Annotated in this window: 65 protein-coding genes and 1 other annotated feature (1 of these 66 running past the window's edge); of the genes, 45 read left to right on the top strand and 20 right to left on the bottom strand. The window is 51.1% G+C overall.

The features are described 5' to 3' along the window. Positions 1-330: the start of an NAD kinase gene (locus tag E2980_RS16845; RefSeq protein WP_135153386.1), read on the bottom strand. The gene continues 465 nt to the left of window position 1, outside the view; 330 of the gene's 795 nt are visible here — the first part of the coding sequence; the start codon lies at positions 328-330; its stop codon lies beyond the left edge, outside the window. Between the two features lie 73 nt (positions 331-403). Continuing rightward, positions 404-1696 (bottom strand): nucleoside recognition domain-containing protein, encoded by a 1293-nt coding sequence (locus E2980_RS16840; protein ID WP_205699985.1) that lies wholly within the window; start codon positions 1694-1696, stop codon positions 404-406. A gap of 494 nt (positions 1697-2190) precedes the next feature. Between E2980_RS16840 and E2980_RS16835 the strand changes: the two genes are divergently transcribed. After that, positions 2191-2586 carry a globin domain-containing protein gene (locus tag E2980_RS16835; protein WP_135153384.1) on the top strand — a complete coding sequence of 132 codons (396 nt, stop codon included), beginning with the start codon at positions 2191-2193 and terminating at the stop codon, positions 2584-2586. A 12-nt stretch (positions 2587-2598) separates the two neighbouring features. After that, on the top strand, positions 2599-3300 hold the full coding sequence (locus E2980_RS16830; protein ID WP_135153382.1) for a DUF2225 domain-containing protein: 702 nt from the start codon (positions 2599-2601) through the stop codon (positions 3298-3300). Positions 3301-3313: 13 nt separating this feature from the next. Here E2980_RS16830 and E2980_RS16825 read toward each other — a convergent pair whose 3' ends face one another. Further along, positions 3314-3553 (bottom strand): hypothetical protein, encoded by a 240-nt coding sequence (locus E2980_RS16825; protein ID WP_135153380.1) that lies wholly within the window; start codon positions 3551-3553, stop codon positions 3314-3316. Between the two features lie 75 nt (positions 3554-3628). On the opposite strand from E2980_RS16825, the gene E2980_RS16820 reads away from it, so the two are divergent. Both E2980_RS16820 and E2980_RS16815 read left to right on the top strand, forming a co-directional pair. Beyond that, complete coding sequence (locus E2980_RS16820) at positions 3629-5413, top strand: M3 family oligoendopeptidase (protein WP_135153378.1); 1785 nt, start codon at positions 3629-3631, stop codon at positions 5411-5413. A gap of 552 nt (positions 5414-5965) precedes the next feature. Further along, positions 5966-6364, top strand: coding sequence for an O-methyltransferase (locus E2980_RS16815; protein WP_205699984.1), 399 nt, complete (start codon positions 5966-5968; stop codon positions 6362-6364). A gap of 84 nt (positions 6365-6448) precedes the next feature. Here E2980_RS16815 and E2980_RS16810 read toward each other — a convergent pair whose 3' ends face one another. From E2980_RS16810 to E2980_RS16800, 3 genes are all read right to left on the bottom strand, one after another. Next, positions 6449-6667: an alpha/beta-type small acid-soluble spore protein gene (locus tag E2980_RS16810; RefSeq protein WP_420808656.1), complete on the bottom strand. Its 219-nt coding sequence runs from the start codon at positions 6665-6667 to the stop codon at positions 6449-6451. Positions 6668-6758: 91 nt separating this feature from the next. Further along, entirely contained in the window at positions 6759-7721 is a 963-nt protein-coding gene (locus E2980_RS16805; RefSeq protein WP_240703066.1) for a TIGR03943 family putative permease subunit, read from the bottom strand. A 16-nt stretch (positions 7722-7737) separates the two neighbouring features. Continuing rightward, entirely contained in the window at positions 7738-8814 is a 1077-nt protein-coding gene (locus E2980_RS16800; RefSeq protein ID WP_240703065.1) for a permease, read from the bottom strand. A 156-nt stretch (positions 8815-8970) separates the two neighbouring features. Further along, positions 8971-9206, top strand: a binding site (T-box leader). Positions 9207-9251: 45 nt separating this feature from the next. Between E2980_RS16800 and trpS the strand changes: the two genes are divergently transcribed. Then, complete coding sequence (trpS, locus tag E2980_RS16790; RefSeq protein WP_135153370.1) at positions 9252-10247, top strand: tryptophan--tRNA ligase; 996 nt, start codon at positions 9252-9254, stop codon at positions 10245-10247. Positions 10248-10259: 12 nt separating this feature from the next. Here trpS and E2980_RS24300 read toward each other — a convergent pair whose 3' ends face one another. Next, positions 10260-10424: a DUF5325 family protein gene (locus tag E2980_RS24300; protein WP_167747159.1), complete on the bottom strand. Its 165-nt coding sequence runs from the start codon at positions 10422-10424 to the stop codon at positions 10260-10262. A gap of 89 nt (positions 10425-10513) precedes the next feature. Between E2980_RS24300 and E2980_RS16785 the strand changes: the two genes are divergently transcribed. Then, positions 10514-10732: an alpha/beta-type small acid-soluble spore protein gene (locus E2980_RS16785; RefSeq protein ID WP_135153368.1), complete on the top strand. Its 219-nt coding sequence runs from the start codon at positions 10514-10516 to the stop codon at positions 10730-10732. A 127-nt stretch (positions 10733-10859) separates the two neighbouring features. On the opposite strand, the gene E2980_RS16780 is transcribed toward E2980_RS16785, so the two are convergent. Continuing rightward, entirely contained in the window at positions 10860-11843 is a 984-nt protein-coding gene (locus tag E2980_RS16780; protein WP_135153366.1) for a metal-dependent hydrolase, read from the bottom strand. Positions 11844-11916: 73 nt separating this feature from the next. Between E2980_RS16780 and E2980_RS16775 the strand changes: the two genes are divergently transcribed. Beyond that, on the top strand, positions 11917-12201 hold the full coding sequence (locus E2980_RS16775) for a hypothetical protein (RefSeq protein ID WP_135153359.1): 285 nt from the start codon (positions 11917-11919) through the stop codon (positions 12199-12201). On the opposite strand, the gene gerQ is transcribed toward E2980_RS16775, so the two are convergent. Continuing rightward, the gene (gene gerQ, locus E2980_RS16770) at positions 12191-12706 is read right to left on the bottom strand and encodes a spore coat protein GerQ (protein WP_240703064.1); all 516 of its coding nucleotides are present in this window, start codon (positions 12704-12706) and stop codon (positions 12191-12193) included. The two genes, E2980_RS16775 and gerQ, sit on opposite strands and share 11 nt — an antisense overlap. 18 nt (positions 12707-12724) lie before the next feature. Then, positions 12725-13147 (bottom strand): cell wall hydrolase, encoded by a 423-nt coding sequence (locus E2980_RS16765; protein WP_135153357.1) that lies wholly within the window; start codon positions 13145-13147, stop codon positions 12725-12727. A gap of 260 nt (positions 13148-13407) precedes the next feature. Here E2980_RS16765 and cyoE point away from each other — a divergent pair, with 260 nt between their 5' ends. Genes cyoE through E2980_RS16750 form a run of 3 tightly spaced genes read left to right on the top strand, consistent with a single transcriptional unit; the run spans position 13408 to position 15448 of the window. Continuing rightward, the gene (gene cyoE / locus E2980_RS16760) at positions 13408-14268 is read left to right on the top strand and encodes a heme o synthase (protein WP_135153355.1); all 861 of its coding nucleotides are present in this window, start codon (positions 13408-13410) and stop codon (positions 14266-14268) included. A 6-nt stretch (positions 14269-14274) separates the two neighbouring features. Beyond that, positions 14275-15006, top strand: a complete 732-nt coding sequence (locus E2980_RS16755) for an SCO family protein (protein WP_135153353.1) — start codon at positions 14275-14277, stop codon at positions 15004-15006. A gap of 55 nt (positions 15007-15061) precedes the next feature. Next, positions 15062-15448: a hypothetical protein gene (locus E2980_RS16750; protein ID WP_167747158.1), complete on the top strand. Its 387-nt coding sequence runs from the start codon at positions 15062-15064 to the stop codon at positions 15446-15448. 87 nt (positions 15449-15535) lie between these two features. Here E2980_RS16750 and E2980_RS16745 read toward each other — a convergent pair whose 3' ends face one another. The 3 genes from E2980_RS16745 to E2980_RS16735 all read right to left on the bottom strand — a co-directional run bounded on the left by E2980_RS16745 (position 15536) and on the right by E2980_RS16735 (position 17533). After that, positions 15536-15898: a ribonuclease M5 gene (locus E2980_RS16745; RefSeq protein WP_135153349.1), complete on the bottom strand. Its 363-nt coding sequence runs from the start codon at positions 15896-15898 to the stop codon at positions 15536-15538. 207 nt (positions 15899-16105) lie between these two features. After that, the gene (locus E2980_RS16740) at positions 16106-16195 is read right to left on the bottom strand and encodes a sporulation protein YjcZ (protein ID WP_135153347.1); all 90 of its coding nucleotides are present in this window, start codon (positions 16193-16195) and stop codon (positions 16106-16108) included. A 132-nt stretch (positions 16196-16327) separates the two neighbouring features. Next, a complete protein-coding gene (locus E2980_RS16735) occupies positions 16328-17533 on the bottom strand; it encodes an MFS transporter (protein ID WP_135153345.1) in 1206 nt (401 codons plus the stop codon). 174 nt (positions 17534-17707) lie between these two features. Here E2980_RS16735 and E2980_RS16730 point away from each other — a divergent pair, with 174 nt between their 5' ends. The 11 genes from E2980_RS16730 to E2980_RS16680 all read left to right on the top strand — a co-directional run bounded on the left by E2980_RS16730 (position 17708) and on the right by E2980_RS16680 (position 29008). Continuing rightward, positions 17708-18175, top strand: coding sequence for a hypothetical protein (locus E2980_RS16730; protein ID WP_135153344.1), 468 nt, complete (start codon positions 17708-17710; stop codon positions 18173-18175). A gap of 5 nt (positions 18176-18180) precedes the next feature. Continuing rightward, positions 18181-19326 (top strand): transglutaminase domain-containing protein, encoded by a 1146-nt coding sequence (locus E2980_RS16725; RefSeq protein ID WP_135153342.1) that lies wholly within the window; start codon positions 18181-18183, stop codon positions 19324-19326. Further along, on the top strand, positions 19323-21431 hold the full coding sequence (locus tag E2980_RS16720; protein WP_135153340.1) for a peptidoglycan D,D-transpeptidase FtsI family protein: 2109 nt from the start codon (positions 19323-19325) through the stop codon (positions 21429-21431). The genes E2980_RS16725 and E2980_RS16720 overlap by 4 nt, the downstream gene beginning before the upstream one ends. A 179-nt stretch (positions 21432-21610) precedes the next feature. Beyond that, complete coding sequence (locus E2980_RS16715) at positions 21611-22558, top strand: metal ABC transporter solute-binding protein, Zn/Mn family (RefSeq protein WP_135153339.1); 948 nt, start codon at positions 21611-21613, stop codon at positions 22556-22558. Positions 22559-22575: 17 nt separating this feature from the next. Next, complete coding sequence (locus E2980_RS16710; protein ID WP_135153337.1) at positions 22576-23370, top strand: metal ABC transporter ATP-binding protein; 795 nt, start codon at positions 22576-22578, stop codon at positions 23368-23370. 5 nt (positions 23371-23375) lie between these two features. After that, positions 23376-24317, top strand: coding sequence for a metal ABC transporter permease (locus E2980_RS16705; protein ID WP_135153336.1), 942 nt, complete (start codon positions 23376-23378; stop codon positions 24315-24317). Then, positions 24314-25198, top strand: a complete 885-nt coding sequence (locus E2980_RS16700; RefSeq protein ID WP_135153334.1) for a metal ABC transporter permease — start codon at positions 24314-24316, stop codon at positions 25196-25198. The genes E2980_RS16705 and E2980_RS16700 overlap by 4 nt, the downstream gene beginning before the upstream one ends. 189 nt (positions 25199-25387) lie before the next feature. Beyond that, complete coding sequence (locus E2980_RS16695) at positions 25388-26128, top strand: Cof-type HAD-IIB family hydrolase (RefSeq protein ID WP_135153419.1); 741 nt, start codon at positions 25388-25390, stop codon at positions 26126-26128. A 6-nt stretch (positions 26129-26134) separates the two neighbouring features. Beyond that, positions 26135-26620, top strand: coding sequence for a DUF456 domain-containing protein (locus E2980_RS16690; protein ID WP_135153333.1), 486 nt, complete (start codon positions 26135-26137; stop codon positions 26618-26620). A 19-nt stretch (positions 26621-26639) separates the two neighbouring features. After that, positions 26640-27362 (top strand): ThuA domain-containing protein, encoded by a 723-nt coding sequence (locus tag E2980_RS16685; RefSeq protein WP_135153332.1) that lies wholly within the window; start codon positions 26640-26642, stop codon positions 27360-27362. A gap of 20 nt (positions 27363-27382) precedes the next feature. After that, positions 27383-29008, top strand: coding sequence for a putative polysaccharide biosynthesis protein (locus E2980_RS16680; RefSeq protein WP_135153330.1), 1626 nt, complete (start codon positions 27383-27385; stop codon positions 29006-29008). Here E2980_RS16680 and E2980_RS16675 read toward each other — a convergent pair. Beyond that, positions 28939-30225 carry a DUF2515 family protein gene (locus tag E2980_RS16675; RefSeq protein WP_135153329.1) on the bottom strand — a complete coding sequence of 429 codons (1287 nt, stop codon included), beginning with the start codon at positions 30223-30225 and terminating at the stop codon, positions 28939-28941. The genes E2980_RS16680 and E2980_RS16675 overlap by 70 nt on opposite strands. A gap of 105 nt (positions 30226-30330) precedes the next feature. Here E2980_RS16675 and E2980_RS16670 point away from each other — a divergent pair, with 105 nt between their 5' ends. The 10 genes from E2980_RS16670 to E2980_RS16625 all read left to right on the top strand — a co-directional run bounded on the left by E2980_RS16670 (position 30331) and on the right by E2980_RS16625 (position 42398). After that, positions 30331-31866: a stalk domain-containing protein gene (locus tag E2980_RS16670; protein WP_135153327.1), complete on the top strand. Its 1536-nt coding sequence runs from the start codon at positions 30331-30333 to the stop codon at positions 31864-31866. 45 nt (positions 31867-31911) lie between these two features. Beyond that, a complete protein-coding gene (locus E2980_RS16665; protein ID WP_135153325.1) occupies positions 31912-32259 on the top strand; it encodes a thioredoxin family protein in 348 nt (115 codons plus the stop codon). Positions 32260-32440: 181 nt separating this feature from the next. Beyond that, a complete protein-coding gene (locus E2980_RS16660; protein WP_135153324.1) occupies positions 32441-33388 on the top strand; it encodes a COX15/CtaA family protein in 948 nt (315 codons plus the stop codon). 386 nt (positions 33389-33774) lie between these two features. After that, positions 33775-35175: an extracellular solute-binding protein gene (locus tag E2980_RS16655; RefSeq protein ID WP_135153322.1), complete on the top strand. Its 1401-nt coding sequence runs from the start codon at positions 33775-33777 to the stop codon at positions 35173-35175. Positions 35176-35264: 89 nt separating this feature from the next. Then, a complete protein-coding gene (locus E2980_RS16650; RefSeq protein WP_135153320.1) occupies positions 35265-36188 on the top strand; it encodes a carbohydrate ABC transporter permease in 924 nt (307 codons plus the stop codon). Then, positions 36189-37040 carry a carbohydrate ABC transporter permease gene (locus E2980_RS16645; RefSeq protein ID WP_135153318.1) on the top strand — a complete coding sequence of 284 codons (852 nt, stop codon included), beginning with the start codon at positions 36189-36191 and terminating at the stop codon, positions 37038-37040. Between the two features lie 21 nt (positions 37041-37061). Next, positions 37062-39656, top strand: coding sequence for a DUF5054 domain-containing protein (locus tag E2980_RS16640; RefSeq protein ID WP_135153317.1), 2595 nt, complete (start codon positions 37062-37064; stop codon positions 39654-39656). Positions 39657-39734: 78 nt separating this feature from the next. Continuing rightward, positions 39735-40772, top strand: coding sequence for a LacI family DNA-binding transcriptional regulator (locus tag E2980_RS16635; RefSeq protein ID WP_135153316.1), 1038 nt, complete (start codon positions 39735-39737; stop codon positions 40770-40772). Between the two features lie 119 nt (positions 40773-40891). Beyond that, entirely contained in the window at positions 40892-41593 is a 702-nt protein-coding gene (locus E2980_RS16630) for a Cthe_2314 family HEPN domain-containing protein (RefSeq protein WP_240703071.1), read from the top strand. A gap of 34 nt (positions 41594-41627) precedes the next feature. Next, entirely contained in the window at positions 41628-42398 is a 771-nt protein-coding gene (locus E2980_RS16625; RefSeq protein ID WP_135153417.1) for an SDR family oxidoreductase, read from the top strand. A gap of 59 nt (positions 42399-42457) precedes the next feature. On the opposite strand, the gene E2980_RS16620 is transcribed toward E2980_RS16625, so the two are convergent. Then, entirely contained in the window at positions 42458-42703 is a 246-nt protein-coding gene (locus E2980_RS16620; protein ID WP_115994096.1) for a NifU family protein, read from the bottom strand. A gap of 117 nt (positions 42704-42820) precedes the next feature. On the opposite strand from E2980_RS16620, the gene E2980_RS16615 reads away from it, so the two are divergent. Beyond that, positions 42821-43087, top strand: a complete 267-nt coding sequence (locus E2980_RS16615) for a YuzB family protein (protein WP_135153313.1) — start codon at positions 42821-42823, stop codon at positions 43085-43087. 2 nt (positions 43088-43089) lie between these two features. Here the strand turns inward: E2980_RS16615 and E2980_RS16610 are convergent, their stop codons facing one another. Both E2980_RS16610 and mqnE read right to left on the bottom strand, forming a co-directional pair. Beyond that, positions 43090-44148: an NAD(P)/FAD-dependent oxidoreductase gene (locus E2980_RS16610; RefSeq protein WP_135153312.1), complete on the bottom strand. Its 1059-nt coding sequence runs from the start codon at positions 44146-44148 to the stop codon at positions 43090-43092. 82 nt (positions 44149-44230) lie between these two features. Next, positions 44231-45334, bottom strand: a complete 1104-nt coding sequence (mqnE, locus tag E2980_RS16605) for an aminofutalosine synthase MqnE (RefSeq protein ID WP_135153310.1) — start codon at positions 45332-45334, stop codon at positions 44231-44233. A 278-nt stretch (positions 45335-45612) separates the two neighbouring features. Here mqnE and E2980_RS16600 point away from each other — a divergent pair, with 278 nt between their 5' ends. The 7 genes from E2980_RS16600 (at position 45613) to sda (ending at position 49557) form a co-directional block, all read left to right on the top strand. Next, entirely contained in the window at positions 45613-46047 is a 435-nt protein-coding gene (locus E2980_RS16600) for a hypothetical protein (protein ID WP_135153309.1), read from the top strand. 51 nt (positions 46048-46098) lie between these two features. Continuing rightward, positions 46099-46458, top strand: a complete 360-nt coding sequence (gene erpA, locus E2980_RS16595; RefSeq protein WP_135153307.1) for an iron-sulfur cluster insertion protein ErpA — start codon at positions 46099-46101, stop codon at positions 46456-46458. Between the two features lie 487 nt (positions 46459-46945). After that, positions 46946-47176 (top strand): aspartyl-phosphate phosphatase Spo0E family protein, encoded by a 231-nt coding sequence (locus tag E2980_RS16590; RefSeq protein WP_135153306.1) that lies wholly within the window; start codon positions 46946-46948, stop codon positions 47174-47176. A 121-nt stretch (positions 47177-47297) separates the two neighbouring features. Beyond that, the gene (locus E2980_RS16585) at positions 47298-47903 is read left to right on the top strand and encodes a TetR/AcrR family transcriptional regulator (RefSeq protein WP_167747156.1); all 606 of its coding nucleotides are present in this window, start codon (positions 47298-47300) and stop codon (positions 47901-47903) included. A 1-nt stretch (position 47904) separates the two neighbouring features. After that, entirely contained in the window at positions 47905-48363 is a 459-nt protein-coding gene (locus E2980_RS16580) for a DUF2269 family protein (RefSeq protein ID WP_135153304.1), read from the top strand. A gap of 109 nt (positions 48364-48472) precedes the next feature. Further along, the gene (locus tag E2980_RS16575) at positions 48473-49144 is read left to right on the top strand and encodes a YheC/YheD family protein (RefSeq protein WP_135153302.1); all 672 of its coding nucleotides are present in this window, start codon (positions 48473-48475) and stop codon (positions 49142-49144) included. A 269-nt stretch (positions 49145-49413) separates the two neighbouring features. Further along, on the top strand, positions 49414-49557 hold the full coding sequence (sda, locus tag E2980_RS16570) for a sporulation histidine kinase inhibitor Sda (RefSeq protein WP_135153301.1): 144 nt from the start codon (positions 49414-49416) through the stop codon (positions 49555-49557). Here sda and E2980_RS16565 read toward each other — a convergent pair. Both E2980_RS16565 and E2980_RS16560 read right to left on the bottom strand, forming a co-directional pair. Continuing rightward, entirely contained in the window at positions 49554-49796 is a 243-nt protein-coding gene (locus E2980_RS16565) for a hypothetical protein (RefSeq protein ID WP_135153299.1), read from the bottom strand. The genes sda and E2980_RS16565 overlap by 4 nt on opposite strands. A gap of 66 nt (positions 49797-49862) precedes the next feature. Continuing rightward, positions 49863-50858, bottom strand: a complete 996-nt coding sequence (locus tag E2980_RS16560) for an NAD(P)/FAD-dependent oxidoreductase (protein WP_276322288.1) — start codon at positions 50856-50858, stop codon at positions 49863-49865. A gap of 242 nt (positions 50859-51100) precedes the next feature. Here E2980_RS16560 and E2980_RS16555 point away from each other — a divergent pair, with 242 nt between their 5' ends. From E2980_RS16555 to E2980_RS16545, 3 genes are all read left to right on the top strand, one after another. Further along, positions 51101-52294, top strand: coding sequence for an NAD(P)/FAD-dependent oxidoreductase (locus E2980_RS16555; RefSeq protein ID WP_135153296.1), 1194 nt, complete (start codon positions 51101-51103; stop codon positions 52292-52294). Next, a complete protein-coding gene (locus tag E2980_RS16550) occupies positions 52294-52569 on the top strand; it encodes a hypothetical protein (protein ID WP_135153295.1) in 276 nt (91 codons plus the stop codon). Before E2980_RS16555 ends, E2980_RS16550 begins: the two co-directional genes overlap by 1 nt. Before the next feature lie 146 nt (positions 52570-52715). Further along, entirely contained in the window at positions 52716-54134 is a 1419-nt protein-coding gene (locus E2980_RS16545; RefSeq protein WP_135153294.1) for an aspartate ammonia-lyase, read from the top strand. Positions 54135-54196: 62 nt separating this feature from the next. Here E2980_RS16545 and hemQ read toward each other — a convergent pair whose 3' ends face one another. After that, complete coding sequence (hemQ, locus tag E2980_RS16540) at positions 54197-54940, bottom strand: hydrogen peroxide-dependent heme synthase (RefSeq protein WP_135153292.1); 744 nt, start codon at positions 54938-54940, stop codon at positions 54197-54199. A 209-nt stretch (positions 54941-55149) separates the two neighbouring features. On the opposite strand from hemQ, the gene E2980_RS16535 reads away from it, so the two are divergent. The 3 genes from E2980_RS16535 to E2980_RS16525 are packed head-to-tail and all read left to right on the top strand — an operon-like array spanning position 55150 to position 56832. Continuing rightward, positions 55150-55461 (top strand): YuiB family protein, encoded by a 312-nt coding sequence (locus E2980_RS16535; protein WP_135153291.1) that lies wholly within the window; start codon positions 55150-55152, stop codon positions 55459-55461. Positions 55462-55495: 34 nt separating this feature from the next. After that, positions 55496-55918: a GtrA family protein gene (locus tag E2980_RS16530; RefSeq protein WP_135153290.1), complete on the top strand. Its 423-nt coding sequence runs from the start codon at positions 55496-55498 to the stop codon at positions 55916-55918. 29 nt (positions 55919-55947) lie between these two features. Next, positions 55948-56832 carry an alpha/beta fold hydrolase gene (locus tag E2980_RS16525; RefSeq protein WP_167747155.1) on the top strand — a complete coding sequence of 295 codons (885 nt, stop codon included), beginning with the start codon at positions 55948-55950 and terminating at the stop codon, positions 56830-56832. The last annotated feature ends 227 nt before the right edge of the window (positions 56833-57059 follow it).

Genomic DNA, 57059 nt, shown 5'->3' with positions numbered 1-57059 from the left:
CGACGAGGTAATCTCAATGTGCAGCAACGGATACTGTACCTTACGGGGCTCGGACGATACCATCAGATCCAATAATTCCGCTATCTCGCCTTTCTTCCAATCCGCATAGAAGCCGAGATGTCCGGTATGTATACCGATAAAGGATACTTGCTCTAACTGATTCTTGAATCGGTGAAACGCTTGGAGAAGCGTTCCATCCCCGCCGATCGAAACGACGATTTCCGGCGAGACATCATTTACTTTGAACCCTCTAGCCTCCGCCAATGCATGGAATTCCTCCGCCAATGCCCGAGATAATCGGTCTCCCCGGTCAAGCAATGCGTAATTCAAACCTGGCCGCTCCTTCCGACTGCTCCTTGTTACTACTCACTGATTATGATCATAAACAATAACGGTAGCGAATTCAATCTTTCGCTTTCCATCGCAGCTTGCGAATCCCGATTGCGACGGCTCCGGCAATGACAATCAAGGCGAGAGTAATCATGAACATGAGGGGGAGCCATGCGGCCACGGGGAATAACGAACGGGTTATCGAGATTCCATCTTGCGACCAAGGCGACAATGAAGATCCGCTGAACCAAGCAGCGATATTCGATTGGATGGCGCTTTCCGGTTGGAATACTGGCCATGCCATATAGACAATCGCCATCGCTAACAGACCATGGATCAACCGTGCCCGCGCGAAGGGGAGGTAACGCCAAGCGGTACGGCTCATTAAACCTGCCACTTGCGCATGAACCGATAAGCCGGCCCAAGAGAGAACGAAAGCTGCCGCCGCGACGCGATCTACCAAAGGAATTTCTGCATCGGCTGCGGAAGCTTTCGCTCCCAAGGTGACCTCGAAGGTTCCGTTCACGAACGCATGGGAAAGGTTAGAGGACATTCCGAATAGATGCAGCAGCCGCCCGATTATATCGCGAAACAAGGATAACAGTCCGCTATGGACCAGAAGATCTAGGGTTGCGGAGAAAAATACGACCAAACCGCCTACGATCATCATTAGAGTGAGGGAGGATTGCAAGGATTGCTGCAGCAAAATGCCGAACGGTCGGCCATCGTCCAAGCGTGCCTTATGCATGGCAGCTAAAGCGGCTCGTAGTCTGCTGGTTTTGTGTTGAACGGCGACTTCGGCGGAGTCTTCGGGGTCTCTCCTCCGAAAGCGAGAACCTAATCCAAGCAGCAATGCCCCGCTATAATGGGCTATAGCTAGAACGGGGGCGGCTTGAAGGCTGCCGAAGAAGCCGATGCATACCGCGCCGATCAAGAATATGGGATCGGAGGTCGTCGTCATCGCGACGAGGCGTTCGCCCTGGTTGCGAGTGACGAGCTTCTGCTCCATTAATCGGGAGGTTAGTCTGGCACCGACAGGATACCCGGAAGCGAAGCCGATTGCGACAATGAACCCTCCCACTCCAGGAAGCCGGAACAGGGGACGCATGAACGGGTCGAGGAGCGTACCTGCTAGATGCACGATTCCAAAGCCGAGCAGCATCTCGGAAAGGACGAAAAAAGGAAATAAAGCAGGAAACAATACGTCCCACCATACCGCAACTCCGCGTAAGGAGGCATTTAAGGCCACTTGGGTGTCCGTTATCGCAAGGAATCCTATCAATAGGGACGTTCCGCCAATCGCGAAAACTCCTGCTAGCGTGAACGAACGGGGCGATCGATCCCGGTAATTCTGAATGTTGCTCAATCCCTTTTCCTCCTATCGGGCTAAACCTCTTGTCCCAATATATGTGAAGGACGGGACAATCTTTCCGATGCGAAAAAAAGACGTTATTTTCTAATGTAATCGTTTACAAAAACATCGTGAAATCTGTGCATAACTATGATACAATGGGACTAGGAAACCAGGATGAGTACGTAAGTCAAATTTCATCGAAGCTGGAGTGATGAGAATGGCAGGAGTCGTTGCAGGATTGATCGTATGCGCTTTTGTTTATGTCATTCGCGAGTCTTTGATACGCCCTGAAGAAGAGTTGTAAACCGCTTTGAATTCACGTCGGCAGCATGCCATGTTCGATCGCCCTTCGGGGCGATTTTTTGTATTTATACTGAGGCATGTCCAATTCAATGTGGTATAATAGGCATGCATAAAAGCGACCCATCCAATAGTTCTTGGAGCCCATTACAAGAAATGATTCATGGGGAAAATGTATCCCATGGTCTCATTATAGGAGGAACAAATTGTCTAGTTATGCTTCGCTTTACGAAGCGCTTGGGGGAGCTGACGGTATTCGTGGCATCGTCTCCAAATTTTACCCCAAAGTGCAAGCCCATCCGTTGTTAGCCCCGCTGTTTCCCAAGGACATCGATCCAGTCATGGAGAAACAAATCTTATTTTTGACCCAATTTTTCGGCGGCCCGTCCCTTTACTCCGATGAATACGGACACCCGATGATGCGTGCTCGCCATTTGCCCTTTCCGATTACTCCCGAGAGGGCGGCGGCGTGGCTGGAATGCATGTCCGCGGCATTAGCCGAATCCTCCATTCCGGAGGAGCTCCGCCAGCTGACGATCGAACGATTGTCAGGCCCGGCTCATCATTTCGTTAATACGGAATCAGACTCATCCATCCAATAAGGAGGCAACATCGTGGAGCCGCTTTTTCAGATCAAAATTAAATGCATTTGCTGCGAGGAGAGCTATCAAACGTCACGCGTAAGGCCGAGTCTGAAAAGGGCAGTGAAGACGGATACAGATTTCTGCTCCTATTTCAAATCGGTTAATCCGGATCATTATGTGGTAAGGATCTGCCCTTACTGCGGATTTGCTTCAACGGAGAATTTTGGGGAGCGACTTAACGAGAAGCAGAGAACGGCCTATTACGATAAGATCGGGAATCAGTGGCAATATCGGGATTACGGTGGGGAGCGCACGGCTGCCGGAGCGATGGAATGCTACAAGCTGGCTTTGGTTACGGCTCAGGCCATCGGGGAAAAGGAACGCGTCATCGCGGCTTTGTTGCACCATATCGCGTGGCTTTACCGTTACGAGGGGAAGAAGGAGCAGGAGGAGCGTTTTCTTAAGTTCGCCATGGATGCCTACGTTCGGGTGTACGAAACGGAACGGGATTCAATCAGCAACGCCCGCCTCATGTTCTTAATTGGAGAACTGCATAAGCGTTTGGGACTATTCCAAGAAGCGGTGAGATGGTTCGGACGGGTCATCAATGATAAAAATATCGTGGACGCCGCCATGATTCGCGTATCCCGCGAGCAGTGGCAGAACATTCGCGAGGTTATGACCGGTCAAGGAATGGAGCTCCCGGAGGAAATGCTGCAGAGCGGATCTTAATTTTCTACATCCTTCATTTGCCTCGTATTGGACGGTTGGCCAGCAGGTAATCCTGATCGGCATCGATGATGCGGACAGTACCGTGACAGCATGGGAATACGAGCGTTATTTTGCGGCCGCCTCCGTACATACTTTTGACGTCATCCGGTTTTAACGGAAGAAGCACGTGGGAGCTCCGGCAAAATGGACATTCTTGGACGAAGACGTCGTTCATAATGATATCGTATGGTAAACTATTTCGTAGCGGTATCAAGGCCAAGCCCCCTTTCATGTATTTAAACATACATCAGGGCACTAGCCAAGCGCAATGGAAACGGAGTGGTGAATAATGAAACAATCGCTATCGTTAAAATGGAACCTGGAGTCGCTTTTTTCCGGCGGATCATCTTCGCCTCAATATGCGGCATTCGTGGAGGAAACCGAAACGCTTGCGGCTTTACTCTTGAAGGAGTTGCAAAATAGCGGAGATGCAGTGCCAAACCCGAATGAGCTGACCGCATGGACGGATAAGCTTCAGGCGGTTGTATCCAGACTCAGAGAGGCTGATTCTTATGTGTCTTGCTTGACTTCGCAAGACATGGGCGACAAGCGCGCTGTAGCTTGGACCGAGAGGATTCAGACCTTATCCGCGCGATTTAAGCAAGCTGCCGATCTATTCGACGCGAAGCTGGCATCGGTTCCGGATTCTCATTGGCACGAATGGGGCGGCCAAGCGGAGAGGTCTGCCATTATTTTCCCGCTTAACGAACGAAGGGACTCCGCTAAGGATAAGCTTCCGCCCGCATTGGAAGCCGTGGCGAGCGAGCTCGCGGTCGATGGCTATCATGGTTGGGGCGAGCACTACAACACGATAGTCGGTCGGATCTCCATCCCTTGGGAGGAGAATGGTTCTTCGGTGAACTTATCCGTAGGGCAGGCAGCCAACAAACTAGACGATCCCGAGCCGGCCGTACGGGATCTCATGGCTTCCAAATGGGAAGAAGCATGGTCATCTCAAGCTGATCTTGGAGCGGATACGCTCAATCGGCTAGCGGGATTCCGTCTAAAGCTATACGGGATGAGAGGCTGGAGCGATCCGCTTAGAGAACCGCTTAGAATAAATCGGATGAGCATCGATACGTTAAACGCCATGTGGACGGCGGTAGCCGGCAGCATAGAGCCGCTCCAACGTTACTTGGCTTTGAAGGCTCGGCGATTAGGCAAAGACAAGCTATCCTGGCACGACGTCGATGCGCCGATCGCGACTAGCCAGGCTAAAATACCATACGAGGAAGCCGCGCAACTGATTACGGAGGCATTCAAGCAGTTTTCACCGGATATGGCTAAACTCGCGGAGACCGCTTTCGCCGATCATTGGATCGAAGCGGAAGATCGGTCCGGCAAGAGGCCTGGAGGCTTCTGCACGAGTTTGCCGCTCAGCCGCCAGAGCAGAATCTTCATGACTTACTCGGGCACTCCGGGCAACGTGTCCACGCTAGCCCATGAACTGGGGCATGCATACCATGCGGCGTTAGTCGAGGAACTGCCGCCGTTAGCCCAGGATTACGCGATGAACGTAGCCGAAACGGCATCAACGTTCGCTGAAGCGCTCGTAGGCGATGCGCTGTTGCGCAGGGCCGAGAGCGATGAGGAGAAACTGGCTCTGCTCGATGATCGACTACAGCGCGCTGTCGCTTTCTGCATGAACATTCGCGCGCGGTTCCTGTTCGAGACTCGCTTCTATGAGCGTCGCGCTAGCGGGATGCTTGAGGCGTCCGAATTATGCGAGCTTATGGTAGCGGCGCAGAAGGAAGCTTTCGGCGATGCCTTGGGAAGCTGGCACCCTCATTTCTGGGCGTCCAAACTTCATTTTTACTTAACCGACGTACCTTTTTATAACTTCCCTTATACATTCGGCTATCTGTTCAGCACGGGTCTAGTCGCTGTGGCGGAGCGGGAAGGGGCTTCGTTTAGCAAACGATACGACCAATTGCTGCGGGACACGGGAGTTATGACCGTGGAACAATTGGCTACGCATCATCTCGGCGCAGCCCTGGACCAGCCGCGATTCTGGCAGGATGCCGTGGCAAGAGTCGTTGCGGACGTAGAAGCGTTCGCGGAATTATGCAAGTAAGAGCATGATCCATGGCAACCCTCCATCATCTATTCAGATGATGGGGGGTTGCCCGCTTTAAGCGGAGTTAGCGAAGTTGCTTCGTTAATTCGGGAGGGGTTGCCCGCTGTGGGCGGGGTTAGCGAAGTTACTTCGTTAATTCGGCGGTGGTTGCCCGCTTTAGGCGGAGTTAGCGATGTTGCTTCGTTAATTCGGCGGGGTTGCCCGCTGTGGGTGGAGTTAGCGAAGTTGCTTCGTTAATTCGGCGGGGGTTGCCCTCTTTAGGCGGAGTTAGCGAGGTTGCCCGGATGGTTCCAAGTTGAACGACGTGTTCTTCACGACCGAAATTTTATCGTTGTTATATAGGGACAAAGTAACAGAAGCTTTGCTGGATGACGATGAATATCCACAAAATTTTCTCGATATGCCAGTGATAAAAAGTAATCAAGTTACAAATAAAGCCAAATTTAGACAAAATGATTGTAATATTCTAATTATTCAATTATACTGAGTCCGAAGTCGTAATAGGTAATACCTAGAAAAAATGATTAATAAGCACAAAGGAGGAGAATCATGGATTTGGGTCAAATTCCATTAGCTAGGCAAGTGGATGTGGCTTTGGAGAAATTGGCGGGGGAATTGCGAGGGTTGACGGCAGGCACGATCGTCATGCAAATTCGCGATGACGCGGTCGGAAGGTTCGGTATTCGTCATCTCCCCGTGGACTGCGGTCCGCAAGAGCAAGGCTCCTCGGGAATGACATCTTCGCAAGTGGTGACTTTGAGGCAATTAGCAGTTGAAGCGCTAAGACATAAGAGCGGTTGGACGCACGGAGAGATCTCTTACGATTTCGTGCTTAAACAAGGTCGAGTGTTCGTAAGCGTTCAGTTTGAATCCAACTACAACATGGCTAACTTAATGTTTAGATTCTCCCCTAAGAAGCGCGATCGCAGGGAAGCTTCCAACGAATAGTGGTCTTACATAATCGGTACAAAATGAATCCGGCCAACTCTTAGGAGCAGGCCGGATTTTCACGATTGCATGTCGTTGTTTGTTTCAATAACCGGAGCGACCGACCAGTTGTTGTTCGGCCATCTGAACGAGACGGCGAGTAATCTGGCCCCCGATGGACCCGGTTTCGCGAGTTAACATTTGGCCGTAGTAACCGTCCGCGGGAATCTGGATACCCAGTTCCTGCGCGACTTCAAACTTTAATTGCTCCAATGCTTGTGCGCTTCGGGGAACGACGAGGGAATTGCGTGATCTTGATGCCACTATCGCTCACCTCCTTTGCACGTAGTATGGACGTTATTGGGAGGGCTATGCATCTAAAGGAAAAGTTGCCAATAAAAATCAGTATTCCTGCTTACTCCAATCCGAAGTCAAGGTCGGGAGAAACATAAGGATCTTCGGGCGGAGCGATTTTGACCACTTTGGTTACGTTGATTTGAATAATTTCGATGTCGTTATATTGCGTCGTTTCAAGCTTTCCGGTTACGGTAACCCACTCATCGTTAGCCAATGTGCTCGCTCTTCCGAAATTTGCCATGACGCCGTAGGGGGATGCATCGGCCGAGCAGCACGAAATGGCAAATCGGCTCACTCCGAATTGTTGTTTACCCATTGCTTCTTCGCGATAAACGAACCCGCTTAGCTGGATGGTTTTCCCGATGAATGCGGTTCTATATAAGTCCAGAGTCGTCAACGTCTCGATAAATTGCTTGTCGGTTACTTTGATGAGATCCTGCTGTACAAGCATCTTGCCGAATTTTGCATAGCTTTCCGTGAACTCGTCCGTCGGGAACAAGATATCAAGGGCTGCATCCTCGTTCGAATCCCCTGGTACAGCGGTGGAAGATGAAGGTTCCGAAGCCGCTTCCGGTGTATCTTCGGGAGCCGTATCTTCTTGAGCCGAGAGGTCCGCAGACGGTTTAACGATCTGCTGCGGCGCGAACTGCACGCCTTTGGCAGAAGCCATGCTGCTGCTTAACAGCCCATCGGGCACCGCATATCCTAGGATTAACGGTAGCGCGAACCAACCGTATAACAACAAACTCTTTCCCCATGTCGACGGCATTTCATGATTGCAATCGCAAGAGAGCTCATCACTTTTCTTATCCATCCAGGTGCGAATGGCCGCATAGAATTGCTGCGCCGCAACGGCATATAACCCAAGCGCCGATAATTTCACGATGAATTGCATTCGGCTTGCGATATATAAATTCAAATTTCCCGTACGAACCAGATGGACGATGAAGAAAGCGAATCCGGCTAGCAATAGGGCCCTGGCTAAGTAGTGCAACGTCATCGCGGTCGTGTTTCTATTCAATGTAAGAATCCTCCTTCTATACGAATCCCAGATGGTCGAACAAGATGGAACCGAGCAATACGAGCGCCGCAATTGCAAGACTGAACTTCAGAACGAATTTTTTGCGGAATACAGCAAGCATCATTAGCGTGTTTTTCAAGTCTAGCATCGGCCCGAATACGAGGAAGGACAATAATGCGGCCGGCGGAAACATGCTGTTGAAGGATGCGGCTACGAATGCGTCGGAGGTGGAGCAGAGCGATAACGCGTACGCGAAGCCCATCATGAAGAGATGGGATAATAGCTCTTGGTCGGCAACGGCCGAAAAGGACGCGCGCGTGATGAAAGTTTGCAACAATCCCGTAATGAACGAGCCCAGGATCAAATACTTGCCCATATCGAAAAATTCTTCCGCGGCATGCCCCGGGGTATCGGCGAGCTTCTTCCCCAGGCTGGCTTCATTAGAGTGGTCATGCCCATGATGATGATGATGATCAAGATGATGATGATGATGATGATGATGCCCATCCGTGATCTGAGTATGTTGCTGCTGGCTTTGTCTATCTTGCTTGAGAGGGTTCTTTTTCATAAAACGATACAGAATTAGCCCCAAAGCAACCGACACCAGGAAAGCTAAATAGAAGCGGGAATACGCCAGATCCTTGTTTGTTCGAAATGCGGCGAAGGTCGCGCCGAATACGACGGGATTAATGATGGGACCTGCTACGATATAGATGATGCCTATGTAAGCCGGTAGTCCTTTGCGAATCAGCCTGCGTACGATAGGGATCATTCCGCACTCGCACAGAGGTAGAATTATGCCGAGCAGGCTGCCGAATAAGATGCCCGCAATAGGATTCTTAGGGGTAAGTTTTTGTATGAGTTTGTCCGACACGAAAGCTTGCAGAAGCGCAGAGATCAAAACTCCGACGAGCAGAAAGGGCAGGGCTTCGAGAATGATGCTTAGAAATACGATCTTAAAGTTCTGCAGTCTTGCGGAATCCAATTGTAATGAAATTTGCGATAAATCCCTTCCAAAAAAAATCAAAGCTATAAGCGCCGCGCAGCCAACCGTTGCGGCTCCCGTCGCCAATCGCATCCATACGTTGGGCACCGTTTCACTTCCTTGCGTACAATAGTAATCGTTACGATTATTATAGCGTATGCTTGACCATCGGTACATCAGAACAAGCAAAATAACCTTCAAAGCTTTATGTTCCGACGGTTGACAAAGCGTACTCGAGGGGTATAATGAGTAACAAATCAAGTATATTCGGCGTTGAAGAGAACAAGTACGTCAGGACGAAGCGCTCCCAGAGAGCCGGTGATTAGCTGGAAGCCGGTACGCTTGCCTTGCGGAATGGGTCTTGGAGCCGAGAGCGAAACGACGACTCGTCCTATGCTCTCCGATTGTTCCCCGTTATTGGAACTGAAGGTATCGTTAATGCGTCATGATCGCGCTAGCGATACGAATAAGGGTGGTACCACGGCTTTCTCGTCCCTTGCGGAGGAAGGCTTTTTTTTATTCTCAAAAAAAGGGGTTCGATGACGATGACCAAACAACGCGTTTTATCAGGCATTCAACCTAGCGGAAAGCTAACGCTGGGAAATTACATCGGCGCCATGAAAAATTTCGTGGCCCTTCAGCACGAGCATGATTGCTTCTTCATGGTAGTCGATCTTCATGCGATTACGGTACAGCAGGAGCCAGCCGCGCTTCGCGAACAAAGCGAAGCGGTCGCTACGCTCTATGTTGCAGCCGGGTTAGATCCAGCACAAGCTTCTATCTTTATGCAGTCGCATGTTCCTGCGCACGCGGAGCTTGGCTGGTTGATGACGACGATGACGTACATCGGCGAGCTGGAACGGATGACCCAGTTCAAGGACAAATCCGAAGGGAAGGAAGCTGTAGGGGCCGGCCTGTTCGTCTATCCGTCGCTTATGGCTGCGGATATTCTTCTCTATAATACTAATCTCGTTCCTGTCGGGGACGATCAAAAACAGCATCTGGAGCTTACCCGTGACTTAGCGGGACGTTTCAACCATAGATATGGAGATACGTTCGTTATTCCAGAACCGTTCATACCGAAGGTCGGCGCGCGGATCATGTCCCTGGACGACGGCACCAAGAAAATGAGCAAGAGCAGCCCGAACGCGGGTAGTTTCATTACTCTTCTTGACGCTCCGGAGGACATTCGCAAAAAAATATCCCGCGCCAAGACGGACTTGGGCCGGGAAGTGATATTCGACGTTCAGAACAAGCCTGAGGTCAGCAATCTCATGACGATCTTCGCGCAATGCTCCGGACAAACTCTGGAACAGGTTCAATCTGCTTATGAAGGCCAAGGATATGGGACATTCAAGAAAGATTTGGCGGAAGTCGTCGTGCAGGCATTGGAGCCAATGCAGAGCAAATACGCGGATATTAAGGCTTCTGGGGAAATCACCCGGATATTGCGCGACGGAGCCGAGCGTGCCTCAGCAGTTGCCGAAGTTACGCTGCGCAACGTGAAGGAAGCAATGGGTTTTCTGCCTCGTTGCCTCTAGAAAGTACGCGGCCTACTTCCTTAAACGGGATTTTACGACAAACCCCGTACCGATCATGGCGAGGGTAAGGAGACCGAACAGCAGCGCTAACCAGCCGTTATGGCTAAGGGAAAAAGCGGTGGCGAGCATCAACGCAACGGATGCCACGGCAAAAAAAAGCGATAAAGATTTACTCATGATTTCACCTCGCATATTTTTCTTCGTTTCTAGCATACTAAGTTGGCAAGCTTGCAAACCAATCATCAATGCGAAGGGAGAATTTACTCATGGCAGCAACTCAAGGCGGAGGCCGTAACCAGTTAGTCGTACCACAAGCAAGAGCCGCACTGCAAAGCATGAAAATGGAAGCCGCTCAATCTCTAGGTGTTCAAATTCCAGCAGACGGATATTACGGCAATGTAACATCCCGCGATGCAGGTTCCCTCGGTGGTTATATCACCAAGAAACTTGTCCAAATGGCCGAGCAACAACTATCCGGTCGCTAAGGACTTAATTGTCCGGCACCGAAAGCCCGGGGCTAGCCCTCGGGCTTTTCATATTGTGCGCTTAAGACCGTCAAAAATCAAGCGGAAAGCCATTTTATTGGCCTCCCGCTTAATCGTCGGTTGAGAATCAGTAGGTATTCATTCGCAATCTCTTCTCCAGCCGTTCATCGCTCAGCCATCCCACGTAAGATTGCAACGGTGCGTAGGACAAATCCATTAATACCACGGCGACGAAGGGGTATTGTCTGCGGTAACGATATCGGACATCGAGCCATCGCACCTCATAACCCCAAGTTTGCGGCTTTACATACCCGCATGGAAACGGGGTAAAGCTCAAGAAAGCCTGCACGTCCGAATGCTTCTTAGAGGCCTCGATGGCGGGATGCTCATCGCACTTCATCACGTCGATCCACTTCAGCCGCCCGTGATCCCATTCTCCGACTCCGAACGTGCAATCCTTCGATTGCCTCACCAGATTCCACCTGTATAACGACACGGTAGGAAGAAGCGTATAGCTGTCCCCGGGCTGGCCATGCGGATCCTGCTTCGGTATTTTCCGAGATAAACGCCGATGGACAAGGGTTCTCCAGACGTAATAGACGACAAGCAGGACATAGAGAACCGGGAATACGACCTGCGGTGCAGCCGCGCCCGAAATCCAGAGCAGAATAGCGACCAAATGGGTGGAAAAAATAAACGGGTCGAAAATATGAATGATATTCCAAGCGACCCATTGACGGCTAACGGGACGGTAAGCCTGAGTTCCGTAGGAATTGAACAGATCGGAAACCACGTGAACGACTACGGCGAGCAATACCCAGAAACCGATGTGCCACCAAGGGATTTCACGGAAAAACAAAGACACGAGTACCGTAATCAAAGCCGCCCAACCGATAATTGCAGGAAAAGAATGGGACAGCCCGCGATGATTTTTGATATAATCGGCATTGCTCTTAAATCTTAACAATCCGTCCAAATCCGGCGCGTTCGAGCCTGCGACCGTCCCAATGAGGATTGCTATCGGACCGTAAGTATGCGAAGTGATCACGGGATCGACCATAGCGAGTCCGCCTAATCCCAAACCGAACATGAAATGAGTGCCGGTGTCCATGAGCGAAGCCCCCTTTGTGCAACAATATTATGGTCTTAATCCCTTGAAAATATGAAGGAAAGGGAGATAAACCTTGATCCTCTTCTGCGAATATGTAATTCCCGAACAATATCGCGATGCGTACATCGCGTGGGTTAAAGCGGATCCCGAGCGCTGGCGGGGAACCGAGATCCTAGAAAACACCGGCCAGCCTGGCGTATTTGTGGAAATTCGGTCCGCAGGCAATAAGGAAGAAGCCAAGGAAATAGAACAGGAACGCCGCGAGGGGCGTTCCTGGATAGAGATGGAGCAATGGGTGAAGGGCGGAAGGGAAGGACTGAGAATCTGGACCTTTCGTCAGGTAAAGATTAGCGAGTAGAGGGCATAGTACCGAATGGCAGCGTATAGTTAATCTGCTCATCGAACGTAATGTAGTCCAGGTTCAGCGTGAGCAGCAGGTAACGCTTGCCCGTTACGGGATCGCTTATGATGATGTGGTCGCGGCCTGCGGCTTCCAGTACGCCTTTGAAAATTTTTGCATTCCATTCCGTATTGTTCTCGTAAGTCATGTACAGCGTGGCGACTTTGCCTAGGTTCATGCGAAGAATGTTCTCTACGTAAGATTCTTCTTGCATCTGTGCGGGTAACGCCATTCCGCCCGGAGTAATCGGCACGCCGCTTGGAACCGGCGGAGGCGTCGTGCTTTGCATCATTATACCGGGCATCATGCTTCCGGGCATCATGCTGCCGGCACCAGGCATCATGTTTGCGGATGGCATTATGCTGCCGGGCATCATATTTGCGGACGGCATCGTGCTAACGGGCAAGCTCATGGGCATCACTTGAGTTTGCGGGTATGTCGGCCATTTGTTGTTGGTTAACATTGTAAATCCTCCCTTAAATTAATAAACGGTAGGGCAATCTTCAGGGTTAGGGGCATAGAAGCAGTGAGCCTTGAATCTTCCGGTGTTCGCTTGATCGTACCATGTGGCCGGGCAGGCTCCTACGGGACGAAAAAACCAGAGCGAATTGGATGCGGGGTGCTGACGCTCGCCGTTGACCACACGCTGGGCCAACCTAACGTCCTTGTCTCGGGCTTTCTGATAAAAGTACGGTTTCTGTACCGCTTCAAAGCCGCCAGGGGATTGGTAAACCATGTTGGGAATGGAGCGTATGTTTTTGAAGTCCATGCAATTGCCCTTGACTCTATTCACGCCAACGTTGCCGACCATTAGCATGCCTAGCTCCCCCTCGCCCTCGGCTTCCGCGCGCATGAGGCGGGCTAGCATTTTGACATCTTCGCTGTTCGTCTTGATAACTGCCAATTCGAATGCCACCCTTTCTAAGTCAAGTCGCCTAAGCCAATCGCTTCGGCATTAGGCTATTGTCGCAATACAGTGTATTTAGGCAGCCCGGATTGTGTGACAACGGGAGAATCGATTTTCCTGACTCGTTCGCACCTTGTTCACAGGCGGTGGCGATTTCATGAACACGCAGATGCGAACATTGTCAATGCTTGAAGATTTGCGGTATCATTGAACAAACGTCAGGTTATGCCGCTTTGCTCGCATAAAGGAGGAACTCCGTGCTTAAAGATCTTGTGGCTCTTACCAAGCCGCGTATTATTCGATTGAACCTAATTGCGGCTTTCGGCGGGTACTGGGTCGCATCCAAATGGGTAAATATCCTCAGTTGGGATTTGCTTTGGATGCTGATCGGATCTGCTCTAACGATGGCTTCTGCTTGCGTTTTCAATAATTACTTAGACCGCGAGCTTGATATGAAAATGGCACGAACTCGCGATCGGGCGCTGCCGCAAAACAGGATGACTCCGGGTTTCGTGCTCGGTTACGCGATCGTGCTCGGCATTGTCGGGTTAATTATTTTGTTTACATTGGTGAACGTTCTGTCGGGCTGGTTAGGCTTGCTCGGGATGTTCGTGTACGTTGTCGTTTATACCATGTGGCTGAAACGCAGTTCGACCTGGAGCACGTCGATCGGAGGAATCTCGGGAGCTATGCCGCCGGTTATCGGCTATTGCGCGGTAACGAACGAGATCGATGCCGGCGCTTGGATTTTGTTTGCGCTTCTGTTCTTATGGCAGCCTGCGCACTTCTGGTCGCTTGCGATTAGAAGAAAAGAAGAATATAGGGAGGCGGGTTTCCCGCTATTGCCGGTCGTGAAGGGCGTTACCCGAACGAAGTGGCAGATGCTTCCTTATATCCTATTGCTCATTCCGGCTTCCGTCCTGATGTACGATTACGGATATGCAGGTATCTATTTCCTTATTTTGTCCGTGGGCATCGCGGTTGTTTGGTTTGTACATGCCGTCTCCGGACTCCGCGCCAAGGATGACGAGAAGTGGGCGAAAGCGGACTTCATGATATCGATAAACTATTTAATGATCATGTTTCTTACGATGATATTGGATACGAGCGGGGTGTAAGTTCGAATGGATCAGAATAGGGATGAAAAACCGGAGATTTTAACTGAGAATGGCGAGGGATCCGTGGATTCGGCGAGCGGGGATTCAGCAGTCGTTTTAGAAGCGGTTAAGCCGCAGAAGTCATGGCTGCAGCGTTATGGTTTCTCTCTAATCGTGCTCGGAATTTGCGTCGTGATGGGGTATTACATCATTGCACAGCAGAACAAGGGAGACGAATTGCCAGTGGTCAAGCCGGGAACGGAGTTCTCTTACTTGGATACGGAAGGGAATACGGTCACGCTTAGCGGAACGAACGGCAAGGCCCGGCTTCTATACTTCTTCTTCGCGAATTGCCCGGATGTGTGTCCGCCTACTACGGCGTTAATGTCGCAAGTGCAGGACGAATTGAAGGAAGACGGCGTGTTCGGGGACGAGGTGCAATTTCTGTCGGTCACGATAGACCCTGCGCACGATACTCCGGATGTCTTGAAGGATTACGCCAATCGTTTCGATACGGATCCGAATGGTTGGAAATTCCTGCGCGGAGACGAGAAAGAAACGGCGGCTCTGGCGGAGAAATACGATATTCTCGTTTATAAAGATCCTAAAACCGGAGACTTCTCCCATATGAATTTAATCGTTCTTCTCGACAAAGACGGGCAAATTCGCGAATGGATCAACGTGAACGACTATATCGAGGAGGGCGAGAACAACTTAAGCCCGAGCGAGATGGCCAAGATAATCAAGAGCGTTCTTTAGACTGTAGAGTTGTATTACTAATTGCTCGAATTCGGTTCCTGGAGGAAATAAGCGCGTGCGCGGCGGTGCTATTTGCTCGATAAGGTTCCCTCTTTTGTTCGCATTAGCGGAACGAGGTTCCGCTATTTCGCCGAAAGTGCCACTTGTGGTCGCCATAGCGGAACGAGGTTCCGCTATTTCGCCGAAAGTGCCACCCACGGTCGCATTAGCGGAACGAGGTTCCGCTATTTCGCCGAAAGTGCCACCCGCGGTCGCCATAGTGGAACGAGGTTCCGCTATTTCGCCGAAAGTACCACCCACGGTCGCATTAGCGGAACGAGGTTCCGCTATTTGGCCGAAAGTGCCACCAGTGGTCGCCATAGCGGAACGAGGTTCCGTTATTTCGCCGAAAGTGCCACCCGCGGTCGCCATAGCGGAATGTGGCGGTTTCTTGCTCGGTTAAGCACGAAAAAGCTCCCTTTAACGCCCTTTAACGGGGGCTTTTTTCGTGCTGGCAAATCAGTAGCTGGGCAGAGAGCTATGTATAAGCTTATTCCATAGCCGACCAACCCGTCGCCGGGTCCGGATACAGGATGAACTCCTCAAGTCCGGCTTTCTCCAATTGTTGGATGAGATATTCCTCGGGAGTACCTTCGACTCCGCTATATCCCTTGCGAGTGTAGATGTGATCGGCATCCGGGAATACGTCGCGCAGCATTCCCCTGATTCGGCGCCCCGAAGCGTCAGGATCGGTAAATAAATAGACGTGACGGTCGCCAACTGCTTTACGAAGCATCTCGATACGATTCGTATTGAGGGTACCGAACGTGCAGTGGATCGGAATCTCCGGTGATAAAATGCGGGAAAGACGGCTTTTGTCATTTTTACCTTCTACGATTATGGCTGCGTTCATGGAGTATCCTCCCGGTGTCTAAACAACATAGTTAGGATGGTTTTACATTAATGCTATTTTACCATTGTTGCCGAATTTGTAGAGTATGCGCTTATTAGGGCTATGCCTATGCAAGGCATGTCCGAAAATAGCGCGGCTCGCCTTCCGCCAAAGGGCCGCAAGGCGAGTGCAAAGCGACCCTTTCGGGAAGCGCTCCTGATGATTCATTTAACAGGCGCGCAACACGATAACGAGCAGAATGAACAAAACAAGAACGATAGTCGTTGTCGTTCCGTAACTGCCTATGCTTTGAGACATGTGCGTCACCCCGCTTCGATAGCCTGAGATTGAGCCGTTAACCGGTCATCGGAACCCGATCGGGGCGTAGGCTATACGGTATGATATGCCGGGGCGAACAACATCGCCATCATCCGGTCGCCCATCTAGGCTTTAATGATTCGATGATGGGGGAGCGGAGGCGCGCGGATTCCAATTCTCCTTGAAGGATGAACGCGGGAATAGCAACGCCAAGGCGATCATTAGCGCTAGGAAGGAAAGAAAGTAAGGCGAGAAATGATCCCTGACCGCGCCCGCGGCGACAGGACCGAGGAATGAGCCGATCGACAACGAGATGGACAGAATGGAGAAGGTTCTCCCGTAACGCGACGGACCGCTTAGCTGAAGCAGGAACGAGGTCATAGCCGGGAAAATGACCCCCTTAGCCATACCGATGACGAATAGCAGCATTATGAGCGGAATGGACCATCCGGAAGCCAGCCCGTAATAACATACGGCAAGCAGCAACACGCCCGCGATCGTTCGGGAGTAAGGGAGATATCGGTTAAGAAACAGCAGGCCGAGCGTGACGAGAGCGCCTAGGCTGACCACCGAGAATAGGATACCCGTGCTCATGATCGTCGCGGTATCCATGCCTCGCAGGGGCAATTCGAAAGCGAGAATGCCCTGAGCGCATGCTAGTCCGATCGGCAGAGAATAGATGGACCAAGGGAATCCCTTGCGGGGGACATCGTCAAGCTCCTTCGCCGATTTCTTCTTAGTAAGCGACTCAGTCGTTTTTTTCTTTACCGCCATCATCTCTTCAGGCGTGCGGGCAGGCTCTTTCACGAACCAAAGAGATAGGATTCCCGTAAGCAAAAGTACCCAGCCGAGAAAAGCGAAGGAGTGGCTAAAGCCGATCGTAGCGGCTAAGTAAGCGCCGGCCGCGGGAGAAACGACGGACGCGATCGTATGAACCAGCCCGTTGCCCGCCATCAGCTTGCCTTGATGAATGTGATCCCGGGCAAGCCGCGCGAGGAGCGACATGCAAGCCGGCGACAGGAAAGCCAGGACGAAACCGCTCAGGGAACGGATATAGAGCAGTTGCCAAGGATCCGTTACGCGCGCTTGTAAGAGCAGAAGAATTCCCGCGCCGACCAAGCTGCACGCAATAAACAGCCGGCTGCCATAACGATCTACCGCTATGCCGGCAATCAAATTTCCCGGGAGATGGGTCAGGGAGTACATTCCCATGACTAATCCGATGAACGAAGGCGCGGCTCCGAGCGACACTGCGAAGGGGGTGAGCATCGGATATTGCGCATGCAAATCAAAGAACGCGACGAATAGAAATAGATAAAGCCAGACGGCGGTTTTCATTGTCCGCGACCTCCTCGTATAGGCGTCTTGAAGACTCCTCGTCCGCAACAGCGGCATATCCTACTTGTACGTGTCTGAAGTCGTGGTTATGACGGTCGTTTACGGGGTATATGGCCTTACAGTATAATAGAAATATTGTGAGCTTTGACAAAGGCTCGTATTGGGGGAGATATTATGAGTTTCGATACAGATGCCTGGATTCAATTTTTGCAGGATAATTGGGTGGTCGTTGCGATTGCCATCTTGGCGATCATCGTAATAATGAAAGTGGTAAAAACCGTGCTGAAATGGATTCTAGTGGTAGCTATCATTATAGGAATCGCAACTTACGGCGGATACAGCATAGATGACATGAAGGATATCGGCAATAAAGTCTCGGACGAGTTGGGCGCGATCGGGGACAAAGTCACGGACGAGGTTAAGAAACAAGCCATTAAATCAATGGCCGGAGAAGCGAGCGAGGCGACTTATACGGAAAACGAAGATGGGTCTTATTCGATCAAATCGACGAATATTGAGCTGACGGGCATTCCGAATTCCGGCGAAGTCACGGTGAAATTTCACGGGCAGTCCCTTGGCACTTGGACAATGGAAGGCGCGGTACGAGATTTTGTCGTACAGGCGCGAGCTTCGGCTAAATAAAGCGGATGAGCGGCGGATGGAACATCTTTGACGACAATCTCGTAACCTGGATTTTGCTGCTCGTCGTGGCCGGTTCCTTCTATCAGGGGATCAGACGGGGAGCTTCCGGCTCTGTTAAACAGCTTCTATACTTCCTCGTGAGCGCGATTGTAGCCGTTATCGCTGTAGTATTGTCGGCATTGGCCGCAACTAAAGCCTCGCCTTATCTTCAGGACTGGCTAACGGAACGCGGATTGTCGCGGCCGGATCCCGAGTCTGCTTTCTTCGCCCAATTCGGCTATACGGTGTTGTCAGGTTTGCGCGATCTGCCTTTGTTTAGATTCGCTGCTTTATTTCTCGTATTTCACACGATCATTAGGTTGTTAACGGGCTTGGTTACGAGATTATTGGCATCCGTTATCTCTTTTCCATTCTCCATCGTACCGAACGGAGGAACCGTAAGCCGTTCTGTTGGAGGACTCATTGGGACGGCTCTAGGTACGGGCAGGGCATTGCTGTTAACGGCTGTTCTCTTCGCTTATTGCGCCTTGTTTCCTCAAGGCCCTATGACTGACTACGTGGAGCAATCCGGTTTATACCGGGAAGTAGCGGCGCAAGTCATCCGACCGGCAACGGGTAATCTCATCGAGAAGCAGCTGCCCGTCTTTGCGCAAGCGATGTCGAGCGAACTCGACCAACTTTGGCAGAAGCGCTACGACGTCATCGACGCCGAGCTGCCGGAGGACATCGTACAAGCGGCTATCTCTGTGACCGAGGGGAAATCCGGGGACAGGGAAAAGGCTCGTGCCCTTTATGATTGGGTCGGCAGCAGAATCACTTATGACGACGACAAGGTGCGGGCATACGAGGAGCAAGGAGATTGGTGGGAGCAGGATCCCGAACAAACGTTCACGACCCGCAGGGGAGTATGTATCGATTATGCGAGGCTGTATGCCGCGATGGCGAGAGCCGTCGACTTGGACGCGCGCGTTGTTACCGGCCTAGGATATGACGGGCGCGGGGGTTACGGACCGCACGCTTGGAATGAAGTCTATTTAAGCGGTCAGCAACGATGGGTGTCATTGGATTCAACTTGGGCAAAATCGGGCAATTGGTTCGATTCTCCCGGCTTTAGCGATACGCATATACGGCAAGGAGGAATAACCGGGTGAGCAATAACCGTACGGAGGAAGCCCAGAAGCGGGAAATTAGAAACCGGAGGCACTTCAGCTTCCGCCTTAACGTCTTTTTCTTTTTTACATTTTTCGTCTTTTCCGTTCTGATCGTGAGATTGGCTTATTTGCAATTCGTGGAGGGCGATTCGCTGAAGGCGAGGGAGCACGAGATCGGCTCGAAGAAGGTGCCGGTGCCGCCGATCAGAGGAAATATTTACGATGCCGACGAGAACCCGATTGCTTATTCGGTATCTACGCAGTCGTTATATTATACATTGGATTTGAAAATGAAGGACGAGGAAGGCATGGCATTGGCCAAGAGCCTGGTGGAGGTCTTCAACGAGTATGGAGACAAGAAAGCGAAGCCGCTTACCGTGCAGGACGTCTACGACGACATGGATTTGGATGGTCGCGTCCACTTTTCCTATCAGCCTCGACGGATTAAATCCGGATTAACAAAGAAAGAGATTGCCTACTTCTCCGAGAATCGCCAGAAATTCAAGGGAATCGACGTCGTGGAGGAGAGCATCCGGCAATATAGCCAAGACCAGATCGCCGTTCAGCTTGTAGGATATATGAAGAAGTTAAGCGGAGCGATGAAGCTCGATAAATACAAGGATATCAACAATGAACAGGCAGACGAGACTTTGAAATATATCTCCTCGGAGGAGGTTGGCGTTGACGGCCTCGAGCTCATGTACCAAGACGAGTTAAGGGGCCGGAACGGCGTCAAGGAATATCCGGTCAATAACCAAAGCGAGATCATCGGTCCCATGAAGCTGACCAAACCGATCAAGGGCGAGAATCTTTACCTGACGATTAACAAAGACATCCAAATGGTCGCGCAACAGGCTATTACGGATCAAATTCAGAAGGTACGCAGCTCTACGAACAAGCAAGAGAAAGCGAACCCCACGACCGGATACGCGGTGGCTATGGAAGTCGATACGGGGAAAGTCGTGGCGATGGCGAGCATGCCCGATTACGATCCGAGCGTCTGGCAGGGAGGAATCGGCAAAAAAGATCTGGATGCCATTGAATTTTTTCAATACAACGGCACGATCAAAGAAGTCTATCCACCTTACCGTGATGACAAGGAAAGGAAAAACCATCCTTCTTCCCTTGTCTACCTCGGATCGACGCAGAAACCGTTGTCTATCTTGGTCGGTTTAAACGAAAAGCTGTTTACGACCCACACGACCTATAACGATATCGGTTATTTCGAATTCGGGCGAGAGGGACATGAGGTGAGGATCCGCAACGCCAACAACACGGCAAACGGGTCGCTGACGCCGTGGAGGGCGATTGCGAAATCTTCCAATGCCTTTATGTCCGCGATGGTGGGCAATAAGCTCTATATGCAATTTGATGGCGACGAGGGTATAGACATCTGGGACAACTACATGAAGCAGTTCGGGTTGGGAGTCACGACGGGAAGCGGACTTCCTAGCGAATCCGCCGGAGTTCGCGATTATATTAATTCGGCTAAGACCGAAAGCGTGCAATCCGCTCTCATCAGGGCTTCTTGGGGACAGCAAGCCAAGTATACGACGTTGCAGCTGGCGCAATACGCAGCCATGCTTGCCAACCACGGCAAGCGCATGAAGCCGCAATTCGTTAACGAGATCAGGGATGTTGACGGAAATGTCACCCAGCCTTTCCAAGCGGAAGTGCTTAACACGGTAGACTTTCCTAAGGAGTACTGGGACGCGATTGAGCAGGGCATGGCGCAGGTTAACGTACAAGGGTTCGAAGGAGTAAACTATACGTACCTCCGCAAAACCGGTACTTCCCAGCAGGACGTCGGGAACCAACCGAGGGTCGAGAACGCCGTATTCATCGCGTACGCACCCGCGGAGAAACCGAAGCTAGCTATCGCAGTCGTCGTTCCCGAAGGGGGATACGGCGGTTGGGGAGCCGCTCCGATCGCCCGTAAAATATTCGATGCTTACGACGCGAAGTATGGATTATACGGCACGCCGCGCAAACCGGCGGGAACCTCTAACCCTGTTAACGGTGCTTCGGCAGATCAAGCCGATGACAACGGGAATGCCGTTGGCGCATTGGCAAACGGCGAGGAAGTCATCCGGGAAGAGCAATAATGTCGAGCATTTAGGTGTCGCCTTGAAAAAAGGCGGCTCTTTTTTTGAAATAAATGTTGCATCAAGTAAACATTTTTGTGTATTATAAAAAAATAAGCCCCAGGGAAAGTATTAGTCTTTACTACAAAACATTTGTTAATAGGCAATAATAATAGAGAGTTGTGAGAGGAGATTTTCGCATGAAGAAAGGCATACCATCATCTATTAAACGATTTATTTGGACTCTTGTATTTTTAACAGTAACGATGTCAGCCCTGGCAGGCTGCGGTAATTCGCAAAGCGCGTTTACGGAAGAGGGGAAACTGCACGTAACCACTACGATCGGAATGATCTCGGATGTAGTCAAAGAGGTCGGAGGCGTTAACGTCGAGGTCATCGGATTAATGGGGGCGGGCGTCGATCCTCACCTTTACAAAGCATCTCAAGGAGACATCGCTAAGCTTGACGACGCGGATATTATTTTATACGGCGGGCTTCATCTGGAAGGCAAGATGACGGAAATATTCGAGAAAATGGTTAAGAAAAAAACAGTAGTACCCGTAACGAAGAATATTCCCGAGCAACAACTGAGACGAGTAGCCGACGGCGCGCACGATCCGCACGTATGGTTTGACGTGAAGCTGTGGATGAGCGCAACGGAAACGATTCGCGATACTTTAATAGAAGAAGACCCGGACCATCAAGCGGATTATCAAGCTCGCGCGGAAGCTTATCTGGCAAAGCTTGAAGAGCTTGATCGTTACGCCAAGGAGCTGATCGCCACGATTCCGAAGGAAGGTCGCGTTATGGTAACGGCCCACGATGCGTTCGGCTATTTCGGAGAAGCCTATGACATCGAAGTCGTCGGATTGCAAGGCATCAGCACCGCTGCCGAATACGGCTCCAAGGACGTTACGGGCTTACGGGATATGCTGGTGGATAGACGGATCAAAGCCGTTTTCGTCGAGTCCAGCGTGCCCAAGAAGTCGATCGAAGCCGTTATCGAGGGTGCCAAGAAAAAAGGCCACGACGTAGTTATCGGAGGAGAGCTGTTCTCCGACGCGATGGGGAAGGCTGGAACGGTGGAAGGAACTTACATTGGAATGGTTAAACATAACGTCGATACGATCGTTGGAGCTTTGAAATAAGAAGGAGTGGATCGCTAATGGCAACATCATCGACTTCAGGAATTATATCGCCATTATCCGTTACGAATATGACCGTCGCTTATCAAAAGAATCCGGTTGTCAGGAACGTATCTTTCGAGGTGAATGAAGGAGAGCTTATCGGCATTATAGGCCCCAATGGCGCCGGTAAATCGACGCTCATCAAAGCCATACTCGGGCTTCAGCCTGCTTTAACGGGCCAGACGCTGGTATACGGCAAACCTTACAAGACGCAAAGAAAATTAGTCGGTTACGTTCCTCAAAGGGAGTCGGTCGACTGGGATTTCCCTACGAACGCTCTGGACGTTGTCATGATGGGAAGATACGGACATCTCGGCTTGCTGAGGCGCCCAGGCGCCAAGGAGAAGGCAATCGGGATGGAGTGCCTGGCTAAGGTAGGAATGGCGGATTTCGCGGGCCGGCAAATTAGCCAATTGTCCGGAGGGCAACAACAGAGGGTGTTCCTTGCAAGGGCATTAGCGCAGGATGCTACCTTGTATTTCATGGATGAGCCGTTCGCGGGCGTCGATGCGGCGACCGAGAAGGCGATTATCACTCTGCTGAACGAATTAAAGCGGCAAGGGAAGACGGTACTCGTCGTTCATCATGATCTTGCCACGGTAGAACAATATTTCGATTCGGTGATGCTTATTAACGGAGAACTCATCGCTTTCGGCCCGACGGGCACGACCTTTACCGAGCGGCGGCTTCAAGAAGCTTACGGCGGAAGATTGACCTTCCTGAAGGGCAATCCATCCGATGAGCCTCTCATCGTCGCCGGAACGGGGCGGTGAACGGGATGCTGAATCTATTCACCGATCCGAATCTGCAATGGATATTGATCGGAAGCATGCTGCTTGGATTAAGCACCGGAATCATTGGCACTTTCGCCTATTTGCGGAAGCAAAGTCTAATCGGGGATACGCTCGCCCATGCGGCATTGCCCGGAATTTGTATCGCCTTTATGTTATCCGGCGTGAAATCCGTGGGGTACTTCATGATCGGGGCAATCGTAGCCGGCATGATCGCGACGCTCGGGATAAGCTGGATTACCCGTCACTCGCGTATCAAGCCTGATGCGGCCATGGGAATCGTGCTTAGCGTTTTCTTCGGACTGGGAATCGTCCTTCTTACTCAAATCCAGCACAGCTCTTACGGAAACCAAAGCGGACTGGATAAGTTTCTATTCGGGCAAGCGGCTTCGATGACTTCCAATGATGTTTATACGATGATGGGAGTTGCGATCCTGCTTATCGTCGCATGCGCGTTGCTATTCAAGGAGTTCAAGCTAATCAGCTTTGACTCGGGTTATGCCCGGGGGCTTGGTTTCTCCGTCGCGACATTGGAGCAGTTGCTTCTTTGGCTCGTGACGATAGCCGTCGTAGTGGGCATTCAAGCGGTGGGCGTCGTTCTCGTCGCCGCGCTGCTGATCACTCCCGCCGTCTCGGCCCGTTACTGGACCGATCGCCTTGGCGTCATGACGATTCTCTCGGGAATATTCGGAGCGCTTAGCGGAGCGATCGGAACTTGGATCAGCGCCGGCACGGCGTCGCTTCCCACAGGTCCTTTAAGCGTATTGACGGCTACGGCCTTGTTCGTCGGATCGGTGCTGTTCGGTCCGCGCAGGGGAGTCGTGGCTAAGCTGATCCGCCGTTATACGGCGAAACGGGAATGGGCGGCGGAGGGCAAAGGGAAAGCCGGAGCGGCGTCCTCCGCGAAAGAACGGGAGGTGTCGGCATGAGCGGTTTTTGGATTATGCTTACCGGAGCATTGGTAGCATCTTGCTGCGGCATCCTCGGATGTTTCCTTATTTTGCGCCGCATGGCGCTCGTGGGTGACGCCATCAGCCATTCCGTGTTGCCCGGCATTGTCATCGCCTTCTTGATCAGCGGTTCCAGGGATTCCTTCTTCATGCTGTTCGGCGCGGCGATCATCGGCTTCGTGACCGTATTCCTTATTCAGATGTTTCAGAATAGCGGCGTCCAAAGCGATGCCTCCATCGGAGTCGTGTTTACGTCCCTTTTCGCGGTCGGAGTGCTTCTCGTCAGCTTAAACGCCAAGCACGTCGATCTCGACCTGGACTGCGTCCTTTACGGGGAAATCGCCTACGTGCAGTGGAATCAGATCTCCGTTGCGGGGATGGAGATCGGACCGAAAGCGGTATGGTTGCTCGGGATAACCTTGTTTATCATCGTGGCCATCATCGCTCTGTTCTACAAGCAGTTTAAGCTATGCGCGTTCGATCCGGCGCTAGCAGCCGCGATCGGAATACCGGTTGCCCTGTTCCATTATGTTCTGATGGGATTGGTTTCGATGGCTACGGTGAGTTCCTTCGAGAGCGTAGGGGCCATACTCGTGGTCGGATTGCTTATCGTTCCGCCAGCGACGGCGTACCTTCTGACGGACCGTCTGGGAATGATGATCGTACTCAGCCTTATCATAGGCGTCATTAGTTCTGTGGCAGGATACTATACCGCCGCGGCATTGGACGCTTCCATCGCAGGATGCATGGTTTGCGTGGCCGGCGTGCTGTTCTTGTTCGCCTTCCTGTTCTCGCCGACGCACGGACTCGTTACGCGTAAGCTTCGCCAACGCACTACCGCTACCCGCGAAGCTTATTAAGCTAAAAGCGCGAGTTGCGAAAAAAGACTTTAAGTCCAGCGTTATTACGATGGGCTTAAAGTCTTTTCTTTGCGTATCAAGCGCAACCCGAAGTAAAATTTTAATTCCTACGTCAAAATGTGATAGAATGACGATGAATTACGAATGGATGACGGTAGCAAGGAGTGGAAGAGAAAATTGGCTTACCAGATGGGGAAATATCGATTATTGGCACTGGATTTGGATGGAACTTTACTTAACGATCGCAGCGAAATCAGCAATACGAACGCGAAATGGGTTAGGCATGCCGTCGAGGCAGGCGTAACGGTATGCGTATCTACGGGACGAGGTTTCCCAAGCGCGTTGCCTTTCGCGGAGCAATTGCGATTAGATACACCGATGATTACCGTTAACGGCGGAGAGATATGGACGAAGCCGCATTCCTTGCATCGGCGCACGTTGCTCGATTCGCAGAAGGTCATGAAGCTTCACGCTCTCGCGGAGCAACACGACGTCTGGTTCTGGGGCTATACGACGAACGATATTTACAATAAGGAACGCTGGGTCGGAGATACGATAACCAGCCATTGGCTGAAATTCGGCTACTATACGGAGAATTTGCCTATCCTAAATGAAATCCTAAAGGAAATTCAAACTTGGGACGGTCTTGAGATTACCAATTCGTCACCTTATAACATCGAGATCAACTCGCAAGGAGTATCGAAGGCATCCGCGCTTGAAGAGGTATGCCGGATGTTGGGATATGATATGTCCGAGGTCGTGGCGGTAGGAGACAGCTTGAACGATATTGCCGCGATCAGAGCATCTGGCCTTGGCGTGGCAATGGGCAACGCGCAAGATGAAGTGAAAGCTGCGGCGAAAGTCGTGACGGGCAGCCATCAAGAGCATGGCGTAGCGCAGGTCATTCAAAACTACGTTCTGAGGACGTGATCTGGAATGGACATATTGGGATGGCTGATTATTGCTGTACTGTTCGCGGCCGGTATGGCCGGAGCGATATTCCCGATTCTGCCGGGCGCGTTAGCCATTTATGCTGCTTTTTTCGTATACGGATGGTTCTTTACTTTCGAGCCATTCGGCTTTTGGTTTTGGAGCTTCCAAACGGTCATCGTCGTCGCGTTGATCGCGGCGGATTATTTGGTCAATGCCTGGGGAGTCAAGAAGTACGGGGGCTCGAGGGCATCGGTCATCGGGAGTACGATCGGGATATTGATCGGTCCGTTCGCGATACCTGCATTCGGGCTCATTATCGGTCCGCTGGCGGGAGCGATTCTAGGGGAATTGATCCACGGATCAGACATGAACAGGGCTGTTAAAGTGGGTTGGGGCGCATTGGTCGGGTTATTTAGCAGCATGGTCGTCAAAATTATTCTGCAAGCTGCCATGATTGTGATATTCGTAATCTGGTTGATCGCCAATTAACGTTAAGGAGAGCTGGCCGATGGTTAGAGTTACGGTATGGAACGAGTATAAGCATGAGCAGATTCACGATGAAGTACGCAGTGTCTATCCGAGCGGGATTCATGCGGTTATCGCAGAAGGCTTGGAGGCTGCCGAGCAAGGCTTCGCCGTCCGTACGGCCACCCAGCCCGAACCGGAGCACGGGTTGACGCAAGAGGTGCTGGATCAAACCGACGTGCTGATCTGGTGGGGGCATATGGCCCATGACGAAGTAGACGACGGCATCGTGAATCGGGTGCACGAACGCGTCTTGAACGGCATGGGTCTAATCGTATTGCATTCCGGACATTTCTCGAAAATATTCAAGAAGCTGATGGGAACCGGCTGTGATTTGAAGTGGAGGGAAGCCAACGAGAAAGAACGGATATGGACCGTGGATCCTTCCCACCCGATCGCGGAAGGCTTACCGGAATTTTTCGAACTAAAGCCGGAGGAAATGTACGGAGAGCACTTCGACATTCCCGCGCCGGACGAGCTGATCTTCGTGAGCTGGTTCGAAGGAGGAGAAGTGTTCCGCAGCGGTTGCACGTTCCGTCGCGGGCAAGGCAAGATCTTCTATTTCCGTCCGGGACACGAAACGTATCCGACGTATTACCATCCCATCGTGAGCCGGGTTATCTCGAACGGCGTTAAATGGGCTGCTCCTTCCGGAGCGGCACGTCCGGTTCGCGGCAATCATAAGCCGCTTGAACCCATCAACTAACTTGCTAATGAGGTTTTCCCTTGAAAAAAGACACATTACTTAAAGGCACCCTGATACTGGCAGCCGCCGCTCTCGTCGCGCGGGCGCTTGGCATTTTTCAGCGGGTTCCGCTTGATTATTTAATGGGCGATATAGGCAATGGCTATTTTGCCGTGGCGAACAACGTCTATTTATTGTTGCTCGTTGTCGCGACGGCCGGGATTCCAAGCGCCATTAGCAAAATGGTTTCCGAGCGTTACGCTCTAGGACGAGTCGACGAGGCAAGGCAAGTGTATCGCGCCGCGCTGCTATTCGGAGCAGTAGCAGGCGTTGTGATCACGCTAGGTTTGTGGTTTCTCGCACCCGTCATTTCCGGGCCGGTCATGCATGAGCCCGATGCTGCCGCGGCGATTCAGGCCATTGCTCCTTCGTTGGTTCTATTTCCGATTATCGCCATGATGAGAGGTTACTTTCAAGGACGCCAGTTTATGACCGCTGGCGGCATTTCGCAAATCATTGAACAAATCTTGCGCGTTTTTGCGGCCGTAGCGATCGCTTTCGCCGTGTACTCAGCAAACCCGCTAAACAATAAAGGAATTGCATCCGGCGCGGCCTTAGGAAGCGTGTTCGGCAGTATCGGCGCTTTCGCGGTCATGCTTTATTACGCGCGAAAGCTGAAGGCCAGGGACCGATCCGAGCCGCTGAAGAAGCTAGATACATCGAAAAGTCTAGGCTTGAGATCCATTTACCGCGAAATGTTCCGATTTTCCATTCCTATCGTCATGACGGCCGTTACCGTTCAACTGTTATACACGTTGGATTCTACGATGGTTAAATCCCTCACGATAGGACATTTCGAACCGGAAGTGATCAATCATTGGTGGGGGGTACTCGGAATGAATGCCCAATCCATCGCGGGTATTCCGGTGATTCTTGCCGTTGCCTTAAGCCAATCGATTATCCCCGTCATCTCTTCCGCTCATGCGACCGGCGACCGCGAAAGGGTAGGCAACCAAGCGTCGCTAGCGGTTAGGATCGCTTTATTTAGCGCCATGCCCGTCGTTCTGCTGCTGGGTATCGGAGCTTACAGCGTTAATGGTCTCATCTTTGAAAACCCCAAAGGCAGCGTGATTGTCGCCATGCTGACGTTAGGTACTTTGTTTCAAATCTGCATGATGGTCACGAATTCGATCCTCCTTGGGATCGGAGAGCCAAGGAAAGCAACGATGCATGCGGTATCGGGAGTCATTATCAAAATCATTCTTAGCTTTGCTCTTGCGCCTGTTTTTGGAGTATATGGCTTATTGGCGGCAACGACAGTGTGCTTCGTCTGGGCGGCAACCTTTAACATTCTAAGCTTGCGCAAAAGGTCCCAATTCAAGATGCTCGGGAGCCGTTGGTCGGGTTTTCTCCTGACGAGCGGAATCGTTGCGGCTGCGATTGCCCTTGTGGAGTGGATCGTTCTAGCCGTTTGTTCCGGACTACCGGACAAGCTCGCCTTTTTCCTCTCTTGCGCGGTAATGGGAGGAGCTTTGGCGGTGCTGTATCCGGCGCTCCTCGTTTATCTGAAGGTTGTAACGCCGGAAGAAATCGCGACTTACCCTCGTCCCGTTCGCCGGCTGCTGGCGCCATTCATGAAGCTTCGCTCGAGAAGCACGGCGGCTTGAAGCTTATTCTGGCCGAATAGGTGCTCGTGGGTGATATCGACGACATGAGGAAGTTTAATCGGCTTTATGTAAGACCAAACCCCTTGGCTCGTAAACCAATCCCCCTCCGCAGCCGGGCGGATCTCTCGATCCGACCAAACATCGGAGAGGTTGGGACTCAACCACATCGTTAACTTGGCATTGCCGGCGGTACCGTCTGAATACTCGGACATACCGCCGGTTTTCTGCGTACCGCGAGTCGAGAAACGATGAGGCCAATAATCCGCCCGCGACCCCGAATGCGGAATTCTCGACGCAAAGGCGGTCGTTGCCTTCAGCACGTCCGGATATCCGAACAGAATACCGTAAAGGCATTTGCCGAACTCGATTCTTTCCCGTAAATCCTCGAACTTCTCCAACACTCTCCCCGCTAAACGCATCGGTAATTTCCCGCGAATCCTCTCATCCTGCCATAACGGAAAAACGATTTGGTTTAACTGCATCAGCGGTTGACTTTGAAAAGACAAAGTCTCGAGAACGTTCCTACGGTAATAAGCATCCTCCACTACGCGTAATTGAATAAAATGTTGCTCGTTCACGATGAGAGCTTCCGATAGCGGGACGGGGTTGCGATCCATCCAGAACCGGCTCCAGAACGGGGCCATGAAGGAGGAAACGCCGAATTGCGGAAGCAAGCAGGAGAGGTCGCGCCCTATCCGTCTCCCTTCGGCGTACAATCTCAGCTGCGGGTATGCGTCACCGAATATGAGGGAGTTGCAAGCTTCCAACATCTCGAATATCGCCGAGACGTGCCTGCCCTCAAGGAGATAGGGAAGCCACTCCCCCTTCAAGTCCGTCATGCTCCATCCGCCGTTACGGGATACCATGTGGGCAAGGAAAGACCATTGCAACTCCGGGAACGCCTTGAATAGGTGCCAATAGGCTGCCGTTCGGGTCAAGTTGTTGCGATTAAGCGCGGAGGTTTCATCCCGGATGGCGGAGCAAATTCGTTCCTCTTCCCGGGTGACGGTTCGTTCATTGACATGAATAGAGGGCGCGTCTAATAAGCTTGTTGAGAGCATTCGCATGTTTTTCTCCAAGGAAAGGGGGGTGCGATGACGAGTAAGCCGGTAGGAGCTGCACAAGCCGTGGACTTTGCCCGCCAAACCGGATAAGAGTTGCCCGAACACCCTTATCACCCCGTATTTACCTCGTTTAATCCCTAACGGTTCATTCACCTTGGAGGCTCCTTAATCGATTTGGTTTCATTTTTATGGAAGGATTTCCATATAAGGCGTCGAATCTAATTAGCTGGAATTATTCTATTAAGGGAGAGTTATGAAGTGGCAAAAAAATCATCGAAAAAGTTTGGCATTCTATTATGCGCATTAATCTTGGCGGTTATCGTCGGTTGTCAGTCCGTTGGCGGACTTAACCTAAACGACATGATCCTGAAGCAAATAGATGTCTCGCAGCAAGAGCAGTCGCAATTGTTCGAGTTGGAAATCGAATTCAACGAAGAGCTAATATCCCGGGAAGAACCCGAGATCGCCAGTATGGTTAAGGAGTTCAGCAAAATATCGCTTAACATTGCACACGCCAAGATGGACGAACAAGGGAATCAGTGGATAAACGGAGTCTTCGGCTTCGGAAAAGGGGATATTCCGTTTACCTTGCATTCGGATTCCAAGACCGTAAGATTCGATATCGACGGTTCGAAACGGCCGCTTATCATCGAGCTTCCCGATACGGACCCGGCGCTCGAACAATCGCAGCAAGCGATGGCGGAAACCATTCGCCAGTTGGCCCAAAAAGTGGCAGCCTACTTCGTCCGAGGACTTCCGAATCCGCCCGTGCTGTCCGTAGACAGGGTTTCCTCTTCCGTTCACGGCGTACTGACGAATCTGACGAAGGTTCATGCGGAACTGAACGGAGAGCAGCTTGGCGATTTGATACCGGTTTATCTGGAGAACCTGATGAATGACAAGGAAGGCTTGCGAACAACGCTGCGCGAAGTTTTCCAATGGGCGCAAGAGCTTCCGCCGGAGGTGCTGTCCGTATTCGGCGAAGGTGCGGACGCGGTGCTCGAGGAGGATGCGGATATAGATGCCGTCGTCGAAGAAGCCTTTGCGGAATTGATTCCGGTTCTGGAAGAAGCGCAAGCCGAAATCGCTAAAGCGCGCGAAGAGGAAGAATGGGGAGAAATATTCGATAAAGGCGTTACGATGGCAGCCGATTTGTACGTCGACGATTCCTTGCACTTGCGCAAATCTTTCGTCGAGTTGATCATAGCTCCGGCGTTCTTCACCGCCGAGGACAGCCCGGTCAGGAGCATCAAGATTCGCAGCTCCGGCGAGATGTGGAACGTGAACGGGGACGTTGTCGTACCGCAGGTGGAGGTTCCGGGAAATGCGCTGACGGTCGAAGAAGCAGAGGGTTTACAGGGCTATCAAGCGTTGCGTCTATTCGAACCGAGCTCCGTTCTGTACAATGTCTTGAAAAATGATTTCAAAATCGACGATCAATCCTTCGTGCTAAGCGACGAGTGGGGAATTCCCTTCTACGTCGATTCCGATGGCACCGCGTACGTTCCGATCAGGGCAACGATGAAGGAATTCGGTGTCAAGCTTCAGGTTCCTGCCGCCAAAGGACAAATTCGGTTCTATGATCAGGCAACGGAGCAAGCGGTCATATTCCAAACCGGTTCGGCAAAGGCTAACGTTAACGGCAAATCTGTCACACTTGAGCATAAGGTCGTTAACGATGGGCATTTCGTATATGTGTCCGCGGATGACCTATTCGGTATCCTGCACGCCGAGTATTCCGTAAGCGATAATGAAAGCGGAGAACGAATCATGGAGGTTGCAAGAGATCTATAAGAGGCTATAATAACATAAAGAGCTAACGAGAGGCAGGGACAGGATATGCAGAAGATTACGGATGAAGCAACGTTTCGCGAACTAGTAGGAGAAGACAGTCTGACTGTCGCTATTTTCAAAGCAACTTGGTGTAAGGATTGCCACTTCATAGAGCCGTTCATTGCCGACGTGGAGGCCGCTTATGCCGATCGACTAACTATGGTTGAAATAGATCGCGACGAAATGCCGGATCTGTGCAGCGAGCTGAACATTCTCGGGATTCCGAGCTTCATCGCTTTCCGCCAAGGACAAGAACTCGTCCGGTTCGTAAGCAAGCTGCGCAAGACGCGCGATGAGATCGAGCAATTCCTTGACCGGGCCGTCGAAGTTTCAGGAGCGCTTGCTCAAAAGTAACCGAAGAAAATCGTTAAAGCCTCTTACCTCGTCCGACGGGGAAGGGGTTTTTTCGTACAATCAGAAAGTATAAGTTTTCGAAATCCAATGTTCACATAATGAACATGGCTTTGAAAGTAGGGGTTCGGTATAATGGGAACTGGCCCCTTGCGCCAACTTTCACAAGAAATCGGGGATGGGCATGACTACACAGAGATATCGTTTATTGACCCTTCTTACCTGCATCGGCATGTTTATGGTTCTCATTGCAGGCGTTCTCGTTACGAATACGGATTCCGGGCGAGGTTGCGGATCGGACTGGCCATTATGCAACGGTCGCTTCGTGCCTGCGTACACGGTTGAATCCATGGTAGAATATAGTCACCGCATGATTAGCGGGCTTGTCGGGTTGCTGGTCGGAGCTGCTTATCTCGTTACATGGTTCTGGAAGCCTGCCCGCCATAAGGAGAATGTCCTGTATGCCGGCGGCGCTCTGCTCTTTACCTTGATGCAAGCCGTCCTTGGAGCGATGGCGGTCGTGTGGGAGCAGTCGTCGCTTGTATTGGCGCTCCACTTCGGAATTTCCTTGTTCGCCTTCACGTGCACTTGGCTGTTATACACCGTCGCTAAGCGACAGGATTTGCAACAATCCGGACAACCAAACGATAGTAGCCGGATGATCAAACCGCAAACGGTTCTCACGTTCCCTAAAGCTATGTTTCGCAGTATCGTCGCCGTTCTGGTATATTGTTACGGCGTCGTATACTTGGGTGCTTATATCCGGCACACAAGCTCCGGCGGCGCTTGCGAAGGCTGGCCTCTATGCAACGGGGAAATCGTTCCTGAGCTTACGGGTTCTACGGCGGTCGCCTTCGCCCATAGGATAGCGGCGTTATTGTTGCTGGTCTTGATCGCCGTACTTGTGATCTACGTTCGCAAATCCGCAGGAAACTCATCAGAGCTGGCATCGATCGCGAATAAAGCTCTGGCTCTCGTATTCTTGCAAGTGATCAGCGGAGGTCTTCTTGCCTTCACGATCAGCAGCGAGGATGTCTACATCTTCACCGGCTTGCTTCATACGATTATCATTTCGGCGCTCTTCAGTATGCTGGTATTATTAGCGATCCGAGCGCGGCAATTATCCCGTTAAGTAGCTACCCGGAGGTTAGTTGCGTGCTTGATCGTTATCGATGCCCGCATGAAGCCGGGTTACCCCGACGAGTTGTTCCCTCGCGTTGGAAAGAATATTTCAGAACATGAATATTAATGTTAAAGCCACAGCCCGAGCTGTGGCTTTTTTTAGGTTACGGCAATGCCCATAAGAAAAGCGCTTAACCAAAAATATACGATAATTATCGAAATATGATCTTTGTGATCCGAGAATATTCATTAAATTAATAATATTTTCGTGTGTATTGACTAAGTAAGCGCTATTATGATTTAATGATGTAGGGAAAGCGCTTACCCAAATTTATACATTTAAGTGAGCGTTGACCCGCCAATATCATAGAACGGAATTCGAAAGGGGAACCTCACATGTTTCGCAAGATGAGGAAATCGGTTGTGCTTCTTACTTTGGTTTCATTGTTTACGCTGCTTCTTGCAGCTTGCGGCGGAGGCAAGAACAATAATGAAGCCGCATCGGCATCGCCTTCTGCTTCAACTTCCGCATCGCCTTCCGAGTCTGCTTCGGCGCCTCAGCGCGATCTGGAAAAAGAAGGGCTACCCAAGATCAACGATAAAATCGCTTCAAAAGGCGACGTGAAACTCGAAGTATGGATGCCGGCCGACTGGACGGACAAACAACAAGTGAAAGATTTAGTCAGCGAATTTGAAAGCGTATACCCGAACGTGAAAGTCAACATGTCCGGCGTGACGTGGGAAGATATTCCCAACAAAGTTCGCGTCTCCGTACAAGGCGGAGCGCCAGCCGACCTGTCGATGAACCACCCGTTCGCGTTGGGCGCGCAAGGGCTTGCCGAACCGGTTGACGACTTGTGGCAAGAATGGGGCGCGGAAAGCGAATTCCTGCCGGGCAGCCTCGTCGACGTCACTTGGAAAAATATAAAATACGGAATTCCTCTCGAAGTGAACACCACGTTCATGATTTATAACAAAGAGATTTATCAAAAGGCCGGTTTGACTGAGCCGGGCGATAACTATACATTCCAGCAATGGAAAGACGACGCGAAAAAAATCGTCGACTCCAAGGCCGCTCCGAACGGAATGGCCATCAACTTAGGCGGTTGGGACACTTACGGTCTTATCGTGGCCAACGGCGGCGATCTGTTGAAATTCGAAGGGGACAAAGTAACCGCGACGTTCAACGATCCGAAAGTCGTGGAAGTGCTTCAATGGCTGCATGATATGGCGAAAGAGAAACTGGCTCCTATGCCGGGTCTGCAAGCCCGTCAATCCGATACGCCGGAAGCGCTGTTCGCAAACAAAGCGGTTGCCGGGTTCTACTCCGGTCCGTGGCACGTGACCCAGCTGCGCAATGAAAACCCTGATCTTTTCAAAAACGTAGGAACCGCAGCAATGCCGAACGGCATGACGGGCGGGACCGACGGATCCGTCCAAGGCGGCGGCAGCCTCTTCATCCCGAAAGGCTCCAAAAACAAGGAAGTCGCGTTCGAGCTTGGCAAATGGTTCGTTTCCGACAAATACGCGCTTATGTTCGCGAAAGACCTTGGCCGCAACCCGGCGCGCGCCAAATTGTACGAAGATCCGATGTTCAAAGAAGATCCGCTGAACCTGGCGTTTACCACTCAACTTAAAACGGCTAAGCCGTTCCTGCTCGATGCTTATCCGGAAGCCGGGCAAGTACTCGGCGATTTGATTCGCGAAGCAGTCTTGAAAGACGATGTGCAAGGCGCGGCCGATAGAGCGCAAGCGAAAGCTCAAGCTGCGATCGACTCTGTCGAGTCCAAGAAATAGAAATAGAGAATATGAAGCTTTGAGGGGTGCGGGCATCGTCTGTTAAAAGGACGGTCCCGCTTTCTCTCTAGGAAACGGAGTGGAAGCAAATGACCAATCGGGTAAAGGCTCCCGCAACGCAGAGCGGAGCAATGCTGATTCGAACTGCGGGGAGACGCCGAAATCGATGGAGCGGCTACCTGTTCGTAGGGCCGGCGCTGCTCGTGTTGATGGTGACAAGCATCCTCCCGATCGTTTATGTGGTATGGATGTCCTTTCAAGAACAGACCCTTGCTGGAAAATTCGAATTTAACGGAATCGCCAATTACGACAAGCTGATTCACGACCCGTTATATTTCAAAAGCATCGTCAACACGCTTACGTATACAGTCGGTTCGGCCGCTCTCGGGCTGAGCGCGGCAATTTTGCTAGCCGTAGTGCTTAACCGCAACGTCAAAGGAAGCAAGTTTTTTCGCATTCTGTTTTTTCTTCCTTCCGTTACGTCCGAAGTCGTCACGGCCATGATGTTCCTGTGGCTGCTTGATTCCAATTTCGGCTTAATGAACTACATGACCGAACAAATGGGCTTCGGTCGTATCAATTGGTTGCTTGATCCAACGTTGGCCATGCTGTCCGTCATCATTGTCGGCGCTTGGCGGGGTGCATCGTACAACACTCCTTTGTTTCTTTCGGCGATTCAAAACATACCTAAGGAACTTTATGAAGCTGCTGCCATTGACGGCGCCAAATCGATTCAGCAATTTTTCCGCATCACCTTGCCTATGATTGTCCCGATTCTTAGCTATACGATCATTATGGCGTTCATCGGATCTTTCCAAATGGTCGCGATCGTCGATCTCTTGACGAACGGCGGTCCGCTGGACAGCACGATGGTGACCTTGAAATACATTTGGCGGCAAGGTTTCGAATTCAACAATTTGGGCTATGCCGCGACGCTGTCGCTCGGACTGTTGCCTATCCTGTTCTTCATTACCTGGATCCAGATGCGGATCAGCAATAGGGGGGCGGCATAATTGGATAATAAAAAGTCGAAACTCATTGCGGACGTGCTGACCTACCTTTGTTTGGCCGTCGGGACTATCGCGTTCTTATTCCCGTTCTTGTGGATGTTCGGCACGGCGATCAAAACGATGCCCGAAGCGATGACGTGGCCTCCGAAATTGCTGCCGGACAAGGCGCAGTTCAATAACTTCGTTGAAATATTCAAAGGAACGGTGCTTCTGCGTTCCATGTACAATTCCATCGTCGTCACGCTATGCGCCATCGTCGTTAACGTATTTCTGGCTTCTTTGGCGGCATACGGCTTCGAACGAATGAATTTTCCCGGTAAAAAGTTTTGGTTTAACATCGTTCTTCTAACCATGATGGTTCCCGGGGCGTTGCTTATCATTCCTTTGTTTTTTATCGTCAAATCGCTGCCGGGAACTTCGTTCGGCTGGCTCGATACGTATCCGGGACTGATTCTGCCTTACGCCGTTACGGGCTTCTCGATCTTTCTGTTCCGTCAATTCCTGGTCAGCGTTCCGAGGGATGTGGACGAAGCCGCGGAAATCGATGGCTGCAGCAAGTTTCAAACTTACCGCTTGATCATCATTCCTATGATTCGTCCTGCGATGGGGCTAGTGGCCGTGTTTACGTTTTTGCTCGTTTGGAACGATTATCTGTGGCCGCTTGCCATATCCCGATCGGAAGATATGTATACCGCCCAGATCGCTCTGAAGTTTTTCCAAGGGCAGTACACCATCAACTGGCCGTATTTGATGGCCGGCGCGACAGTCGTAGCCATGCCTTCATTGCTGTTCTATTTCTTCTTGCAAAGATTTTTCCAACAAAGCTTATCCAATCTCGGAACAGGCGGCAAGTAAGGTAAGGGAGAGAATCAATTCATGAAACCGGAGAAAATATACGTTGTTTTTAAAACCCATGTCGATTTAGGGTTTACGGATCTTCCCAGCAAAGTCGTCCAGCAATATAAGCATCAAATGATGGACGATGTTTTGACCGTATGCGAAGCGACGGCCGACAACCCGCCGGGGCACCGGTATGTATGGACGCTGCCGGCATGGATGCTTAAGCAGTGCTTGAACGAGGACGACGCGCAGCGCAGGGAGCGGCTTGAGAAGCTCGTCCGCGACGGACAGCTGTGCTGGCATGGCTTGCCGTTCACGACGCATACCGAGTTTTGCGGCGTCGAGGAATACATGCGCGGATTGTATATGAACGAGGAGTTGAACCGGAAATACGGCAAAGAGGTGATTTCCGCCAAAATGACGGACGTACCCGGCCATACTTGGATGCTTCCTTCGCTTTTGCGGCAAGCAGGCATTCAATTTCTACATCTCGGCGTAAATTCGTGCTCCGCGCCGGTTGATCTTCCTCGCTTGTTCTGGTGGGAAGGTCCTGACGGCAGCCGGGTATTGACGTGGTACTCCGCTGGGGAATACGGGACGAGCCTGCTGCCTCCGGAAGATTGGCATTATCCGGTCTGGCTCGCGCTTATGCAGACTCACGACAATATCGGACCGCAAAGCAGCGACATCGTGAGCCAACTGCTCGAAGACGTTGCGGCGAAATATCCGGATGCGGAAGTCCAATTGGGGACGATGGACGATTTCGCTCGCGATTTTATCGCCCGCGGCTATTCGGATATTCCGGTTATTCGGAAAGATTTGGCCGATTCGTGGATTCACGGAGTCGGTACCTACCCTGCTGAAGTGTCGAGCGTCCGACAGCTTCGTTACGATCTCGCAGCCAAAGAAAGCTTGAATGCAGTCAACCACAATCGTGCCGGAAGCGCCGGCCCCACGGAAGCGATTCGCCAAGGTTACGAGCAGACGCTGTTATTCGGCGAACATACGTGGGGAATCGACATCAAATCGAATCTTCTTCCGGGCCGCCACGGCGGACGCGCGATATGGGCAGAAGATATCGCACGGGACCGAGCGGCGTTTCCCGAGACTTACGCCAAGACCGAACAGTCATGGGAAGAGCAGCGGGATTACGTTCGTAAAGCCAATCGTTTCGCTTCCGAAGCCTCGCCTTCAATCGTACCAATAGCGGGTCAGAAGGTAGCGGCATACAATCCGCTTCCCCGGGAACGGCAGTCTTCTCCTATTTGGATTGACGTCGATTCCGCTGGCTGGTTGCGAGATCCCGTCAACGGCGAACGCTTCCGGGTGAACGGAAGAGGCGAAGCTTCCGTTGGTCCGATAGGGCCGCTTGCGGCCCGAAGCTTCATTTGGGAGCCGGATGCCTCAGCCGAGTTAGGTGTGCAACTGTTCGAGCCTTGCGAAACAGACGGCGTCATCGAGAACTCGTCGATCCGCATTGAAGTAAATGCAAAGACCGGAACGATTTTTCGTTTTCAGGACAAAAGAAATGGAAAAGAGTGGGCAAGCGAAGGCTTCGGCACCTATTTATACGAAGTTTTCGGTAAACAAGACATGTTGAAATTCGTAAAAGATTACGCCTACGATTTGACCGATTGGTATATCAACGACTTTAGTAAACCGGGGTACCCTCGTATTCCTTATGCGCGATACGAGGCGCAAGCAGTGAGCGTGGAAAGCCGCCGCATCGGCAAAAGGCAGGAAATCCGGATTCGGTACGGGGTTTCCCCCGATAGCAGGGGAGAATTCGGCAACGCGGAATCGGCAATGCTGACGGTTGCGTTGGAAGAAGACGGAGATGGCGCCGATTTCACGCTGCAGCTATCGGATAAGAAGAAAACGGCATTCGCCGAGGCGGGCCATTTCGTGCTTCCGCTGTTGGCGAAACGTCCCCAATACCGGCTGCAAAAAATGGGCTCAGTCGTCAATCCGCTCGAGGATATTGCCCGGGGCGCGAATTTCCGTCTGCATTGCGTCGATCAGTGGGTCGATGTCTGCGACGAAGACGGTACGGGGCTTGCCGTTTTCCCGCTAGACACCCCGCTTTGTTCGCTTGGGGAATCCGGCGTCTACAAGTACGATCTTGTATACGAACCAGAGCAACCGGTTCTGCTCTTTAACTTGTTCAACAACCAGTGGGGCACGAATTTCCCGCAATGGATCGGAGGGGATTTCACTTACCGGTTCCATATCGTCCCGCATGACGGCGACTGGAAACAGGCGCGACTGGAAGAACGGGCGGAACAATTGCGTTATCCGCTGCAAGCTTACTTGCCAATAACGGAAGAAAAGCCCGCCATTATCGAACCGCTTCTTATGGAATCCGTATACGGGGTCCGTTGGCTGGCCGTCAAACCCGCGGAGAACGGAGATGCGGCAATGGTATGCCGATGGATGAACGTTTCCGACGAAACCCGTGAAATAACTTTCCGGTTCAACCGGACTTATTCCGAAATCGTGCGTTGCAGCGGGGTAGAAAGGGAGATTGAAAAGTTGCCTCTACAGAATGGGACTGTAACCGTTCATGCTCGTCCTTTCGAGATCGTTACATTAAAGCTCCGGCAGGAAGTAACGATAGCTGCTAGATGCTAAATTGATATTATGATACGATCAAGGAAATTTCCAGAGAACGGACCGTTATGGAACTGAAGGCGGATGGGAGAACTCGACATGAAAACGATGACGATTTACGATGTTGCCCAAAAGGCGGGAGTATCGATAGCGACCGTCTCCAAAGTCATCAATCGAAACGGTCGGATCAGCGAGAAGACGAGGGAAAGAATCATGCAAATTATGGCCGAAATGGGTTACGTGCCGAATTTGGTTGCTTCCGCCCTGTCCAGCAAACGAACCTATATGATCGGCCTGCTTCTTCCGGACATCTCCAACCCTTATTTCGCCGAGCTGGCGCGGAATATCGAAGACAGAGCCCATGAACTGGGATATAATGTCGTCATTTGCAACACCGACAATCAAATCGACAAAGAAAGCGACTATTTGACGTTTCTTCAACAGAAAAGCGTGGACGGCATATTGATGGCGACCGGTCTGGCTCATCCGCAGTCTCTTGGCTTGATACTGGAAAAGAAGCTTCCCATTGCCCTGATAGCCCGGGATGCCCCGCAATTAGCAGTGAATTCGGTATACGTCGACGATTTCATGGGAGGGTACTTAGCGGCGTCCCATCTGCTGTCGCTCGGTCATCGAAGGATCGGCATCATCGTCGAGAGTATGGAATTGGAAAGCTCGCGTCAGCGATTGAAAGGTTACCGTTCGGCATTGGATGAATTCCACTGCCCTTATGACGAACAATGGGTGAGCGTCAGCGATTTCTCGATCGTTTCGGGCATAGAGGTCGCGGGCAGGCTTTTGGATCGCAAGATTCGTCCTACAGCCATCTTTGCTTGCAACGATTTACTGGCTATCGGTTCCATACAGGCAGCGCGATCTAGAGGGATTTCCGTGCCCGAAGGGCTTTCGGTTGTCGGCTTTGACAATACTTTCTTGTGCGGAATGGTTGATCCCGCACTGACGACGGTTGGTCAGCCTATTCGGGAGCTGGCGCGCAATGCGGTGGATTTGCTTCACCGGCAACTGCTCGGAGAAGAGCAGCCCAAGCAGCGAATCGTGCTCCTGCCCGAATTGGTTTTGCGCAAATCGACGCAGAGGTACGGATCATTCGAAACCGTAGGAGACATCAATTTATAATCATTTTTCTCTTAAGAGACGGCTCGCTCAACCGAACTGGTTGAGCGAGCCGTCTCTTTTGCGTTACAATGGAATAATGATGTCTTGACTGCAGTCGAGGAGGAAAGTTTTTGCTAAGAATGTTGTTCGGAGAAAAACCGAGAGAGTGGACGGGGTTGTTGCTCGATACGGTGCAGTCGATGGAGCAATTTGCCTTGTTAGCTAGCGAACTCGCGGAGCGTCTGCCGGAACAATCCTCCAGATATCATACGTTCGCCATTTGGGCGGAAGGGCTTCTTCGCTCGATGGACGAGCTCGAACAGAGCTGTTATGCGGCTAAGCGCTATTCCGAACTCGTACGCCATAACCACGTGGATGAGCTCTCGTTCGAGGAACGGCTTAGCTATAATCGTCATGTCTACTACGACAAAAACTCTTATATTCGAATATTCGCTATATTGGATAAGCTGGGCTTCTTGCTTAACCAATTGCTTGAACTTAGAACGGAACGGCTCAAAGCCCACTTTTCCTATTTCACGGTACTGCGCAATTTGCGCGAAAACAATCTGCACGTCGAGCTAATGAAACCTCTTAACGAGTTGAAGGAGCGTTATCAAGGCGAGATGAATCGGCTCCGCACTCGCAGAAATCTGGAAATTCACCAAATGAACGCGGAGCTTAAAGACGATTTGGATCAAAGATTTGCCAACGCCGGCGGACCAAGGACCCTTGAGGACTTGATCTCCAATATGGCCGACTTGGATCAAAGCTGGGAGATGGTTCAGGGCTCGATTAACCTCATCTTCCGATTTGCATGCAAACGGCTCCGCGAAATGGGTTAAGCGATAGACGGGGAGGGGGGAAAACCGATTGAAGCTGTTGGGCAGAACGGCATTAATAACGGGAAGCGCCAAAGGACTGGGACGTCGGACGGCGCTAGAGCTGGCATCCTCCGGCTGCGACGTGGCCATCAATTACGTGTCGAGCCGCGAGGAGGCCGAAGAGCTAGTCCGGGCTATCGAATCGATGGGACGCAAGGCGTGCGCCATCCAAGCGGACATCGCTAAAGCGGATGATGCGGTACGACTCGTCTCCGAGGTGGAAAGCTGCTTGGGTTGCGTAGATATTCTTATCAATAACGCGGGACCGTTCATACGGGAGCGTCGCTTGTTCGCGGACTATAAACCGGAGGACATCCATTATCTGATGAACGGAAATCTCGTCGGCACGATGTTGATGGATCATCGGGTTTTACCCGGCATGAGAAGCCGGCAATGGGGAAGAATCATTCATTTCGGTTTCGGGCATGCTTCGGAAGCGCGTTCTTGGCCGCATCGGGCGGTATACGCAGCGGCTAAGGTCGGTCTGGTATCGTTCACGAAGACATTGGCGGTAGAGGAAGCCTCTAACGGGGTCACAGTGAACATGATTTGTCCGGGGGATATCCGAGGGGGAAACAAGGAGAAGAGCATCGTAGACGTCGAGGGCATCTTAGACGATGAATCCCCGAGAGGCCGTCCCGGAACCGGGGAAGACGTGGCGAGAATGATTGCTTTTCTGTGCATGCCGGAATCTGATTTTATTACCGGGAACACGATCGACGTATCCGGCGGATTGGATCCCATCCGTACGCATTTGAAAAGATGACGAAACGACAAAAGGTCCTGCCGGGGGCAGGACCTTCTCCACTTCTGGATAAGAAGGAATCAGAACACTTGAACGACTTCTTGTATGCCTTCGACTTCTTCCAGCAAAGCGCGCTCGATACCTGCTTTGAGCGTGATCGTGGAGCTTGGGCAACTGCCGCATGCACCCATCAGGCGCAATTTAACGATGCCGTCCTCGATGTCGACCAATTCAACGTCTCCTCCGTCGCGTTGCAAGAACGGACGCAATTTATCGAGAACGTCGATAACTTCATCATACTGCGTGCTTGGAGCATTCGTACTCATAATCATCCACTCCTTTCAACATCTATTATAGTACAAAAAGCCAAGTTTTCAAACAGACGCTTGTTAGCATTTCGCTCAAGCATTAACTATTGAACCAGTCAGAAAGGAATTGAACTTATGCATATCGTGGAATTCTGCGTAAGCAACGCGCACCATGGTACCGATCTAGTGCTGAAGAAGCTGGAAAAGCTTCCGGATATTGAAGTCATTGAATACGGCTGCCTCGGCAATTGCGGTGAGTGCTTCTTGTCTCCTTATGCATTAGTTAACGGGGAAAGCGTCGTCGCCGAGAAGGCTGAACAGCTTTACGATCTCATTCTGGAAGCCATTGCGGAGCAGGAGCTTCACCGTTCCGCGATGGATAAGCTGTTGGACGACCTATAACGTTATCCGAAATGGCGTTTGCTTTTCCAGAGCACCCCGCTTTTGAGCATGCGCGGGATGCGGCCCAGCAGAGGGGTGTTCCCCATTAAACCGAATCCCGCTTTTTTGCCTAGAGAACCGAGGACTCCCTTAAGCTTAATACGGGAAAGCTTCGGTTCTTTGTTCTCCCAGCGGGCGCGGATGACTTCCGCTACCTGTTTGCCTTGGGCGCCTGCCAACTGCGCGCTAGGGGAGAACGGCTGACTTGAACAATCTCCTACCACGTATACATTAGGCGCGTCGGGAAGCTCGTGCCACTCGTTAACGATCAACCGGCCTTGCGGGTCTTTAGGCTGCGTCATGCGCTGGACAAGCTCTACGGGCTGAATACCTGCCGTCCACACGGTTACGTTCGAGAAGATCGGTTCGTTGCCGTTATGAATGATTCCTTGCTCAAGCGAAGTAATGCAAATATGGGAACGCATTTCCACATCGTGAAGACGGAACCAAGAAGCGACGTATTCTTGTAATTTGCCGGGGAAAGAGGACATTACGCTGTTGCCGCGATCAATGATGCGGATGTTAATGTCCGCGCGGCTTTCCCGGAGCTCCGCCGCGATCTCGACGCCGCTAAGTCCTCCGCCGATAATCGATAATTGCCCGTAAGGAGGAATGTCGTTGATTTGCTGAAAAGTGCGGCGAGTCGAGGAAAGCGACTGTATGCTGCAGGAATAATCGGAAGCTCCTTCGATGCCGTGATAATTGTCCGTACAGCCAAGCGCGATAACCAAGGAATCATAGGAAAGCGGTTCCTGGTTCGTAATATGAACGAGTTTCCTCTCGAGTTCAATTTCCGTTACGTTACCGTAAACCATCTGCAATTGCGGATGAACGGGAAAATTCACGCGAATATCCAAGTCGGATACGGTTCCTGCCGCTAAAGCATAATATTCCGTCTTAAGCCCTTGATAGGGCATGCGTTCCACGAGAACGAGTTGAGCATCCTTCGGCAGGTGCTCCAGCAGCTCTTGGACGACCGTTAATCCTCCGTAGCCGCCACCTAAAACCACGACCTTACTCATACGATGATCTCCTTTTACATGGGTTTGCCTTTGCTTAGTATGACACACAAGAGTCCCCGTCTACCCGACGGGGAACTCGGTATTATTCGTATATTTTCACTTCGTTGTAGAACGTATCGCGTTCTACCGGGATACGGCCGGCTCCTTTGATAAGCCAGACCAAATCCTCGCGGGTAATGCCTGCGGGAGTCAATGCGCCAGCGGCGTGGCTAATCTTCTCCTTAACGATCGTGCCGTGCGCATCGGAAGCTCCCATTGTAAGCGCTACCTGAGTCAACTGAGTGCCGATGTTGATAAAATAAGCTTTAATATGCTGGATGTTATCAAGCATGAGCCGGCTGATCGCGATAGCCTTCAGATCGTCGTACGCGGAATTTCTGCGGCGAATGCTCGCTTTCGGACTGATCGGCTGCATGGAGAGCGGTATGAAAACTTGGAAACCGTTCGTTTCATCCTGAAGGTCGCGGATGTGGATCATATGCTGCACGCGTTCTTCGAGCGTTTCCACCGAGCCGTAGAGCATGGTGGTGTGCGTACGTAATCCAAGCTGGTGCGCCGTACGGTGAACGTCCAAATATTGCTCGATGTTGGCCTTTTCCACTCGCATTTTTTTGCGATACTGATCGGACAAGATTTCGGCGCCTCCGCCGGTTAGCGTCTCCAGACCCGCCTCGATCAAGCGCTCCAGAACTTCTTTGTAGTTAAGCCCGGATATGCGGGAGAAGAAATCGATCTCGGCAGCCGTGTAAGCTTTCATCGTGACGTTCGGATACTTTTGCTTCAGCGCGCGGATTGATTCCACATAATAATCGAACGGAACATTGGGATTATGTCCGCCCACGATATGGAACTCGCGAACGCCCGGGTGAATATGCTGCTCCACGTAATCAATCATCTCTTGAGGAGATAACGTATAGGAGCCTTCTTGGCCCTCGTCCTTGCGGAAATTGCAGAAAGCGCAATGGGCTTCGCACACATTCGTAAAGTACAAGCTCATGTTCTCGATAAAGTAAACCTTCTTGCCGTTTTTCCTTAGATTAACCTCGTTTGCCAGTTGTCCGATCGACAGCAAATCATCGGAACGATAGAGGAATACGCCATCCTCTAGAGATAACCGTTCGCCATTACTGATTTTGTCGGCGATTTCCGCCATTTGGCGATCGGGGTGCGTCGTAACGAGCGTCATGACATGCGCCTCCTATAACCCTTGATCTGAATAATGAATAGAACGAATAACGTAATAGCGCAAGGTTTGTGAAAAAAATAACTTACCTAGTATGCGTAGAAAACTAGGGTGAACAACTGTAAATATTATAAACCTCATTATAAACCTCGGCAACTGGAAATAGAAAAGGTATAAACCTTGGCAGATTCGGGAATGAACTTGAATAATAAACAAATTATGGTTATGTTATTAGTAAAAAATACTAAACGAGGCGGTGCATTACACTGAAACCGGAAATTTTGCCACTTAGCGAGCTTGAGAAGCTAAACGAGGCGGAGAAAATTCAAACGCTGCAGCAGTACAGAGCGGCCTACACGATTAAAGATTTGAGCCAAGCCTGGAGTTTGTCCAATCCTATCCAGTATTATATGTGGCTCAAGAAACAACGCATTTATGAGCAAATCGTGAGGCGTGCAGACAAATTCGAGCCTTCGAAGGAATGGAAAAGATTACAGGATACGGAAGTTCGCGAAGTCGAGCGAGGAAGGGTGCGCGGTTTATCAGCGGATCAGTTCCGCTATATGCTCGATACCGATTCGTCGGGGCCGGAGCTCGCGCATGTCTTCCGGAGGTTGGCGGACTTCCTGCAGAACGAGAAAGGCCAATTCCGTTGCCGGATCGAGCTTAAGGCGATTGCCCAGCAAATAGCGGGCGATACCTCACTTGAGGCATGAGGCTCTCTAGGGTATACTAAAGAGAGAACAGGCACGGGGGAGGAAACCATAATGGTAAACATTAGCGAGTCTGCCGGCGAGAAGATCCAAGAAATGCTAGCCGCAGAGGAAAGTCCGAATTTGTTTCTCCGCATTGGCGTACAGGAAGGCGGCTGCAGCGGTTTCTCATATGGCATGGGTTTCGATGACGAGATTCACGAAAGCGACAAAGCGATGGATATCCGTGGCGTCAAGGTCGTCGTTGATGGAGATAGCATGAAATATTTGAATGGGCTTGAGATTGATTGGAAAGAATCCGCCATGGGCGGAGGCTTCACCATTAACAATCCGAATGCGACTGCTACATGCGGTTGCGGATCAAGCTTCCGTACGGCAACCGAAGCGGGTAACCCTGCTGCCGAGCCTTGCTGATTCGATTTGCGAACGGAATAAAAATACAACCTCCTAGCGGTATATGTGGCAAACATACACCTAACTAGGAGGTTTTTTGTGCTTACTTTCCGATCGCCTTCAGAATTAGAACGGTTTATTGTATTAAAAGAAGGAGCCTATGACAGGCTCCTTCTTTCGACGGTGGTTGATTGTTGAGTCTCAGATATCACACTTCGCGACAATGGAATCACTTGGGTAACTCATGTGTTCAGAGAAACTCTGCAGCACAACCCCTCGCTTCCTAGGCTAAGTGATTAGATAAGTTCCTCCTGCAGCCCTTGCACCAATCGGTCCAATGGAACCACACCTCTCTTACACCGTCTTAATTATTTTGCGTTAGGAACGCTGAAATTATTCGGATGGCTTTTTCTTAACATTTTGCTAATATTTGGTCATGAACTTTCCACAAACTTTTATCCTATGATGATGGGTGAAGAACCTATTACGTTGGATGGGAGAGGCTAAGATGGGAAGCAAATTAAAAACGATTAAGAAGAGAATCGAAAATTTACGTCATGAGATGGTATTGACATACGTTCAGAACGGCGCCGACATGAGCGATCCTCAAGTATTGCATGTCTCGCAGTTACTGGACGAACAGCTTAATCGCTATGAGCAGTGCGCAAGGTACCAAATGTCCGGCAAATCCGTCAAGATCAATACGGTTCCGCTGTTTACCTACAAGCGCAATGCGTGATGCTTGAATGCATTTTCTTCAGAGCAAACGGCGGCGGTTATTTTTTATTTCTTTTTTACAAACCGACCGTCGGTCTGTTATCATATGGATAAATTTAGTTACTATCGGAAAGGTGGTTGTTATGTCTCCCCCGACTACGGACAGCTTGCAGCGATTACTTACCGCGACCGAGAGAATTATCGCGCAGAAGGGTTGTCAAAGCACGACAATGCAAGACATTATGAGCGACACGGGATTGTCCAAAGGCGCGATATACCACTATGTGAAAAGCAAGGAGGAGTTATTCGGTTTAGTCCTTCAGGCAAGGTTGGAGTTCATTAACAAGAGATTCTACGCTTCAGTATCGGAGGCGGGAGGTCTTCATGGTCCCTTGCAAGTTATTGCTCAAGGGCTGCAGGAGAGCCATCATCCGGAGAACGTGATGAATAGGATTTTGCTGTACTTATTAAGTCAGCAAGACAAGAGCGGGATCTCCGATATTTTGAAGCAATTTAATGATCGGTTCATCGCAGCATCGACGGAATGGATCAAGCTTGGTCAACAATATGGTGTCATAGTTAGCACCATAGACGCCAGGAAAACAGCCGAACATTTTAATGTTCTTTCCTACGGTTTGAGGGTTCGGAATATGATCTTGGGTACGGAAAACTTATTATCCGGCAGTAGCAAGTTCGGCGACGAAGATTACTACGCAATCATGAAAACGATATTGCAGGGAGGAAACTAAGATGAAGGTCTATTTGTTTCTGCACGTGTTAGGGGCCATTCTGTTTCTCGGAAACATTATAACGGCGGCGTTCTGGAAGGTGTTGGCCGATCGATCCGGTGACGTCCGGTTGATCCATCGAACCTCGAAATATGTCATGCTCGCCGATTATTCATTTACTTTGCCCGGGATTGTTCTGCTGCTAACGTTCGGACATCTAATGGCCGAGAAAGCCGGATACGAGTTATTCGAATGGAGTTGGCTCGGTATCTCCTATTTATTGTTCATCATATCCGGAGTCATATGGATATTCGTTCTGCTGCCAAGCCAGTATCGGATGATCAAATGGAGCAAAGCGGGGCTCGATTCGGGCGTTATTCCCGGAGAATATTACCGATGGTCAAGGATTTGGAACGGATTCGGAATAATCAGCGTGCTGCTGCCCATGATCGTTCTTTTTCTTATGGTCGTAAAGCCGTGACATTCTAGTCTTCCGAGAAATAGAGGCGAATTTCCGGCGTCATCCATCCAAGAACCTGTCCGCCGTGCGGAGTATGTATAGATATACCCTCAGGAAAGGAGCCTCATGGATGGAGGTTACGATCAGTCGGCAATTGGCAAGCAAGTGGCTAAAGACCAACACCTTGCTTTCTAATCCTTATATCGCCCGTCATATCCCGACTTCGCGGTTGTACACTCCTGCAAACCTGCGATCGATGCTATCGAGATTCGGCATGGTCGTGGTGAAACCGGTTCGAGGAGCAGGGGGAGTCGGCGTCATTAAGATTGAAAAATCAGGTCAAACGTATCGGCTTACCCATAAATCAAATAGGCGATCTTTCTCTAGTTTCAAGGGATTGGTAAGCGCATTAAATGCAACCAAGAGGAAGCGCGCCTATTTGATTCAAAGAGGCATACATCTGGCGACGATCAACGGGAGACCGATTGATTATCGCGTCAAATACGTGAAGGAGAACGGAGCATGGACTTATCGGTCGATGGTAGGCCGGTTGGCCAGACGGGGGCTATTCGTAACGAACCTATGTCGCGGCGGAACTCGGATGACGGCAGCGCAAGGAATTAGACGATCTTTGTCGTCCCGTCTCGTCGGGTCTAAGAAACGAGAGATGCGACAATTGACGAATGCGTCAACCGTACTGCTCGAGAGCCGCTATCCGGGAATCGGACAGCTAGGATACGACTATGGAATCGACCGAAAAGGACATATTTGGATGCTTGAGGTCAATACGCGACCGCAGTAAATAACCGGATACGACAATTTTTTCTATAGAAGACTCTAATTGAATATTTTGCGGTTATGAAACTTATTTATGAAACGTGTTGCAAAAAATCTGTGTATAACTTCATCCACAATTCACGCCTTGACGACAAAGGTCTACAGGCATTTTTCAACAAATAGTTCACACCTTATGCACATCCTTCTGTGGATAACGCGAAGCTTGTCCGAAGGTTTGAGGCCATGCTATGATGCCTTCACAATCCTCCCCAAATTAAGGAAAGGGCGTGGGCAATGTTGCCTCTACTAACGGATGATCTATTGTTGGATGCTTACCGAAGCGCGTTGCGTTTGCAATTGGAAAGGGAATTCGTTCGTATGCTTAGATCCGAGATTAAGCGTAGAAAGCTCTCCGTTCCGGAAGAGCGGATGTTCTAGACATGCCAGGCGGAAATATCCGCGGTGAAAGGGTGCTGGCAGTCGACGCAGCGGACGGCATGCTGGCATACCGTTTCTGCAGTGGACGGGAAAGCGTTCTCCATGGCGAAGAGCGTGGGTTCATAGGGGGAGTAGGGACCGCTCCAATCGCTCCACCGACCTTCGTCTTCGGCCGCGGAACCGCACTGCGGACAAGAAACCTCTAGGGGGCTCAGTGCATTGCAGACAGGACAAATCAAAAGGGCATCCTCCTTAGGAACCGGAATCTTTCCGGTTATACCTCAGGTAGGATGCCCTTTTGCCGATTATAATTTCATGTTGCTGCTATGACCAGGGGACAGCTTGGCGTCGGGATCTACGTACACCTTGGCGTTGTTAATCGCCGTCGGCGCTTCTCCGAATCCTACGGCGATCAGCTTCAGCTTCCCGGGATATGTCGTAATATCCCCTGCGGCGAAAATCCCCGAAATGTTCGTTTCCATACGAGAATCGACAATGATTGATCCCCCCTCGATCTGGAGACCCCATTCGGCAATCGGTCCTAGCGAGCTAACGAAACCGAAATTGACGATGACGGCATCGACGTCATAATCGGTGATCGTCCCGGTTTTCACGTCCGTAAGAGTGACTTGCTTGATCGTGCCGTCTCCGCGCAACGCGGTAATTTCCATCGGTGTGATAACCTCGACCTTGGATTTCATTAACAGCTCAACGCTATGCTCATGGGCCCTGAACTTGTCCCGACGGTGGACGAGCATCACATGATCGGCGATCGGTTCAAGCATTAGCGCCCAATCCAGCGCGGAATCGCCGCCGCCGCTGATCAGAACCTTCTGTCCGCGATAGCGCTCCAGGTCGCTGACGAAATAATGGAGGTTGGATTTCTCGTATTGGGCGGCTTCGGGCAGTTCCAGCCGGCGGGGCTCGAAAGCTCCGACTCCTGCCGTAATAATGACGGCACGTGCATGATGAATGCGCTTATCGGTAACAATTTCAAATAGGCGTTCTTCCAACTTGCTTACCTTAACGACCTTTTCTTCCAAATAACGCTGGGATTTGAAATGATCCATTTGCGTCTTCAGGTTGTTGACAAGCTCTTGGGCGGTTATTTTCGGAAACCCAGCGACATCGTAAATATATTTTTCCGGGTATAGCGCGGCGAGTTGGCCTCCGAGTTGCGGCATGCTTTCGATCAGGCTGACGGACATTTGACGCATTCCGCCATAGAAAGCCGCGAACATTCCGGCGGGTCCGCCGCCGATAATGGCTACGTCTACGGCAGGTTCAATGCTAGGATTCAAAATTTGACACCTCCGATAAAAATGCCGAAACATTAGAACTAAACGTATCCATTATAATCTTGTGACGGAAGCATGAAAAGGATTTTGTAAAGATGTCCAAATTTATTCGTGAAAATGAACCTTGAAAATTGTTGGAAAAACCGATATGATCTACTTGTAGATCTCAGTTATAGCAACTTAACGCAGAAGATTGTGTAATTTTTCACAAACTAAACAAACATAGGGATTGGATGGGATCATCAATGAGCAGTATACCGAAGATTGTTATCCTTGGAGCAGGCTATGGCGGTGTATTAACCTCGCTTCGACTGCAAAAGGAATTAAATTATAATGAAGCGGATGTAACGTTGGTCAACAAACATGACTACCACTACATCACGACCCATCTGCACATGCCTGCAGCGGGTACGGATAATCCGGAGAACGCCAGGGTTAGCATCTCCAAGCTGATCGATGAATTCAAAATCGACTTCGTTAAATCTACGGTCGTTCAAATCCGTCCGCAAGATCGCAAGGTTATTCTCGAAGACGGAACGCTTTCCTACGATTACCTGATCGTCGGTCTTGGCGGAGAATCCGAAACGTTCGGAATTCCAGGACTGGGCGAGCATGCGATGAACATTCGAAGCATTAACTCCGTCCGTCTGATTCGCGAGCACATCGAATATCAATTCGCTCGCTTCAAACGCGAGCCGCACCGCACGGACTATTTGACATTCGTAGTCGGCGGCGCAGGTTTCACCGGCATCGAATTCATCGGCGAGCTTGCGGATCGCGTTCCGGAACTGTGCAAGCAATTCGACGTAGATCCTTCGTTGGTTAAAATCATCAATATCGAAGCGGCTCCGACAGCATTGCCTGGCTTCGATCCTGAACTCGTTGAATACGCGATGCAGGTGCTGCAGAAGAAAGGCGTTACGTTCCGCATCGGTACGGCTATCAAGGAGTGCACTCCGGACGGCGTAATGGTCGGCGAAGGCGAAGAAATCAAATCGCAGACGGTCATCTGGACCGGCGGCGTTCGCGGTAACCGTCTGATCGAAGAAGCCGGGTTCGAAACGATGAGAGGCCGCGTGAAAGTCGACGAATTCTTGCGCGCTCCAGGCCACGAGAACGTATATATTCTGGGAGACAACTCTCTGGTGTTCAACCCGGAAGGTCGTCCATACCCGCCAACTGCGCAAATGGCTATGCAACAAGGCATAAACTGCGCGCATAACTTGGTAGCGTCGATCCGCAACCAACCACTTAAGACTTACACCTTCGTTAACAAAGGTACGGTGGCCTCGCTTGGTAAAGGCGAAGCGATCGGTATCGCATTCGGCAAGAAATACAAAGGTCGCGTTGCTGCTTGGTTGAAAAAAGCGATCGACATCCGTTACTTGTTCATTATTGGCGGTATTCCGCTCGTGCTGCGCAAAGGTAAATTCCTGTAATGAGACACTGCAGCGTACAAGTTCGGGGCCTGTTAACGCGAGATGAACTGGACCGTTACAACGCGCTGATGGAAGTGGGCTCTTATCTGGAATCGCAAAGCCGGTACGATCTCGTGGCGACGGTTCAGGCGGAAGTGGATTTACTCATTCAACCGGGCATAGAGCGGTTGAAGGAGAAGGGCCGAGCCCGGGACCGGATGACGCAAGAATACTTGGAAGAGAAACGCCGCGCGGAATGGGAAGCCCAGATGCGGGCGGTGGATGATGAGGATTGAGAAAGAGACTGCCGACGTGCAGTCTCTTTTTTGATTTACGATCCCAGGGGCGGAGCTCCGGTTTGTTTTAGACATAATCTTATGGGAAAGATATACTCAAAGGGTATAGGAGAACGACTTGTCAACCATTGCGAGGGGGAGATGTAATGTCTGAACGCATTGAAAAAGATTCGCTAGGCAGCCATACGGTTCCGGGAACGGTTTATTACGGCATTCAAACGCTGCGCGCGTTGGAGAACTTTCCGATTACCGGGACCGCGATTCACGCCGAGCTGGTCGTTGCGCTCGCCCACGTGAAGAAGGCGGCGGCCCAGGCAAACGCCGAGATGAAGCGGTTGCCGGAACCGATTGCCCAAGCAATTATTCAAGCCGCGGAAGAGGTCGCGCGAGGAGAGTGGGCGGATCAGTTCGTCGTCGATTCCATCCAGGGCGGTGCCGGAACGTCCATTAATATGAACATGAACGAGGTGCTTGCGAACCGGGCGCTCGAATTAATGGGACACCCCAAAGGCAGCTACTTTCATTGCAACCCGAACAATCATGTGAATATGTCGCAGTCGACGAATGATGCGATTCCGACCGCTCTGCGCATCGCGGCATACATCCTAGCCGAGCGATTGGTCGTTACCATGCGCGAACTTCTTGTAGGCTTCAGCAAAAAGGCTCTGAAGTTCGACGACGTGATCAAGATGGGGCGTACCCATCTTCAGGATGCGGTTCCCATACGGATGGGACAAGAATTCGGAGCTTACGCAAAGGTTCTGGAACGGGATATCGTGCGAATTAGCCGCGCCTCTACGGAATTGTTGTCCGTCAATATGGGTGCAACGGCAGTGGGTACCGGTTTGAACGCTTCGGAGGAATATATTAAAAGAGTCGTCAACCTACTGGCCGAAGATTTGAAGATACCGATTCATTCGGCATCCGATTTGGTCGATGCGACGCAGAATACGGACGCCTACACCGAATTGTCCGGCTCTCTTAAAGTATGCGCCATGAATATGTCCAAAATCTGTAACGACATTCGGCTCATGGCTTCCGGACCGATGGTCGGGCTTGGAGAAATTTCGCTGCCTCCGAGGCAACCCGGTTCTTCCATCATGCCGGGAAAAGTAAATCCCGTCATGGCCGAGGTCGTTAACCAGGTAGCGTTTCAGGTCATGGGCAACGACCACACGATTTGCATGGCATCGGAAGCCGGCCAGTTCGAGCTGAACGTTATGGGGCCTGTCATTGCCTTCAACTTGTTGCAGTCTTTGAAAATCATGCGGAACGCATTGGACGTTTTCCATCGATTTGCGCTTGACGGTATGGAAGCAAACCGGGAACGTTGCCGGATGTACGTGGATAAAAGCTTCGGCATCGTGACAGCCCTCAACCCGCATCTGGGATACGATGTCGCCGCCCAGTTGGTTAAAGAAGCCACCGCGACAGGAATGACGCTTAAAGAGCTCATTCTGGAACGAAATCTTCTCACTAAAGAGGAGATGGACGTGATTCTCGATCCAGTGCAGATGACTACGCCAGGAATCGCCGGAGAAGGGCTCCTTCGGGATCAAAGCTAACAACAAATAAAAAAGGTACGCGGCCAGGAAATATCCTGATCGCGTACCTATTTCATTTTCGTTTAATTAAGCAGCTTCGTCAGAGACTCGCCGGTCAGCAGATTGCCGACATAGAAGGCGCCGAATTCGCCGTAACGGGCGCTTACTTCGTCGAAGCGCATCTCGTATACGAGCTTCTTGAATTGCAAGGCGTCATCCGCGAACAAGGTTACGCCCCATTCCCAATCGTCGAACCCGACGGATCCGGAGATGATCTGCTTCACTTTGCCTGCGTAGCCCCGTCCGATCATGCCGTGACTTCTCATCAGCGTCTTGCGATCTTCCATCGGGAGCATATACCAGTTGTCTTGAAGATCGCGCTTCTTGTTCATCGGATAGAAGCAAATATGATTGCTCTTAGGCAATATCGGCTTCAAGCGAGCAACGATTTCCGGTACTTGCATAGGATCTACTCCCGGAGGGCTCATATAATTGCTGAGCTCCACGACGCTAACGTAGGAATATTCCTTGCGGGTATATCGTGCAAAGCTGGAACGGTTGAACGCGTTCTCGATCGCGTTCAGCTCCTCCAACGTTTCCCGCAGATGCATAAACATGAAGTCGGCTTTCTGTCCTACGACGGAGTAGAGCGCCAGACTTCCTTCTTTGCGTTCCTCGACGGCTTCCCACTCCGATATAAGCGCCGTAACCTCGCTGATCGCCGTATCCTTCTCCGCTCGGGAAGCGGCATTCCATGCCTGCCAATCGATGCTGCGCAGATCATGCAGTACGTACCAACCCTCTAGTGTTTGGGCGGCTTCACTCATAAGTCATCTCTCCTTGTCCAACATGGCTTTTCCCATTGTAGCCCAACTAAGCGGGAGGGGCAAACGGATAGCCATGTCCGAACCCTCGGAAAGTACCTCCGCCGAAATTTGTTCACATCCCATTCACACCCTGCTCGTTGACTGTGCGGAAGCCAACTTGTAAACTGGTACAGTACACTATTTTGCGTAATCGGGAAGTGGTATAGGTTATGGTCGGTGGAATACTCGGCGGCATATTGTTCGCTATCGTAGGTTCGTTACTTTGTCTGGTGCTGTTTTTCGGCATTGGCTTCATATTGAACATGCTTATTAAAACGACTTGGTTTCCGCTCTGGATGTTCGTTATCATCGTCGTGCCGCTAGGGATCTGGCAATTGTGGCAGAACGATCTTAGCGTAACCGAAAATATTCAGTCGCTGCTCGTATCGGACACGATTCTCATCGTGGCGGGAGCGGTAGGCGCTTATATGAGCGGATGGGCGATTCGCGCATTGCGTCGCGGCGGTTATAAAATGTTCTAGGAGCGACGAGCTCGCACGAGTCAGGAGGAGTCGCATGCTCCGTTTATCGGAAGGAATCAAAATGGTGAAATACGCAATCGTGGGCGGGCTGAACACGGGGGTGGATTTCGCCGTTTTTTGTTTATTGGTTTATGGCGCGGAAATGGGTTCGATCGGAGCCCAAACGATATCCTACTTGGCGGGAGTGGCGAATAGCTATCTATTGAACCGCAACTGGACGTTCCAAGTCAAAGGGAAGCGCAGCATGGCGGAGTTGACGCGTTTTATCCTGATCAACGGCTTGTCTTTCGCCGCTGCCACTGCGGTGCTGCTCGGACTTGAGCAATGGGGTACGGAATCCGCCTTGGCGAAGATCGCTTCTATCGTTTGTTCGCTAGTTGTCAATTATGCGGGTTACCGGTTTTGGGTGTTTCCGGGAACGAAACGCATGGAACAGAGCGGAAGTCGGGCAGACTAACGAAAACACACTATCGCGAGGTGTTATCCGTGCCCCTGATTCAAGTTAACGGAGTCGATATCCATTATCACATGCAAGGGAAAGGGACGCCGATCGTCTTTCTTCATCCTCCTTGCATAGGCAGCCGCGTGTTTACGTATATGCGAAATGATCTATCGCAAGATCACAAGACGGTTCTGTTCGATTTTCGCGGTCATGGCCGAAGCGGCAGTTCGCATGCCCCTATCACGATTCCTTTGCTAGCGGAAGACGTTCGTCAGCTAATGGACAGGCTGGATATTTCAAAAGCCTACTTGTGCTGCTATTCGATGAGCTCGGTGGTGGCCCTGCAAGCGCTTCTGTCTTACCCGGATCGTTTTCTCGGAGGAATCTTTCTAGGCGGAACGGCAGAGTTAACCGGTTGGAAATCGCGAGCCAAGCTCAAAGCCGGAGTGTGGGCAGGAAAGATGCGAGCCCGAGAAATTATCTCAATTCCATTGGCATGGGTGAATGCGGACAACCGCGAAACATTCCATCGTATCCGCGGAGAGACGCGTTCCGGCGATATTGAGAACTGGCGACAATATATGGAGAGCGGCCTTGCCTACTCCGCGGTGAACCGCCTCAAGGACATCCACCAACCCATGCTGTTGTTGTGCGGACAAAAGGATAAAGAATTCAAGGGCTACATGAAAGTGCTTCAGAATGGGCTGGCTAACTTTAGTTCCGCATACATTCCCGGATTGAAGCACACGTTGCCGATTGACGGCGCCGAACCGATCGGAGATCTTGTCAGGGGTTGGCTAAACGCTCAGAAGCGGCAACGCGAGGACTTTCAGCCTGCCGCCATGAGAGAAGAAAGGCAGCAAGTCGCTTTCACGGCGCTGCCTTCAGATCAACAAGATCTAGACGCTCAAGAACCTTATTATCATTGAATGAGAAAACATGACTATTCAATAGACTCCGAAAGCGGCAGGCGCGGTACGATGATTTCAGTCGTTTTCGCTTCCGCTTTCGGAGTCTTTTTTTAACATCGCGCGCCTAGTCAAGCTAGGCACAACTAGCCGGTGAAAGTCCGGTCGAGGTAAGAGCCAAGTCGCCTCGTAGCTGACGGGCAACTGGTGGAGAGATCCTAAGGTTGAAGCCCCGTGACAAAGTAACT

The organism is Cohnella luojiensis, from assembly GCF_004564235.1.
Classification (GTDB): Bacteria; Bacillota; Bacilli; order Paenibacillales; family Paenibacillaceae; genus Cohnella; species Cohnella luojiensis.
Note: the sequence above shows the minus strand (reverse complement) of the source record. Positions and strands in the feature narration are given on the sequence as shown.

Excerpts from the sequence above, each read along its gene's own strand:
- E2980_RS16820 (WP_135153378.1), top strand. The coding sequence starts at position 3,629 with ATGAAACAATCGCTATCGTTAAAATGGAACCTGGAGTCGCTTTTTTCC.
- E2980_RS16815 (WP_205699984.1), top strand. The coding sequence starts at position 5,966 with ATGGATTTGGGTCAAATTCCATTAGCTAGGCAAGTGGATGTGGCTTTG.
- trpS (WP_135153370.1), top strand. The coding sequence starts at position 9,252 with ATGACCAAACAACGCGTTTTATCAGGCATTCAACCTAGCGGAAAGCTA.
- E2980_RS24300 (WP_167747159.1), bottom strand. The coding sequence starts at position 10,424 with ATGAGTAAATCTTTATCGCTTTTTTTTGCCGTGGCATCCGTTGCGTTG.
- E2980_RS16785 (WP_135153368.1), top strand. The coding sequence starts at position 10,514 with ATGGCAGCAACTCAAGGCGGAGGCCGTAACCAGTTAGTCGTACCACAA.
- E2980_RS16780 (WP_135153366.1), bottom strand. The coding sequence starts at position 11,843 with ATGGACACCGGCACTCATTTCATGTTCGGTTTGGGATTAGGCGGACTC.
- gerQ (WP_240703064.1), bottom strand. The coding sequence starts at position 12,706 with ATGTTAACCAACAACAAATGGCCGACATACCCGCAAACTCAAGTGATG.
- E2980_RS16755 (WP_135153353.1), top strand. The coding sequence starts at position 14,275 with ATGGATCAGAATAGGGATGAAAAACCGGAGATTTTAACTGAGAATGGC.
- E2980_RS16745 (WP_135153349.1), bottom strand. The coding sequence starts at position 15,898 with ATGAACGCAGCCATAATCGTAGAAGGTAAAAATGACAAAAGCCGTCTT.
- E2980_RS16740 (WP_135153347.1), bottom strand. The coding sequence starts at position 16,195 with ATGTCTCAAAGCATAGGCAGTTACGGAACGACAACGACTATCGTTCTT.
- E2980_RS16735 (WP_135153345.1), bottom strand. The coding sequence starts at position 17,533 with ATGAAAACCGCCGTCTGGCTTTATCTATTTCTATTCGTCGCGTTCTTT.
- E2980_RS16730 (WP_135153344.1), top strand. The coding sequence starts at position 17,708 with ATGAGTTTCGATACAGATGCCTGGATTCAATTTTTGCAGGATAATTGG.
- E2980_RS16725 (WP_135153342.1), top strand. The coding sequence starts at position 18,181 with ATGAGCGGCGGATGGAACATCTTTGACGACAATCTCGTAACCTGGATT.
- E2980_RS16715 (WP_135153339.1), top strand. The coding sequence starts at position 21,611 with ATGAAGAAAGGCATACCATCATCTATTAAACGATTTATTTGGACTCTT.
- E2980_RS16710 (WP_135153337.1), top strand. The coding sequence starts at position 22,576 with ATGGCAACATCATCGACTTCAGGAATTATATCGCCATTATCCGTTACG.
- E2980_RS16705 (WP_135153336.1), top strand. The coding sequence starts at position 23,376 with ATGCTGAATCTATTCACCGATCCGAATCTGCAATGGATATTGATCGGA.
- E2980_RS16700 (WP_135153334.1), top strand. The coding sequence starts at position 24,314 with ATGAGCGGTTTTTGGATTATGCTTACCGGAGCATTGGTAGCATCTTGC.
- E2980_RS16695 (WP_135153419.1), top strand. The coding sequence starts at position 25,388 with ATGGGGAAATATCGATTATTGGCACTGGATTTGGATGGAACTTTACTT.
- E2980_RS16690 (WP_135153333.1), top strand. The coding sequence starts at position 26,135 with ATGGACATATTGGGATGGCTGATTATTGCTGTACTGTTCGCGGCCGGT.
- E2980_RS16685 (WP_135153332.1), top strand. The coding sequence starts at position 26,640 with ATGGTTAGAGTTACGGTATGGAACGAGTATAAGCATGAGCAGATTCAC.
- E2980_RS16665 (WP_135153325.1), top strand. The coding sequence starts at position 31,912 with ATGCAGAAGATTACGGATGAAGCAACGTTTCGCGAACTAGTAGGAGAA.
- E2980_RS16660 (WP_135153324.1), top strand. The coding sequence starts at position 32,441 with ATGACTACACAGAGATATCGTTTATTGACCCTTCTTACCTGCATCGGC.
- E2980_RS16655 (WP_135153322.1), top strand. The coding sequence starts at position 33,775 with ATGTTTCGCAAGATGAGGAAATCGGTTGTGCTTCTTACTTTGGTTTCA.
- E2980_RS16650 (WP_135153320.1), top strand. The coding sequence starts at position 35,265 with ATGACCAATCGGGTAAAGGCTCCCGCAACGCAGAGCGGAGCAATGCTG.
- E2980_RS16640 (WP_135153317.1), top strand. The coding sequence starts at position 37,062 with ATGAAACCGGAGAAAATATACGTTGTTTTTAAAACCCATGTCGATTTA.
- E2980_RS16635 (WP_135153316.1), top strand. The coding sequence starts at position 39,735 with ATGAAAACGATGACGATTTACGATGTTGCCCAAAAGGCGGGAGTATCG.
- E2980_RS16630 (WP_240703071.1), top strand. The coding sequence starts at position 40,892 with ATGTTGTTCGGAGAAAAACCGAGAGAGTGGACGGGGTTGTTGCTCGAT.
- E2980_RS16620 (WP_115994096.1), bottom strand. The coding sequence starts at position 42,703 with ATGAGTACGAATGCTCCAAGCACGCAGTATGATGAAGTTATCGACGTT.
- E2980_RS16615 (WP_135153313.1), top strand. The coding sequence starts at position 42,821 with ATGCATATCGTGGAATTCTGCGTAAGCAACGCGCACCATGGTACCGAT.
- E2980_RS16610 (WP_135153312.1), bottom strand. The coding sequence starts at position 44,148 with ATGAGTAAGGTCGTGGTTTTAGGTGGCGGCTACGGAGGATTAACGGTC.
- mqnE (WP_135153310.1), bottom strand. The coding sequence starts at position 45,334 with ATGACGCTCGTTACGACGCACCCCGATCGCCAAATGGCGGAAATCGCC.
- erpA (WP_135153307.1), top strand. The coding sequence starts at position 46,099 with ATGGTAAACATTAGCGAGTCTGCCGGCGAGAAGATCCAAGAAATGCTA.
- E2980_RS16590 (WP_135153306.1), top strand. The coding sequence starts at position 46,946 with ATGGGAAGCAAATTAAAAACGATTAAGAAGAGAATCGAAAATTTACGT.
- E2980_RS16585 (WP_167747156.1), top strand. The coding sequence starts at position 47,298 with ATGTCTCCCCCGACTACGGACAGCTTGCAGCGATTACTTACCGCGACC.
- E2980_RS16580 (WP_135153304.1), top strand. The coding sequence starts at position 47,905 with ATGAAGGTCTATTTGTTTCTGCACGTGTTAGGGGCCATTCTGTTTCTC.
- E2980_RS16575 (WP_135153302.1), top strand. The coding sequence starts at position 48,473 with ATGGAGGTTACGATCAGTCGGCAATTGGCAAGCAAGTGGCTAAAGACC.
- sda (WP_135153301.1), top strand. The coding sequence starts at position 49,414 with ATGTTGCCTCTACTAACGGATGATCTATTGTTGGATGCTTACCGAAGC.
- E2980_RS16555 (WP_135153296.1), top strand. The coding sequence starts at position 51,101 with ATGAGCAGTATACCGAAGATTGTTATCCTTGGAGCAGGCTATGGCGGT.
- E2980_RS16550 (WP_135153295.1), top strand. The coding sequence starts at position 52,294 with ATGAGACACTGCAGCGTACAAGTTCGGGGCCTGTTAACGCGAGATGAA.
- E2980_RS16545 (WP_135153294.1), top strand. The coding sequence starts at position 52,716 with ATGTCTGAACGCATTGAAAAAGATTCGCTAGGCAGCCATACGGTTCCG.
- hemQ (WP_135153292.1), bottom strand. The coding sequence starts at position 54,940 with ATGAGTGAAGCCGCCCAAACACTAGAGGGTTGGTACGTACTGCATGAT.
- E2980_RS16535 (WP_135153291.1), top strand. The coding sequence starts at position 55,150 with ATGGTCGGTGGAATACTCGGCGGCATATTGTTCGCTATCGTAGGTTCG.
- E2980_RS16530 (WP_135153290.1), top strand. The coding sequence starts at position 55,496 with ATGCTCCGTTTATCGGAAGGAATCAAAATGGTGAAATACGCAATCGTG.